Below are 57,671 nucleotides of genomic sequence, written 5' to 3' on the forward strand. Positions count from 1 at the left end.
TCGGGCCGGTCTCCATGTCGCGGACGTTCTTCAGCACCGGCAGCAGATGGTCCAGATTGTGACCGTCGATCGGGCCGACATAGTAGAAGCCGAGTTCCTCGAACAGCGTGCCGCCGTCCATCATGAAGCCGCGGGAATATTCCTCGACGCGGTTGGCGCGGTTGGCGAGGATCTTCGGCAGCCGCTTGTTGATCTGCTTGGCGGCCTCGCGCAGCGAGCGGTAGGTCTTGCCGGAGTAGAGACGCGACAGATAGGCGCTCATCGCGCCGACCGGCGGCGCGATCGACATGTCGTTGTCGTTGAGGATCACGATCAGGCGCGAGTTCATCGCGCCGGCGTTGTTCATCGCCTCATAGGCCATGCCCGCCGACATCGCGCCGTCACCGATCACGGCGATAACGTTGTTCTTGCCGCCGGAGAGATCGCGCGCCACGGCCATGCCGAGGCCGGCCGAGATCGAGGTCGAGGAGTGCGCGGCGCCGAACGGATCGTAGTCGCTTTCGGTGCGCTTGGTGAAGCCGGAGAGGCCGCCGCCGGTGCGTAGCGTGCGGATGCGGTCGCGGCGTCCGGTCAGGATCTTGTGCGGGTAGGCCTGGTGGCCGACGTCCCAGATCAGGCGGTCGCGCGGGGTGTCGAAGATGTAGTGGATGGCGGTGGTCAGTTCGACCACGCCGAGGCCGGCGCCGAAATGGCCGCCGGTCACCGACACCGCGTCGATGGTTTCCTGGCGCAGCTCGTCGGCAACCTGCTGCACCTGCTCGACCTTCAGCTTGCGCAGGTCATCCGGCGTGTGAATAGTGTCAAGAAGCGGCGTCTTACTAAATGTGGTCACAGCGAATTTCCAATTTTTGCCTGTCGGAACGAACCGCCCGACGCGAGATGGGATGGCGCGCACACCGCGCAGCGAATGCCAGACACTGGGTGCCGCCCCGGCAGGCCGGTGCCTGGTTGTAAGCCTAGATTCACTCCGGATTGGACCACGTGATATGCATCACCTTGGTCGCTCTTCACCCGTCCCGGTTCAGTTTTGTCGAACCATTTGAGATGCATGCCGCCCGAAAAGTCGGGCTGCCCGCCACTCTCAAATGCCCATAGAACTGGAAGCATTACACCAAAGCCGCAGCCAAAGCCAACCCGATAGGGGGCGCAGGGTTCCTATGCGGCGCGCTGAAAAACCTAATCTTTTCAATGCCTGGGTGGGAGCCGGGTTCCAATTCGCCTAATTTGGCGGCAGCCGGCCGGGGCGGCTCGGCCTGATTCGCAGCCGTACCCGACCCCCGCGGGTAGCCCCGGGGGTTTACGGGTGGCTGGAAATGCACAGCAACAATTGCCCGCCGTGGCGGACATCGCGCCGCACGATCGAGGTGGTCGGTGGCGCTACTGCACGTCGAGTGGTTCGGTGCCGGTCGGCTGGCCCGAGGCGTCGGTGGTGATCTTGTCGACGCGGGCTTCGGCCTGGCGCAGCAATTCCTCGCAGCGCCGCTTCAGCGCCTCGCCGCGCTCGTAGATCGCGACCGATTCCTCAAGCGGGACCTTGCCGTCCTCGAGCCGCTTGACGATCGATTCGAGTTCCTCGATCGCGCGTTCAAAGGAGAGCTTCTTCACGTCGGCTTGGGTATTCTCGGCCATTCTTGCGTTCCCGATTGCGTGGATCAGATCGCAACCTGATCTTGTCGTCCAAACATGACCTGTCGCAGGCCATGCTCGCCCCGGCGCAGAATCAATCGAATTTTTGCGGACGTATTGTGGCGGGGATTTACCCGTCCATCAATGCGGTGACGTGAGATGCTACCGACTCTTTCAGGCCCTGCAGGTCGTAGCCGCCTTCCAGGACGGAGACGACGCGGCCGCCGGCGCTCTTGTCGGCGAGATCCATCAGCTTGCGCGTGACCCAGCCGAAATCCTCGCCCGTCAGGTTGATCGAGGCCAAGGGATCGCGGTGATGCGCGTCGAAGCCCGCCGAGATGACGACGAGTTCGGGGGAGAACTTCTCCAGCTGCGGCAGGATCAGATTCTCGAAAGCGGAGCGGAACTTGGCGCCGCCGTCGCCGGGCGCCAGCGGCGCGTTGACGACAGTGTCGTGCTCGCCACGCTCGCCGGCGGCGCCAGTGCCGGGGAACAGCGGCATCTGGTGCGTCGAGCAATACATCACGGTCGGGTCGGCCCAGAAGATATCCTGCGTACCGTTGCCGTGATGGACGTCGAAATCGATGATCGCGGCGCGCTTGATGCCGTATTTGCGCTGCGCGTGGCGGGCGGCGATCGCGGCATTGTCGAAGAAGCAGAAGCCCATCGGCGTCGATTTCTCGGCGTGGTGCCCGGGCGGGCGCACCGCGACGAACGCGTTTTGATGCTTGCCCTCCATCACCGCATCGGTGGCGGCCACCGCGCCGCCGACGCCGCGCATCACCGCTTCCCAGGTGCCTGGCGACATCGAGGTGTCGCCGTCGATATAGATCATGCCCGAGGTCGGCGCGATGTGGCGGAGTTCGCTGACATAGTGCTCGCCGTGACAGAGCAGCACGGTGTCGAGGTCGCCTTCCGGCGCGGAATCGCGCACCAGCGCCTTGAAACGATCCTCGCCGAGCACCTCGGCGACCGCCCGCAGCCGGTCGGGGCGTTCGGGATGTCCGGGAGGGGTCAGGTGGTCGAGACAGGCGGAATGCGTCAGAAGCAGTGTCATGCAAATTCCCGGCGCAATCGATGCGCGTGCGAGGACGCATGATCCGGAAAAGTGCGCAGCGGTTTTCCGACCAAGATCATGCAAGAGCAGGCCCTAATCTAGGCCGTTAGCGGCGTTCCGGAAAGGGCCGACATCATCCCTGTTCCCGTCCTTCCAAAGCCTGGGCGTTTTCCGCGTCACCGCGAGCGGAGCGAAGCAATCCATGCCGCATGCTCGGAGACAATGGATTGGTTCGCTCCGTTCGCAATGAGGTGAGGGGCTGCGTACGTCACCCCTGGACCTCGCTCAATTGATCCGCTCGATCCGCTTGCCTGCCGTCGGGCCTACCGGGCTGTTGGCCTTGAAGTAGGCATAGAGCGCATCGACGTCGTAGATGCCGAACTGCTGCGCGGTTCCTTGCTTGAACACGGTGAAGCCGTCGCCGCCCTCGGCGAGATAATTGTTCACGGTGACGCGGTAGCTCGCGGCCGGTTCGATCGGCTTGCCGTCCAGCGACATCCGTGCGGCGATGATGCGCGCGCCATCGGGCTTGCTCGCATCCCACGCATAGGAGAACCCCTTCGAGACCTGGAGGGCGCGCGGCCGCTTCGGATCGGCCCATTGCTGCTCCAGCGCGTCCTTGAGCTGCTTGCCGGTCAGCGTCATCGTCACGAGCTGGTTGCGGAACGGCTGGCTTGCGAAGATATCGGCATAGGTCACCGCGCCGTCCTCGCGCTTGACGATGTCGGTGCGCACGCCGCCGGGATTGGTGAAGGCGATCACCGCGCCGCCATTCGGCTCGGCGCTGGTTGCAAGCAGCTGTGCGTCGGCGACGATGTCGCCGAGCGGGCTCTCGCCAGTTTCGGCAGGTGTACGCGACAGCGTTTCGGTGACTGAGCCTGCCGCGCGGCTCGCGATCGGCGCGGCCAGCCGGTCGTAGGATTCCAGCAGCGCGCTCTGCTCGGGATCCTTGGCCGTGCCGGCGATCCGCACGATGGTGTTGGCGGCGCTGGCGCTGATCACGTCATGGCTGTTCGGATCGAGCTGAAGATCGATCGCCGTGACCAGGGTGCCGTATTTGTCGCCGGAGGTGACGAGCCGTCCGTCGATCTCGCAGACATAGGCCTGGTGGGTGTGGCCGGAGACCACGACGTCGACCGCGCGATCGAACTTCTTGACGATGTCGACGATCGGCCCGGAGATCCCTGGACATTCATTATAGTCGCCGGCCGGAAAGCCGCCTTCGTGGATCAGCACCACGATCGCCTCGACGCCCTTCGCCTTCAGCTCGGGGACCAGCGCATTGACGGTCTCGGCCTCGTCGCGAAAGTCGAGGCTCGCGACGCCGGCAGGCGACACCAGGTTCGGGGTGTTCTTCAGCGTCAGCCCGATGAAGGCCACTGCAATGCCGTCGAATTGCTTGATCTCGTAGGGCGGAAACACCGTCTTGCCGGTCGCCTTGTCGATCGTGGAGGCGGCGAGATAGCGGAATTTGGCTCCTGTGAACGGGTGTGGCCCCTGGCATTTGTCGATCGGATGGCAGCCGCCATTCTGCATCCGCAGCAGCTCGTCCTTGCCCTCGTCGAATTCGTGATTGCCGACCGAGGAGATCGCAAGCCCCATCAGCGAGAGCGACTCGATGGTCGGCTCGTCGTGAAACATCGCCGACAAGAACGGGCTTGCGCCGATCAGGTCGCCGGCCGCAACGAAGATGTTGTTCTTGTGGCCCTCGCGCAGCTGCTTGACGATAGTGGCCATCCGCTCGGCGCCGCCGGCGGGCTCCATGATCTTCCTGGTCGCGTGAGCGGGGTCGGTGATGCGGATGCCGCCCGGCGGCGGCCGCAGATAGCCGTGGAAATCGTTGATCGCGAGAATGCGCAGGCTCACCGGCTCCGCGGCCTGCGCCGGGCAGGGGCTTGCTGCGGCCAGTCCGAACGCGCAGAGCGCGGCGAGAGGGGAAAGGCGGGGCTGTCTCATGATCTGTCCATGGAGCACGGGATCATGGCGCCGCGCCACTACAATTTTGCGACGCTTCGTTTCAATCCTTCGGGCGAGCCATGAATGCCTTGAACGCCTCGACTGCTTCCTCGGAGCGCATCCGTTCGCTGAACAGATGGTTCTCCTGCTCGATGCGGCGGGTGACGTCCTCCGGCGGCAGCCGGATCAGGCGCCGCGAGATCGCCACCGCCTCGGCCGGCAGCGCGCAGATCTCGCGCGCCACCTTGTGCGCCTCCACCTCGGCATGTCCCGGCGCCACCACGGTATTGACGAAGCCGGCGACGCGGGCGTCGTCGGCCGACATGGTGCGGCCCATCACCAGCATCGCGAAGGCACGCTGGTGGCCCATCATGCGCGGCATCAGGAGGCTCGAGGCGCCTTCCGGCACCAGGCCGAAATTGGAGAACGGCGTCGAGAACAGTGCGGTCTTGCTGGCGAGCACATAGTCACAGTGAAACAGCATGGTGGTGCCGATGCCCATCGCGACGCCGTCGACGGCGGCGATGATCGGCTTCACATTGTGGGCCAGCGAATACAGGAACTTGACGAGGTCGGAGGCCGGCGGGGTCTCGCCGGTCGAGGTGCCCTGCGCGAGCAGGTCCTCGATGTCGTTGCCCGCGGTGAACACGCCGGAGCCGCCGGTGATGATCAGGCAGCGGATATTCGGATTGTTCTGCGCCTTGTCGATCGCGTCGCTGATCGCGCGAAACATCTCCTGGGTAATCGCGTTCTTCTTCTCGGGCCTGCGCAGCCGGATCACGCGCGTGGCGGCTTCGTCGGTCACTATGACATGCGCGGTCATCGAGCGGTCCCAGGGTCGGCCGGCAGCGTCGCCGGCGGAGGTCGTGCCGCCATCCTACATGATCCGGTGCAAGCCCCAAGAGCTCCAGCGTGTTCCGGGCCGCTTTTCCCCGTGGGCGAGCATGAGAACGGCGCAATGCAGATAACCGGAATCTCGCGATTTCGGGCAGGGGACGTTGGTCGGAGGCCGGACGCGCACGGCGATGCTGCCTGCCTGCCGCGCCACGATGGCGCCGGTGCCGCCCGCCTGCAGCGCCCGTGACGCTCGCGACGAGTTTAACTTCCCCGCGAGAAACATTCCGCTGTTCGCGGCATTCCCCCTTTGCTGACAGGCCGAGCAGACCCCGACACGTCGTTGTCGTGGTTCCGTGTTCGGCTGACTTGAGGAGAGCGGCGGCATGCAGATCTCCGGACGTTTGGAACTATCGCGGCGCCATCTGTTGATTGTTGGAGCCGCCTCGCTTGCGGCGTCGTCGATTGCGACGCCCCCGCCTGCGGCCGCCCAATCTGCCCCGACCGGAGCGCCCGTGATGACGAGAGTATCCTTTGACGTGAACGGCGAAACCCACCAACTCGAGCTCGACACCAGGACCACGCTGCTCGATGCCCTGCGCGAGCACCTGCATCTGACCGGCACCAAGAAGGGCTGCGACCACGGTCAATGCGGCGCCTGCACGGTGATCGTCGACGGCCGGCGGATCAATTCCTGCCTGACGCTCGCCGTGATGCATCAGGGCGACGAGATCACGACGATCGAGGGGCTCGGCACGCCGGACGGGCTGCATCCGCTGCAGGCGGCATTCATCGAGCATGACGGCTATCAATGCGGCTATTGCACGCCGGGCCAGATCTGCTCGGCTGTCGCCGTGCTTGCCGAGGTTAAGGCCGGCATCCCGAGCCATGTCACGGCGGATCTGAATGCGCCGCTGCGACTGACCAATGCCGAGCTCCGTGAGCGCATGAGCGGCAACATCTGCCGCTGCGGCGCCTATTCCAACATCGCCGAGGCGATCAGCGAGGTCGCCGGGAGGAGCGCATGAGATCATTCAGCTATGAGCGCGCCGCCTCGCCGGGCGCGGCGGCCGCAGCCGCCGCCGGCACCGCGAACGCCAAATTCATCGCCGGCGGCACCAATCTGCTCGACCTGATGAAGCTCGAGATCGAGACGCCGGCGCACCTGATCGACGTCAACGACCTGGCGCTCGACCGCATCGAGGAGACTGCGGACGGCGGCTTGCGGATCGGCGCGCTGGTGCGCAACACCGATCTCGCCGCCGATATCCGCGTGCGGCGCGACTATGGCGTGCTGTCGCGCGCGCTGCTCGCCGGCGCTTCCGGCCAGTTGCGCAACAAGGCGACGACCGCGGGCAATCTGCTGCAGCGGACGCGCTGTCCCTATTTTTACGACACCAATCTGCCCTGCAACAAGCGCAAGCCCGGCAGCGGCTGCGCCGCGATCGGCGGCTTCAGCCGCCAGCATGCGGTGGTCGGTGTGAGCGACGCCTGCATCGCGACCCATCCGAGCGACATGGCGGTGGCGATGCGCGCGCTCGACGCCGTCGTCGAGACCGTGCGGCCCGACGGCACCACGCGCAGCATTCCGATCGCCGAGCTGCATCGTCTGCCCGGCGACAGCCCGGAGATCGAAACCAGCCTGGAGCCGGGCGAACTGATCACCGCGGTGGTGCTTCCGAAACCGGTCGGCGGCGCGCAGGCCTATCGCAAGGTGCGCGACCGCGCCTCTTATGCCTTCGCACTGGTCTCGGTTGCCGCGATCGTGCAGCGCGACGGCACCGGCCGCGTTGCGCTCGGCGGCGTGGCGCACAAGCCGTGGCGCGTCGAGGCGGCGGAGGCGAAATTGCCCGACGGCGCCAAGGCCGTCACCGCGCGCCTGTTCGCCGATGCGAAGCCGACCAAGGACAATGCGTACAAGCTGCCGCTCGCCGAGCGAACGCTGGCGGCGGTGCTGCGCGAGGCCAGGGCTTGAGATCCAAGGCTTAAGATGAGGGCCTGACATCATGCGTTTTGAACATCCCGCCACCTTCAATCCGATCGACCAACTCAAGGTGATCGGCCACCCGACCAGCCGGATCGAGGGGCCGCTCAAGACCACCGGCACCGCGCCTTACGCCTATGAGCGGCACGACGTCGCGGCCAACCAGGCCTATGGCTACGTGGTCGGTTCGGCGATCGGCAAGGGGCGGATCGGTTCGATCGATCTCGAGGCGGCGAAGGCTGCACCGGGTGTGCTCGCCATCGTCACATCGGGCAATGCCGGCAAGCTCGGCAAGGGCGAGCGCAATGCGGCACCGCTGCTCGGCGGGCCCGAGATCGCGCATTATCACCAGGCCGTCGCCATCGTCGTCGCCGGGACCTTCGAGCAGGCGCGGGCCGCGGCGCAGTTGGTCCGGATCGACTACGTCAAGGGCGACGGCAAGTTCGATCTCGCCGCGGAGCGGGACAAGGGCATCACGCCGCACCCGTCATTCGGCGGCCCGGCCGATACCGCCGTCGGCGATTTCGCCTCCGCCCTCGCTGGTGCGCCCGTGCAGCTCGATGCCACCTACACGACGCCTGATCAAGGCCACGCGATGATGGAGCCGCATGCTTCGATCGCGGCCTGGGACGGCGACAAGCTCACGGTCTGGACCTCCAACCAGATGATCGCCTGGGGCGCTGAGGACATGGCGAAGACGCTTGGTATCCCCAAGGAGAATGTCCGTCTGGTGTCGCCCTATATCGGCGGCGGCTTCGGCGGCAAGCTGTTCCTGCGCGCCGAGGTGCTGCTCGCCGCGCTCGGCGCCCGCGCGGCCGGCCGGCCGGTCAAGGTCGCGCTGCAACGTCCGCTGATGTTCAACAACACGACGCACCGTCCGGCGACGATCCAGCGCATCCGCATCGGCGCCGAGCGCGACGGCAAGATCACCGCGATCGGCCACGAAAGCTGGTCCGGCAACGTCAAGGACGGCGAGCCCGAGATGGCGGTGAGTCAGACGCGGCTGCTTTATGCCGGCGCCAGCCGGATGACGGCGACGCGGCTTGCGGCGCTCGATCTGCCGGAGGGCAATGCGATGCGCGCGCCCGGAGAAGCCTCCGGCATGATGGCGCTCGAGATCGCGATCGACGAGCTCGCCGACAAGCTCGGCATCGACCCGGTCGTGCTGCGCATCAGCAACGACACCCAGGTCGACCCCGAACATCCGGAGCGGCACTTCTCGCAACGGCAATTGGTGCAGTGCTTGAGCGATGGCGCGGCGCGGTTCGGCTGGGACAGGCGCAACCCGAAACCCGGCGCGGTCCGCGACGGACGCTGGCTGGTCGGAATGGGCGTCGCCGCGGCCTTCCGCAACAATCTCGTGACCAAATCGGCGGCACGCGTTCGTCTCGACCAGCAGGGCATCGTGACCGTCGAGACCGACATGACCGACATCGGCACCGGCTCCTACACCATCATCGCGCAGACCGCGGCCGAGATGATGGGTGTGCCTCTGGACAAGGTCGCGGTGCGGCTCGGCGATTCCGACTTTCCGGTGTCCTGCGGCTCGGGCGGGCAGTGGGGCGGCAACAATTCCACCGCCGGCGTCTATGCCGCCTGCACCAAGCTGCGCGAGACCATTGCGCAGAAGCTCGGCTTCAACTCCGCGGAGGCGGTGTTTGCCGACGGCGTGGTCCGCTCCGGTAATCGCAGCGTGCCGCTGGCGCAGGCCGCCGGCGGCGGCGAGCTCGTGGCGGAGGATGCCATCGAATACGGCGATCTCGCGAAAACCTACCAGCAGTCGACCTTCGGCGCGCATTTCGTCGAGGTCGGCGTCGACGCCGACACCGCTGAAATCCGGGTGCGGCGGATGCTTGCGGTCTGCGCGGCGGGCCGCATCCTCAACCCCAAGGCGGCGCGCAGCCAGGTGATCGGCGCGATGACCATGGGCGTCGGCGCGGCGCTGATGGAGGATCTGGTCGTCGACAAGCGGCACGGCCTGTTCATCAATCACGACCTTGCTGCCTATGAGGTGCCGGTCCATGCCGACATCCCGCATCAGGAGATGATCTTCCTCGACGAGACCGACCCGATCTCGTCGCCGATGAAGGCCAAGGGCGTCGCCGAACTCGGCATTTGCGGCGTCGCCGCCGCTGTCGCCAATGCGGTCCACAACGCGACCGGCGTTCGCGTGCGCGACTATCCGATCACGCTCGACAAGCTGCTCGCGGGAATGCCGGTCTAACCTCGCCCGACGAACGAACCGATGCCCCGGCCGATCGCGGCGCCGTGCTGAAACAGCGCGCCGAGGTGATCGCCGGGCACCGACATCGCATCGAGGCCGTTCTCCGCGGCAAAGCGCTGCATCGGCGCATGCGGTCCGTCGTCCTGTCCGTTCCACAGCAGCACCGGCACGCGCGAGGACAGCACCGCGTCCTTTGCGCCATCGACCTGGCCGAGCGCATTGAAGCAGGCCCGCACGCCGCCTTCGAGATCCGGCGTCACCCATTCGGCGAGCTCCGGCACGGTGCGGCGGGCAAAGGTGATGAAGGCGCCATAGGTCAGCGGGCCGGCATTGCCGCGCGGCAGTCCGGTGAGAAAGTCCCAGCCACCGATCGCCAGCGACGCCAGCCGTGCCGGGAAAAATCGGGCGACGCCGACCGCGACCCAGCCGCCCATCGAGTGTCCCACCACATGGGCGCGCTCGTCGCCGAGATCGTCGATCACGGCAACGATGTCGCCGGCGCGCTGCGCCTGATTATAGAGCGCCGGATCGGCCGGCTTGTCGCTGAGGCCATGTCCGAGCGAATCGACGCAGACGACACGAAAGCGATCGGCAAGCGCGTCGACCACGCCGCATTGTTTCCAGCTCGCGGCGTCGAGCAAGAGACCGTGCTGCAGCACGATCAGCGGCCCGGATCCCTCGACGGTGTAGTGGATACGCTGGCCCCGGTGATTGGCGAAAGGCATTGATAGAGTTCCCCACGTTTCACCAGAGGTGAGCGTGAAGGCGCCGGGTTTCAAGACCTCGTTCCGGATCAGGAACCACATCGCCGATGGCGGGCGGAACCTCGCCTTCAGCCGCCCCACACGGTGGCTTCGCTCCAGCCGAGATCCCTGAACTCGGCCGCGCGGAGCGGCGCTTCACCGGCGGCGAAGAATTCGTCGAGCTGCGGCGGCTTGACTGTGGTCTCCGAGAGCATCGCATGGGCCTGGCCGCGATGATGGATCTGGTGCTGAAACAGATGCATCAAGAGGCGGTCGCGCCGCTCAGTCTGCACGCTCGTGTCGCGATTGATCTTCACCACATCATCGAGCCGCTCAGCCGTCAGCACATCGCAGTGCACGATCAGCCGCTGATCGATCGCGCGCTGGGCGTCTTTCAGCTGCGCCACCGACGGATAGGGCACTTCATTGGCCCACGCCTTCGGCCCGAGCCAGCCGCCCTCGAGCGCGTCGATATAAAACAGGTCGATGACATGAATGTGGTTCAGTGTCGCCTGCAGGCTCGGGAAGAACCCGGTCCGCGCCGCGGCGAACTCCGCCTGGCTGAGACCGGCGCAGGCCGTGAGCAGGCGATGATTGGCCCAGGCGTTATTGTACGCAAAAGCGCGAAAGGTCTGAACGAGGCCTGCTTGCATATCGGTCCTCACTGGATTGACTGTTTCAGGCGGGCGCGGCGGTGAGCCGGCCGACCTGCGACAGTGATCGCGGTGCTTGCGTTGGTGACTTGATCCTCGCATAGCTAATCCATCGTGGTGCACTTCATCCGAAGGCGGGAGCAGATGCAACTGGCAAAGAACGTGATCGACGTCGGCCTTTCCTCCAACGACCTCGAGCCGATGCTGCGGTTCTGGCAGCACGATGCCAGGCTGCGCTTCGATCATGTGCAGCCGATCCGCCGCGGGCAGAAGCAGTACCGGCACGACGCGCAGGGTTCGGTCATCAAGCTCAACCATCATGTCGAGCCGCTGCCGGACGCGGCGCCGAGCGGCTATCGCGAGCTGATCATTGCGCGCGCTGGCGTCGACGCACCGCAACGCATGGCCGACCCCGATGGCAACAGCGTTTGCCTGGTCGCGCCCGGACATGACGGCATCACCCAGATCGCCGTCATGCTGACGGTGCGCGACCTCGCCGCGCATCGCAGGTTCTACGGCGACATCCTCGGCTTCGCCGAGCAATCATGGTCGGGCGGTCCGGCGTTTCGCCTCGGCGACAGCCTGATGCTGCTCAAGGAAGACGCTGCCGCCACGGTCGATCCGATCCGGCCGGCGCGCGGCTGGCGCTACATCACACTGCAGGTCGCCGACATCGATGCCGTGCATGACGAGCTGCGCGCCAAGGGCGTGCGGGAAGGCCTTGCGCCGGTGACGCTCGGCGAGGTCGCACGGATCTCCATGATCCTCGATCCCGATGGCAACTGGATCGAACTGTCCCGCCGCGCATCGATCGTTGGAAGCCTGTCCGACCGCTAGCCAGCAAATTTTCTGCCCGCCCGGGCGGCGCCGATGATATGATTCCGACGAATGCATCCAATTTGATGATCGCTTTATGCAGTCGATTTTCGGGCCGCGGCGGGTTCATCGATCGATTCCACGAGCGGTTATCGGCTCGGCTTGCCTGCTGCTGTTTGTCCCCGTCGCGAGCGCCCAGCCTCTCGGCAATCCAGCGGTAACGCCCGCCGCGCAGCGCGCAGAGCCGGCGCAGGCAGAAACATCGCAAACGGAAACGTCTCGTCCGGATGCCAACGCCGGGGCCGATCGGTCGGCGTCCGATCAGCAATCGTCATCCGTTCCGTCGCCGGCGCCGATACCTTTGCGTCCAAGGCCCGATGGGCCGCAGCAATACTGCAAGGCGTTGGAAGAGGCTGCATTGGAGAACGGCTTGCCGCCGGATTTCTTCGTCCGGCTGATCTGGCAGGAAAGCAATTTCGATCCCAATTCGGTCAGTTCGGCCGGTGCCCAGGGGATCGCCCAGTTCATGCCCGGTACCGCGCGGTGGCGCGGTCTGGCCGACCCGTTCGAGCCATTGCCTGCCTTGCAGGAATCCGCGCGTTGGCTCCGCGAGCTGCGCGCGCAGTTCGGCAATCTCGGCCTTGCGGCGGCCGCCTATAATGGTGGTCCACGGCGCGTTCAGGATTGGCTGGCGGGACGTGGAAGCCTGCCGGGCGAAACACGTGCCTATGTCAGGATCATCACCGGCAAGTCCGCCGAGGAATGGGCGCAGGGTTCGCTTGAGGATCGGGTCCACATCGACGCGGCCATGGCCTGCAGTGACATCGTGCGCGGCATGCTCGTTCGGGCGCTTCCCGCGGGCCCAAGAGAGTCCGTGACAATCGCGCAGCAAGCTGCGTGGGGGCCCTGGGGACTTCAATTGGCCGGTGGCCCGTCGCAATCGCGCGTGCTCGCCGACTACCAGCAACTTCAGAAACGATTTGCATCCGTGCTCGGCGATCGCGCACCGCTCGTTCTGAGATCGCGCATGGCCGGGCCAGGCTCGGCCACCTGGTATCTGCTCCGGGTCGCCGAGACGACCCGCGAGCGAGCTAACCAGCTGTGCGCCCGATTGGAGGCAGTCGGCGGGCGCTGCCTCGTGTTTCGAAACTAGTGGCACACGTTGCACGTCGCCGCGACCGACGGCGGGATGAGGGCTAATTGGCGGCAGAGCCTTCGACCGCAAATGTGTGGTACCTGGCGTATTTCTCGCCGACCGCCCGAACCTGCACGTAGGCTGGATCGTGTCGCCAGGCCCAAAGCGCCTCCATGGTCGGATACATATAGATGACGACGCGCTTGGGTGGATTTCCATCAACGGCAACGACCTGCGAACCGGTTGCCGCCGCGCCGGCAGCCGCGATCAGCTTGCCGCCATGCGCCTTGATGATCTCCTTCGCCTTCGGGAGATATTCCCTGGCATAACCATCGGGATCGGTGACCTCGATTTGCCCGATCAGATAGGCGGGCGGCCTGGCTTCGCCATGCAGTGCTTCGGCGCCAAGAGCGCCGATAGCGGTACAACTCAACATGACCAGAGCCATCTTGCCTCCAGAACTCATGTGAGCTTCCTCCGATGCCGTGGCGGTGCCACAAGCCGCAGCCTGGCAGGACTCTCCACGAGGCTTCGAAATACGTCCAATACATATATTTTCTCGAACCTTATGCTTGAATGGTATAAGCGGGTATGACTCTTCAACAGGCCCTCACGTTCTTGACGGTGGCCGAGCTCGGCACGGTCTCAAAGGCCGCTTTGCGGTTGCGTGTCGCCCAACCCGCTCTCTCCAGGCAAATCATCGGTCTCGAACGGGAGCTCGGCTTGCAGCTCTTCGATCGCGTCGGGCGCCGGCTTCTATTGACCGGCGAAGGCGAGCAGTTGATTGCGGGCTGTCGTCTGCTGCTCAACAGCGTCAATTCCTTGAAGGAGCAGGCTCAGCTGCTTCGTCAAGGAGATACCGGGGTCCTAAGGATCGCCGGCTCGCCGCAACACATCGAAAGCGTGCTGTCGGAATTTCTGCACCGGTACGCGGAGCGATATCCCAGGGTCGAGATCAGGATCAGGGAGGGGACGGGCAGCGAGATATTGGCGATGCTCGAACGCGGGGAAGTTCATCTCGGCCAGAATTTGTTGCACGCCGTCAAGCTGGACGAACAGCACTTCGGCAGCCTTCCGCTTGGATCCGTGCGGTTACTGGCTGCTTGCCATCCGTCGATGCCGCTTGGTCCCCGTCGCACAATCGAGATCGCTGACCTTGCCGAACTTCCGTTGCTGCTGCTGGACAGCGGGTTCGGATTTCGCCGTGCTTTCGATGCGGCAAGCCGTATGGCGGGACTGAAACCGAAGATCATGTTCGAGAGTCGCAGTCCGCACACCTTGCTGGCACTCGCCGAGGCGGGGCACGGCGTCGCGATCGTTCCCTCCCAGCTTCAGTGCTGGCGCTACGGATTAAGGATTGTCGGTCTCACGCACAGACGCCGCGTGTTGCAGGAGCCTTTGACCATCTCATGGGACAAGCGGCGTCCGTTGCCTCGTTTCGCGACTGACTACTGTGCAATGCTGGCAGCACATATGCGGGAGACGTTTCCGATCACGCGCCCGACGGAGCCGGCAGCGGCAAAAGCAAGTGTTCGGACGCGCGCCAGGCGAGTTCCACGCAAGGCGAAAAGTCGGGGCGGTTGAATGCTGCTTGCGCGCGGCAGCTTGCCGGTGGCGCGCGAAAGGCAAAGACGACGCTCATCGGCGCGAGGGCCTTCTCCTGGACCGGTGTGAGATGGGCCGTCCACGACGCAGGCCAGCAGCGCCGGATGTTCAATAACCTCCGGAGGCGAGCTTCCGTCGGAAGCTAACGTCTGGACCTGTATCGGCACCCGTCCGGCATTCTCACTTTTTCATCTTGATGCCGTTCTTGGCACGATACTCGTTGAAGACAACGTCAATGGCCTGAATGACCTTCTTGTCCTGGTTCGCCTTGCAATAAACGATGATCTGGTGCTCCAGATCCTTCGCGCGATCGACCTTCATCAAGTGCTTCTTAGCGAGGCCATTATACCAACCGCTGTACCAAACCGTCAGATAATCGGCATCCTCCTGGAAGGTGTTGGCAAGCTGGGCGCATGTAAGCGCCTGAACATCAACATAGCCGTCAGCGTTCGCGTAGGTCTTCAACTCGACCTGGGCCTGACAGGGTGTCACGGCTGAAATCGCGACCGCCGCGGAAGCCAGAAACAATTTTATGGACATGCTATCTTCCCACAGGTTCTCGTGAATGACTTCTTTCGGATCGCAGCGCAAACCGGTCTCGCGGGACTTGCTACCAGTACCGCGCGGGATCGGCCCACTTTGCTCGGAGTGGGGTGATGTTTTGGGCTCGCGCGCGCGGCTGCATCAGCATTTGGTCACGACCTGACCATAGGCGTTGGTCACCTGCACGCACCCCGGCGTGGCAACATAGGCGCCGGCTGCTACTGCTCCAGCGGCTGCGGTGCCGTAGACGGCGCGCCGCGTGGTCCGGCGCGCGACCCCGGCATAGCTCATCGGCGTCAACGGTCGTCCGACCCGTGCTTCCGCGGTGGAAACCAGCCCTTGCTCGATATGGCCCTTGCCATTCCAGAGCAGCGTGCCCGAGAATGTGACGGCGGTTAAGAGAAGCAGAAGCGTCTTGCGAAGTGGGTTGGTCATTTCTTGGCTCCAGCAATTGTGCCCGCAGGTACTTCGTCAAATTCGATCATGACGTCGGAATCGAGTCCGACCTTCGTCGCGCCTTCCGGCGGCTTGAACGAGAAGGTGTCCGCGGCAGCGATTGCATCGGTCTTCCAGTCCTTGATCCGCAACGTATATTGCGGCGCGCCAGCCACGGTCTTGCTGGTGATGACATATTTGCGGGGGATCGGTTGCGGACCGGTCTGGATCCAGATCTGCCAGTCCGTGTCATGTCCGCGGAACGCCAGATGCTCGCACTCGACGCCGTCGATCACGCCCTGTCCGATATGATGCCCTTCAATGACGTCGGACGTAAGTACGTCGAAGGAATTCGAGAGCAGCAGATCCGTGCCGGGCATCGCTGCTCCCGTTTTCGCCTGAATCGCCTCCACAAGTTGCTCGACCGTGCCGGGTGCGTCGGCCTGCACATAGGCCTTGGCGTTATTGCCGTACAGCGAGACGGTCTTGCCGTCATAGACCAGGTCGACATCGGTATAGCCACCGGTTCGTCTGACCCTCAATTTGTCGGGCCGGGTCATTTTCAACTGACCGGAGCTGGAAAACTGGATCTTCTGTAGTTCCGGCGTGATGATCTCGATGTCGCTATCGTACGTCGCGGTGATCGATTTCTGGGCGGCCGTATAGTCCGCCATCGCCTTCAGCAACGTCGTGGAGTCATCGGCACGCGCGTGACCGATCGGCGTTGCAGCTATGGCGATCGATGCAGCCACCCCCGAAGCGCGAAGCAATGCGCGCAGTCTTTTCCTGTTCATGCCGGTCCTCCCTAAGGTCGCGACCAGTCTGGAGCACCTGCGCCGTCGCTCGCTTGATTTAAATCAAGGAGCCGGTCCAACGATAATGGATTTCGGGAGCACGGCAGCCGAGCAGACGTCGGGCCGGATGCGGAGCCGAACAAATATTGGGGGTGATATGAGAAAGCTGCTGATCACAATCACGGTTTTGTTGTTGTCGAATGCGTCCGGCAAGGCGGAAGAAAAGCTGGTCGTCGACATGAGCAGGATGACCTGCCGCGAGCTGGCCAGGCTCGACTTCCAGGATTTTGCCGGTGTCACCATGTGGCTCAGCGGGTATTACAACGCGAGCGTGCACAACACCGTGGTCGACCTGTATCAGTTCGCGCAAGCTGCAAAGACCGTGAAGGATTTCTGCCAAACGAGCCCGTAGTCCACGGTCATGTCTGCGGCCGAGCGGGCTCTCGGTATTAAAATGCCCCGTTCGCGCTAGGCTACGCGATCGGCAGCCTGACCTCAAATTCCGTGCCTTGGCTGCCTGTCGCAACAAGCGCCAGCATTCCCCCATGCCGATCGATGATCGTGCGACAAATTGCGAGACCCAATCCCATCCCATCGGCTTTGGTCGTGAAGAACGCATCAAAGACGTTGGTGTGCTGAGGTATGCCAACTCCGGCATCCCGGACGTTCAGAACGATCCAGCGTTGGTCGATACGGGTCGAAACGGTTAGCTTTCGTTGATCAACTGGTATCGACGCCATGGCCTCAACGCCATTCTTCACGATATTCAACACCACTTGCTGCAATTGAGCCCGATTGCCCGTGACTGCGTGAGGGTGATCGGAAAAGCTGGTCGAGACGGATATCTGGTTAGTCTGCAGATCATGTTGCATCAAACGCAAGACCTGGCACACCACATCCTCGATCTGCATCCTGGAGCGATTGGAGGCGCTCTTGAACAGACTGCGGATGCTCGTGATCGTCGAGTCAACGCTCAGGCTGGCGCGCTCGATGTCCTTCAGGACAACGTCGATCTCCTCAAGGTCGGGCGGCTCGGCGGCGAGCTGATTAAGCGCAATGCTCGTGTTCAAGGTGATCGAGCCGAGGGGAGATCTGATTTCGTGCGCGATTGCGGCCGTCGCAGCGTCGATGCTCATAAGCTGATTGGCCCGTTCTCGCCGCTGGAGAATTAGCGCGCTGGCCAGACGGGAGTACAGCACCATCAGCTCCGTTAGCAGGACGCATAGCAGCATGCAGCTCGCTACCAGCGCGAAGCCGCGCGCGGCGTACCAGCCGACAGAGAAGCGAACGGAGCTGGCGACCGCCGCTACGAGAAAGTTCGGCATCCAGGCGACAAGCGTCACCATCAGCCACATGTCCAGAATTGTGCGTCGGCGGCTGAACAAGACCGCCAACGTTGCCGCGCCCACGAGCCAGAGCGCAATGTTGATCTGGCTCCCGAACCGCGTTTGCAGGGTAACGCTCCCGCTGTAGAAGCTCGGCAAGTGGTTCACCCACGCTGTCACGGTCCACGTCAGTGCAGCAACGGTGGTGAGGACGGCGCATATTGTCGCTATGATGCTCGCTCTCGTCGACCGGGCGGCGGCGCCTCGCTCCGTCTTATCCTTGAGAAGCGTGTATGCCAGGATGCTCAGTGGAAACGTGGTGTGCCAGAAAACAAAAAACCACGCCGGTGTATCGAAGCCATCGCCGAGTATTCCGTTTGGGCCATAACCACCGGGAAAGCTCAGTGTCTGCAAGAAGGCAAACGCGCCGCTGAAGAGATATGCACCGGCGACGGCCAATAGTCCGCGCCGAGGTTGCACAGAATACTGCCCGAACAGCAGCGTAGCGGTCAGCAGATCGGCGGCGCTTAGCACTGTCTGCAGGACTGGAACAAATGCGTCGACCCTGCCGATCTGTACGCTCGCAAACGGCGCGATACAGGCGGCGAGGACAAACAGCGCGGCCACCACCCACATGGCCGCGCGGCGATGTTCGCGCGTTGCGGGCATGAGAGGAATCACCAGAGGAAATTCGTCTTCGTGAGGCGACGTGATTTGCCTTGTAATCATCTTCGTCCCTCAAGAGGATGGCCGTCTGCCGGAATGAGATCGAAATCAGCTCGGCTTGAGTTGCTCGGCCATCAAGACGAGTTCGGCTAGCGATCGGGCCTGCATTTTCTCCATCACTCGTTGACGGTGCGCCTTGATGGTGCGCACGGTTGAACCAAATTCATTTGCGATCTGCTTGTTTAATTTGCCCTCAACGACCCGTTCGAACACATCGCGCTCTCGCGGAGTGAGCTTGGCCGCGTTGGTGCGGTGAATCGCTTTTTCTTCTCGACGCTGCTGGGAGGTCTTGTGCTTATCAATTGCACGTTCGATCGTGGAAAGCAGAATTTCGGCCGTGACCGGCTTCCTCAGAAAATCCTCGGCGCCAGATTTGATGGTACGAACCGTGATCGGTATGTCTTCGTACCCGGAAAGAAAGATGATCGGGAGCTCGACGTTCTGCGCAATCAGCTGCTGCTGCAAGTCGGGGCCAGTGATTGCCGGCAGGCGAACATCAAGCAGTATGCAGTCAACCCTATTCTGGTGGAGCTGCTGCGCCAGCAGCCGCTCTGCTGACGGAAAGGATTGGACATGATAGCCTGCCAGCTCCAGCAGACGCTGGGCAGCGCCGCTGAACTCAGGGTCATCATCCACAAGGTAAATCGTCCCACGCAAACCAAGCCGCTCAACCTGCAATTCATGGAACCTGTAGCTGTGTTTTCCAGTGTCAACAACACGGGTTTTTACGGGCTTCGTGATCGGGTCTTTCAGCGGAGCCATGGATGTCCGCTCCCGGTCGGGAATCGTCGATGACGGCGGTGTCGGGCACCTCCGCTTTCCCTGCGCCCTCTGCTTGAGGAGAGGGCGGAACGAAGCGCAAAGCTCGGACAGATCGTGTCGCGAGAACGCGGATGTATGACGAGCTGACCGTGCAACACATTCGGTGTCGTCGCGGCCTTCGCCAGGACGACGGCTGTGAATGCGGCGCGGCCTATGGCCAGGGAGGGCGTCTTACCCCGCCAGTACCGCGTCCGCGCCGGTCACCGCCTCGGCGCTTTCGGTCACGGTCTTTTCCAGCGACGGCGCCTGTACGGCGATGTTCTCGGCGAAGAAGCGCGCCAGCGCGACATAGCGCTGCGGCTCGGCTTCGCCGTTCGCCTTGGCGGCCAGCGCCTCGCCGGCGAGCATGCAGCCGCCGAGCGCTCCGGCGAACAGCCGCAGATAGGGCGTTGCGCCGGCCAGTGCCTCGTTCGGCGCCGAGGCGCTCGAGCAGCCATTTGCTGATGCGCTCCAGCGCGGCGTGCGCGTTGCGCAGCTTGGGCGCTTCCGAACTTGCCCTAGCGGATTAAGTGTGTATGCTTGCGGCGTTCGATTTGCCGTTGTGCCTTGTTGAATGGTCAAAGCGGCCCTTTTCCAAAGAACATCGTCGGTTGAAGGATGATGCGGAACCAAGCGCGAATTCACGTGCGTCCGCTTTGGAGAAGACAAATGCCTACAGGTACTGTGAAGTGGTTCAACGGCCAGAAGGGCTTCGGTTTCATTCAGCCCGATGACGGCACGAATGACGTGTTCGTTCACATCAGCGCTGTCGAGCGGGCCGGACTTGGCGGTCTCGCCGAGGGCCAGAAGCTGTCGTTCGAACTCAAGATCGACAAAATGCGTGGCAAGACCAGCGCCGAAGATCTTCGGCTGGCTTGAATCGATCTGTCATTCCACGGATGTACTGGGATGACAGCCGCGGCCCGCTCGATCCTCTGATGGGTTGAGCGGGTCACGCTGCTTTTCAAAGGGCTCATTCGCTCATGGCCAAGAAGCCGGAAGAACTTTCTGCCGAGCGCCTGGCCAAGGCCCAGCGCCAGCGGCTTGCCGCCGAGGCCGGTGCGCAGGCAATCGCTGAGGTCGAGCGCGACGCGATCGCCGTGCGCAAGAACATGGTGCGTCTGCGGGCTCTTCGTGAAGCGCGTGACGCCGAGGCGGCCGCGCAGGCTGGCGCTGCACCCGCAGGCGCGGCATCTGTGGCTGCCAAGAGAACCAAGCGGGTCAAGCGCATCGTGCGCTAAGCCGCGCAATCACGCACGTCTTCGAGTCCGTCGCTGATAGTTGCTGAAGCGGACCTGTTGCTTCGCGGCCTCGGCCGCTACGTTCAGGTCGCGAAGCTTGGCCGTTGCCCGAACTATTTGGGACGATCGGCCTCCTTCCTGTTCGCCGCCTTCAGTCTGATCCTGATGTAGTCAGTGATATCGCCGGCCGCCTCACGCAGATCCTGTTCCGTCAGGCCTTGCTGTCCCGCCATCTCGACGCACCGGTGCGCCAACTCGGCAACGTCCTGCGAGGCACCCGGCGTTCCATATCGCTCGGCAGCGTGGACGCTGTTTTCAATCCAGAAATCAAGGAACTCTCTCGCTTTTGCGGTCATGACTCACCTGGACGGCTCGCGCGCCTCTGTCCTCACCGGCCACATTCCCCGGCCTTCGCAGGAACAATCGAGAGCCGGGGTAAATTACCATGCCGATGACGCGCTATTATTTCGATCTTCGTGATGGCGGCGGCCTGGCGATCGACGAAGAGGGCATGGAGATGTCCAGCTTCGGTGCGGTTCAGGAGGAGGCTGCGCGCGCCTTGGCCGACGTCATTCGGGATTCCTTTCGCGGTCACAATTTCCATCAGATTGCCATCGAGGTCCGGGACAACGATGGGCCCGTGCTTGAGGTGGCCATCGCTTGGCGCAGTTGCCGGCTGGATTCTTGAGTCTGGCCGCGCAGCGCAGCGGCTAGCACCTTGTGATGCCGAGACTGAGACTGACCTGAAACAGCGGCCCTTCGTCCGTCCGGACCTCAAACGCCAACACCCTGTGTTTGTCCAAAGGCGGGTTCTCCTTGGCTATGCTGAGCAATGACTGCATCGCTTCGTGCGCGGCAGTTTCCTCGTCGCGTAGCTCGATGCCCTGTTTGTCGGCATAGAGTTGCTCGCCGTTGCGGATATCGAAATAGTAGCGGGTTGCCATCTTCGGCTCCCTTTGGTGGCGGGAGCTGCCCAGGCTCTCAGGTGCCGGCGCTCAATAGTCATCCGGCAGCGACGTACTCTGCGCCTGTTGGAGCGAATTTGCTACTCGGCAACGGTGGAGATTTTAGGGGAACCGCTTTTCGCGTTCGCGGTCAAGCCGCCATCGCCGTTCAGCCATGATCTCGGCGTGGCTGAACTGTCGGATATAATTCTCATGATCAGCGACTGCGTCTTGCATAGCCGAGATAAGTGCATAGGTTTCGTAGATCGACTGGCCTTGAGCCTTGTAGATCGGTTCCACGGGACCTTTTTCCAAAGACATCGTCGGATGAAAGCGAGGACGCGTGCTTGCAGCACCGCGGCTGAAGCTTCCGCGATGTTGTTGGTCGGCTGCCGTTCCACGGATGTACTGGGATGGCAGTGCGGTCCGCTCTGTCACTGATGGAGCGGGCCATTGTAGTGTTCATTCAATGTGCGTTGTAGCGCGAGAGAGGTGATCCGTTGCAAGTTCTTGTCAGGGACAACAACATCGACCAGGCGCTTCGAGTTCTAAAGAAGAGGTTGCAGCGCGAAGGCGTCTTTAGAGAGATGAAGCGCCGCAGATCGTTCGAAAAGCCATCGGAAAAGAGGGCTCGAGAGAAATCCGAGGCCGTGCGGCGAGCCCGCAAGCTTGCCCGCAAGCAAGCGATACGGGATGGATTGATCGCGGCCCCTCCGCGGAAACCCAAATTCCCGGCGTCCAGACCTTCGGCGCCAGGGCAATCGCCACAGCAAGCAGGCGGCACACGGGGGACTTAGCCCGTACCGATCCTGCTGGAAGGATCGTGCAGGATGACGCGGCGATCTTATCGAGGCAACGGATGCCTCCAGGAACGTATCTCCGATGAGATCTGTCGTCGGCGAGCCGTGGATCGGGATGTTCGATCGAGGCACGACGATCAACGGCGACGTGCGCAGAACCTGGCCGGCACCGCCATCAACGCAATGGCAGATCATTCCGCCAGCCAGTTCGATCAGGCCGCCCGCAAGCGTGACTTGCTCGACGGCCCGGAGGAATTTCGCGCGGATCGCTGACAAGACGTGCGATTCGGCGGTAGGCGCAAAACTCGATGCCGTCCCGGGCAAGCGAAGCGCGACCCGGAACCCAGTGCCGAATGGTTTGCAAAGCTGGAGCCACAGCTCGTTTCAACAACGGAAGGCTGTGGTTGTGGGTCCCTTTCGCAGGGACGACAGCTGTGATGCCGCACGTCGTGTGCATCAAACGAGCGAGGAGGGCCTTTGGCGACCACAGCGCTTTGGGCCCTCTCACCTCGCAATGACGGTGGAAAGTATCTTACCCCGCCAGCACCGCATCCGCGCCGGTCACCGCCTCGGCGCTTTCGGTCACGGTCTTTTCCAGCGACGGCGCCTGCACGGCGATGTTCTCGGCGAAGAAGCGCGCCAGCGCGACGTAGCGCTGCGGCTCGGCTTCGCCGTTCGCCTTGGCGGCCAGCGCCTCGCCGGCGAGCATGCAGCCGCCGAGCGTTGCGGCGAACAGCCGCAGATAGGGCGTTGCGCCGGCCAGTGCCTCGTTCGGCGCCGAGGCGAGGCGCTCGAGCAGCCATTTGCTGGTGCGCTCCAGCGCGGCATGCGCGTCGCGCAGCTTGGCGCCCGTGGTGCCGAACGCCGGATCGTTGGAGGTCTCGACCTGCTTGATGACGGCAGCGAGCTCGTCCAGCAGCGCCCAGACCGAGGCGCCGCCATTGGCGCCGAGCTTGCGGGTGACGAGGTCGACCGACTGGATGCCGTTGGTCCCCTCGTAGATCGAGGTGATGCGGGCGTCGCGATAATGCTGCGCGGCGCCGGTCTCCTCGATGAAGCCCATGCCGCCGTGGATCTGTACGCCGAGATAGGCGACCTCGTTGCCGATGTCGGTGGAGAACGCCTTGGCGATCGGGGTCAGCAGCGCGCCGCGGGCAGCGGCCTCGGCGCGCACCTTGGCGTCCTTGGCGCGCACCGAAACGTCGAGCGCGACCGCGGTGGCGTAGCAGATCGTGCGCGCCGCCGCCGTCATGCTGCGCATCTGCATCAGCATGCGCTTGACGTCGGGATGCACGATGATCGGATCCATCCCGTCGCTCTTGTGGCCGATAGCTTTCCCTTGCCGGCGCTCCTGCGCATAGGCCAGCGCCTGCTGATAGGCGCGGTCGGCAATGCCGACGCCTTCGAGGCCGACGCCGAGGCGGGCCTGGTTCATCATCGTGAACATGCAGCGCATGCCCTGGTTTTCCTCGCCGATCAGATAACCGACCGCGCCACCCTTATCGCCCATCGTCATGGTGCAGGTCGGCGATGCGTGCATGCCGAGCTTGTGCTCGACGCCGCTGGCATGGATGTCGTTGCGCTCGCCGAGCGAGCCGTCGGCATTGACCAGGAATTTCGGAACCAGGAATAGTGAGATTCCCTTGGTGCCCGCGGGGGCATCGGGCAATCGTGCAAGCACGAAATGCACGATGTTGTCGGTCATGTCGTGCTCGCCGTAGGTGATGAAGATCTTGGTGCCCTTGATGCGATAGGTGCCGTCGGGGGCGCGTTCGGCGCGGGTGCGCAGCGCGCCGACGTCGGAGCCGGCATTGGGCTCGGTGAGTTGCATCGTGCCGGTCCACTCGCCGGTGACCAGCTTCTCGAGATAGGTCTTCTTCAGCTCGGCGCTGCCATGGGCATCGAGCGCCTCGATCGCCGACAGCGTCAGCAGCGGGCAGAGGCCGAAGGCGACGTTCGACGCGCTCCAGATCTCGGTGCAGGCGGCGTTGACCGCGAGCGGCAGGCCCTGGCCGCCGAACGCCTCCGGCCCCGACACCGCGTTCCAGCCCGCGGCGGTCCAGCGCTGGTAGGCGTCGGGCCAGCCCGGCGCGGTCGTCACCTTGCCGTTGTCGAGCTTGATGCCGTGCTCGTCGCCGACACGATTCAGCGGCGCCAGCACATCGGAGGCGAACTTGCCGGCTTCTTCCAGCACCGCAGCGGTGATGTCGCCGTCGAAATCGCCGTAGTGGCCGGCCTCCACGGCGGCAGCGAGGCCCGCACCGTGATTGAGGGACAGCAGGATATCGTTGATCGGCGCACGGTAGGTCATGGCGTTACTCCCGACGAGGCGTTTGCAAATTGTCATCCCATGAAACCGGCGGCCTCTCAACAGTCCGAACGGACATCGTACGGTCTGTTTCGGCCTCCGCGGCGTCGGCTTATAAATAAGAGTACCGTCATCATCCTGCGGCTTTCGTGCCTTTTCGATCGCCGCCCTGTTGAAATGGCGGGACTCACCCTATAGACCGACGTGGCCTTCGATCGGCGCGTTGGGGCGTAGCCAAGCGGTAAGGCAGCGGATTTTGATTCCGCCATTCGGAGGTTCGATCCCTCCCGCCCCAGCCACATACAAGACGCTGATTTTGTTATGAAAACGGTCTTGCTCAAGACGGAATTTACCGCGCATTTGGAAATTCCCTTTGCGTCCCATTTGGAAATTCTGTGCTGGTTTCGTTTTTGGTCGAAGGCAGCAGATGAAAGTCGTCGCGCATTGAACGTCGCTCAATTTATCAAAACATTGAGCGGATCTGTCTGCGGGTTGTAAAGTTCCGACCGCAGCCGTTGACATCGCGTCCGGATCGACGGTTGCACCCACCGCCGCCTTTTGCAGCTTTCAACGAAGCGCGAAGTCTATCCTTGAGATCTATCCTTGAGATCTATCCTTGAGATCGGACGCTGGTCTTAGAAATTGGGGAGGTCTGCGTTTCGTCTCGAGGTGATGCTGCTCCATCAGCATTCTGCTGATCGAGTTCCTTCTGCGCCAAGAGATGTGCATGCCGCTTACGGGTCGCAGCCAACGCTCGCATCATCGTTTCCTTGGCATAACCGCGATAGGCCTGTGCGGTCTTGTGGCCCGAGAGTGCACGACCCTGGCCGTCCGTCAGTTCGGCTTCCTCGAGTTCGGTCATGCCGCCGTGTCGACAGGCATCAAGCGTGAAAAGCTTTGATACGCCGTCGATCTTCTTGCGCATCTGCTGCACCACTTTTTCCATGCCAGGGTAGGACCACACTTTCGCATCGCCCTTGTGTTCACCCTTTTGTATCCGACGCATGATCATCGGGACGCCGAGCTTGGGCAGATGGCTCAAAATGTCCTCCGCTTCGGCGTAAAACTTGACGGTCTCTCCATCGAGAGTCTCTTCGAGCGGATGCCAGACCAACGCCTTGTTCTTGTGGTGCTCGATGCGCACAGCGTGTGGCCAGTTTTTGCTGCGATAGTCGGGCCAAGTCAAAAACCCGGCCACCACGTTCTCTGGCCGTTGCAGCCATTCAAAGCAGATCACCGCGACGGCCGCTGGTTCAGGCCGCCCTTCTTTGATGCAGCCCCATGCAAATTTATAGACCTCTTCTCGAGTGACCGCGTGCTTCTTGGTCTTGGTACGACTCTTGAGGGTGAAATCGTCCCAGGGGTTCGGGTGCTTCTTATCGAACAACTCCGGGTGCAGCCGACGCATGATCCGCCATACCTTTCGGCAGAGGCCGACGACCTTTTCTCCCTGCCGCAGCCTGATCCCGTTTGGGCCGTTGATGATTTTGTCGTAAATCTTGTCAGCAGCTCGTGGTGTAACTTCCATGATCTGCCGTTCGCCAATCCGCCGTCCATTCTTATCGACGGTGTCGCAGATCATTTGCATGATCCGTTCGTAATCGGGGCGGGACCGAGGTGAGACCTTCTCGGTATACGCCTTCTCTGTCTTGTATTGACGGAACAGCCAATCGATCGTGCCATAGCGCGCGATCTTTCCTTGATCGCCCGGCTGCCCTCTGCGGTGGTTGTTCCATTCATCGAACAAGGCATTGAGGGTGGCAGCGCGTCCGCCTTTGCCATCGCCGCCGCATGCGGTTTCGTAGCTCGTCCCAAGTGGCTCATTCGCCATCTCGCAGCCGAGTTTCCTGTAGTGAGTGGGGATGCGGAAGTAGAAAGCGGCAGCTCCACGGGCAAGCCGGCGTACCTCGACGAAGCGTGGAAGTGGGCGCTCCAGCGTCACAAATCCTCGGCGAGGTCGCCCGGCACCATGTCCGGAGCTATGGCTCGGTCCAGATCGTCTCGCAACCACAGCTGACGCCTCCCTTCTTTCACACGTGGTCGAGGATACTCCTTACCGACCCGTTTGAGAAAGGATTCGACAGTCAATTCTCCGCAGTACCCTGCTGCGATTCCAGCAGACATACGGCGCGGCCAAGAACCCGCTGGAATTATGGCAGGACGTGTCATCGGATAATGGCGTGAGCTGCTGAAATTGGTTCTTGCCCGTACTGCCCATCATGATGATCACCAGCAGGATTTGAAACTGCGACGGCAACCGGATCGAACAGGAGCGTAGTGCAGCGCCTGAAAAGGACACCTCGGACCTACTTACCTCCGATGCTAGAGCGCGCCGTGGGTAGGCCCCCGGGGCAGGAAGTGACCCGTCGAAGCGACGAGGCAGAGCAGCAGCTCCAAGCCCCGAAGATCGCGATGGTCCTGAACTCTTAATCTGCCCGTCCCAGGTTCGCCCTGGTGCGCTCACCATACAAATCAAGACCTTAGCGAGAGAAACCGTTTGAGAAGGCCAAACTAAAACACACGGTGTTCTTGGCGATCGGTCGGCGAGTCGACTCTCGGCATTGCGATCTTGTTTACTCGCCCCAGCGGACGCGAAGCCGAGTCGAAGGCGGCCAGACAGAACCGCTTCCTCAATGTGTATCCGAGTTAGAACCGCCCAACATAGCGGGCATTTTCCCACTTCTGTTCCATGTCATCGGCGACACATTGGGGCAGCTGCGCCGCGCGCATCGAAATAGTGCTTGAAGTCGACGTGCACCCTCATGTTGCCCGGCCGATAGGCCGCCATGCGGTCGTAGAGGAGAGCCGATCCTGTTTCGAAGCGCCGATAGACCGATTTGTGCATCGGTGATCTCGACTCCCTCGATCAGATTATTTCAAGTTGTAATGTTGGCCCAAGAATTGCCGAAACAATTGATAGCTCGGGCAAATCGCCTGCAATGCGGATGTCACCAGAGAGTTCACGGATCGTACCAGCATATAGAGTCAACTGATGGAGAGTTGCGCCTCAATGCGGCTGTGCTAGTACGGCCACTCTCGAATCGAGGAGTTAAAAGTGGCGAAGAAGGCAAGGAACGGGGCCACCAACAGCCTCGGTCATCCTTGCAAGAGGCGCGGCAGCCTAGAACTTCACGGGCTGGAGGAACGTTGGTAGCGAAACGAGATATTGGCGCAATAGGCGAGAACCTATTTCTCAGTTGGTGCGAGCCGGAAGGTTTCCACGCCCAGAAATCTCAGGTCGATCGCTTGGGATGGGATTTTTTGCTTGAGAGTGAGCCAGACCGCTCGACTGAGCGACCGCTCGATGCTCAGAATGAGCTTCCGAAATTCCTCGTACAGGTGAAATCGACGGAGAAGGCCGGAGAACCGCCTCGTATCAAACTGTCTGCGCTCAAGCATCTCGTTGATGCAGATTTGCCTACCGCCATCATCGCGTTGATCTACAACAAGAGTGGTAGGGTGCCTGACCGCAGCCTCTTCATTCCAGTTGATGATGTAGTCATCACGGAGACGCTGCGCCGAGTTCGTCGCGAAGAAGCACGAGGAAACCGCACCATCCACAGAACGACTGTGCCTGTGCCACTAGAGCGGGCAATTGAAATTGGTCCCTTGGGAGAAGGCTTGGGAGCCGCGCTCACGGGCATGCTGGGCGATAGCCCATCCGAATACGTCGCAAGCAAAGCCAGGCACCGTCAAACCTGTGGCTTTGATGATAGAGCTGTCATCGGGCATTTTTTCGTTCCCGGCAGCGATGCGGCCAAAAAGATATCCGACCTGTTTTTGGGCGGCCGCCGGGAGCTGGAAGTGTCGAATCTGACGATCGAGTACCACCGCTTCGGGATAGCGTTGGAAAACGATCGCGAACACTTCCAGCAGGCTGTTCTGGAGATGAGTGTTCCTCCGCTGTTGGCGACAACAATCGAGCTCGCATCGGACGCCGGAGAATGGACTTCGATAGAGGCTGAAGTCTTCATACCTCCGCCCTTTGAAGGCAAAGGGGTAAGTCGCGTTCGGTTCGCAAATCTCTATTTTGAGGTTGTACTCGACTTCGAGAAGAAGTGGGCCGAGCTAACATTTAACTATGCTGGAGACCGAATGGTCGAGCTCGATGAGGCAGTCTCCATCATCGAAATTGGCGCGATACTCTCAAGGCCGGCCAAGACGGTGACGGCTCACTTCAAGGGTACTCAGCTTGAGCTGCCCGTTGGTCCGCTCGAAGGACCATTCCACCATTGGGTACATGCCGCTCCGGCACTGCGCCAAATCTTGTCGGCTATTGCCCGCTCTGGCCGCCGCCTTACACGTCAGATCATGCTCAAGGACTTCTATGACTGGGTCGAGAAGCACACAGAGTTCCTGGCGCTGACATCTACGCCAGGCGTGAACATGATTTTCCCGAAGTTCGACAATGGTATTGTTGACGAGCAGAATGCGATCTTAACGCCGTTCTCCCTGGAGTTCGGCGGCGCGCAATATACCGCCTTGATTGAAATTCCTATCGAAGCTGTGACCACCTCCGAAACGGAAACTACTCTGATCGGAGGTCGGCCGCATATCGTCGCCGACGTGGCGCGATTACCGGGTTCGGATACAGCGGATTTTATCGACACCGCGATCGAGAAATCGAAACGGGATAGGAAGGCCACAGCCCCTGCTCTAGTGGCTGGCGGATTCGAAAACTGGCAGAACGTTATACTGTCCACTTCATAAAGCGAGGTTACACGATTTTATTCGCGAGTTGATGGACATTAAGCCGCTTTACGATCAAGTGCCGACAATGACTCAAATGGGGGACGGTACCTTGGAGTCCAGTGACGAAAAACGCGAAATTGTACTCAAGGTGGGAGAAGAAATTCTCACCGCTCTCAAAAGCATTGCCGATGGAGCGCGTTCCAATCTCGAAAGTCGACCATTTGGACTTTCTATTGATGGTGTTTTGAACCGCTCGAACATGATGGTTGGCGTAGGGAATGCGGAGCGGTTCGCCCACGCTCAGAATGCAGGCTTGCGCGAGGCGCTGCGCAGACTTTTGCTTGAGCCGTGTATCGCGCGCGTCGAAGTCGAATGGAAGAACGAGGCCCGGCCTCCGCAGACACTCTATTTCGCGCGTCTATCCGCAGCGGGCCTGAATGATGCGGTGAAAGGCGCGCATTTCGTGACCTCGCTAGACGATCTTGGTCACCTCGCGGAGCATGAGGCTGGCGAAACCGTGACCTTGGATGTCCGTAATCGCGAACGAACGGCCCGCATTCTGAAGAGGACGGTGTGGTCGCCGCGGGAACAATCCGCGGGTTGGGACGCGCTGATTGACGATTTTGAGTCCGCTCCATGGGGTGCATTGCACGAGCTTCTGAAGCAAGACTCCCTGCGTCAGGCGCTGAAACTCCTTCGCGAAGGTGATGTTTCGGCGGAAGACATCCTGGGCCAGATTTTGCAGCAGGCGGCCGACGTCCAATCTGACCGCCAGCGCAACCGACGAAGAACCATCGACAGGATCGCTCTCCGGGATCGGCCGATCCTGAACAAGTTTCAGGGAGCAATCTTTCGATTGCCGCTAAACAAGCAGTTCATGCTGTTTGGCCCGCCGGGATCGGGAAAGACGACCACGCTGATCCGGCGGTTGTCACAGAAGCGGACATTGGAAGCGCTGTCGGACTCGGACAAAGCTCTGGTGACCCGTGCGGGCGTTGATCTAGCGAGCGCAAACAGTTGGGCGATGTTTTCGCCTGGCGAACTGCTGAAGCAATATCTTGGCGACGCATTCAATAAGCAGGGAGTGCCGGACGCCGGCAATGTCCGCACTTGGGCTAAGGAGAGGCTCGATCTCGCGCGCAACGTGCTGAACATTCTGCGGTCGGCCAACTCCGGTCGCTTCCAACTCGCCGATATCCATCTACTTGCCGATCAATCGAGCGCCGCGCGGTCGAGTCTCCATGACGAGTTCGCGACCTTTGCGGGGGCGGATCTGATCCGAAGGTTCGACGGTGCGCTGACAAGTCTGCAAGGGTCCGATGATGAACGCGCCAAGGGTATTGCGACCAGGATTCGAGCCGAGCTTAGACAAGGTAACGAGTCCTGCATCGACGATATGCTGACGGTCGTCATGCAGGCGAGGGAACTCCAAGAGGAGGTCAAGCGTCTCGGCGACCTGATCACCGCAGAGTTGAGAAAGATCAACAATCTTCTGCTAAATCAAAACAAGGGCTTGCTCCAGGAACTCGCTTCCCTCCCTTCGCCCCGGTCATCGGAGCAGGACGACGATGATGAGGATGACGATGACGAAACAAGCCAGGTCCTAGCGTCCACAGGGAGCTCTGAGGCGCGCGCACTGAATGTTCTCTGGAACGCCCTTCGGAATTGGGCGCGTTCCGTCGCGGAAGGCCGACGGTCACTCGGCGGACAATCGGCCAGGGTCATTGAACTGATCGGCAAGCGGCTGCCCTCCGACAACGTTTTCGTGCCGATCGGCAAGAACATCGCGACACGGTCGTGGTTGAGGACGCTACTCCAGGCGCCGCGCTTATCGGTACTCGGCTTGCCCGGTGCCTATTCGCGGTTTCGTCGCCAAATGATCCGGGAAGGCAGGCACTATACTTCGGACGAAGCAGTTGCCGAAGCCGCAAGCCGCAGCTTGATCTCTCCCGACGAGGTCGACATCGTCCTGCTGGCAATGCTTCGAAACGCTCGCCGCGTGGTACGCAACGTGGATGCGAGACGCGACGGCGCAGTCAGGTATGACTGGCTCGAAACGATACGCAGCCGGTATCTCACTCAGGTTTTTGTTGACGAAGCTACGGATCTCTCCGCCGTGCAGCTTGCATGCACGATCGAGCTTGCACATCCAGAACTGCGCTCGTGGTTTGCATGTGGCGATTTGCGCCAGCGGGTGACGTCGTCTGGCATTCAGAGTGAAGCCGAGATTGACTGGCTGAATCATGTGTCGGGAGCCCAGATGGACGTCCGCGAGATTGATATCGGCTACAGACAGAGCCGGAAGCTTCGCCAATTTTCGGATGCTCTAGCAGCGCTGCTCGACCCGGGTGCACAGAAGACGCGATCTCCGTCGGAAACCGAAGAAGCGGATGTGTGGCCGCTACTCGCGGAAGGCGTTTCTGACACGGCGCTTGGAACCTGGCTTGCCGATCGCATTGATGAGGTCGAGCAGTCAGTCGGATCGCTACCTTCTATCGCCGTGTTCGTTGACGGTGATGACCTCATTGATCCCCTGGTAAATGCAACGCGATCCGCGTTGGCGGAGTGCAACATTACCATCGTCGGGTGCAAGGAAGGGCGGGTGGTTGGCGATGCGAGGTGCGTGTCTTCGATATCCAGCATATCAAAGGTCTGGAATTTGAAGCAGTCTTCTTCATTGGAGTCGACGGACTTGCCCGCCGCCTTAAAGAGCTCTTCCCGCGCTATCTTTACGTTGGCGTCACGCGTGCCGCGACCTATCTGGGAGTGACCTGCGAGGGGCGCCTGCCCGCGATCCTCGAACCATTGCGACCTCAATTCAGCGATCGTGTCGATTGGCGCTCGTGATAGGGCTGCTCATGCAGTCCCTACCGGCGGTTAAGAACGTACGGTTTCTTACCCAAAGAGGCGGGCGAAAACTTGTTCTGGAATTACCAAGCGCAAACCCAAACGAAGCCGGTTCTTGAGAGCGTTTTTGCTTCACGGCAGTGCCCCTGCTGTAGGTCACATCCGCAATTGTGCCCCACAGACCAATGCCAGGACAGTGATGGTCGGCGATTTTCCGAGCATGTTGAGGTGCTCACCTGCTCATTTTGCGGCTGGTGGTTCGCATTCAAGGATATGTGGGATAGCTCCTGCGGGTCCGTTCCGGACAGGGCGCTGCGGAACGTACAGGCTGGCGGGGCGGCCTTGGCGACGTTTTCACCAGCTCTTGATCAAGCTCAGATCGGGCTTTTGACCAGGGAGATCGAACAACATCTCTTGGGACGAGGAAGTGCTGATGAATGGGCAACTCTTGAAGACGCCAGCACGGCAATTCTTAGAGAGTTTGGCTACGAGGCCCGCGGCACCGCGCGTTCAAAGGACGGCGGCGTCGATATAGTGGTTCAGCATCCGGACGGCGGCCCCGCCGCGATCTACGCCCAGATAAAGCACACGAGAAACAAGGTCGGAGTTCGGGTGTTGCGCGAACTTATTGGCACGATGGGCATTCACGCGACCCACAGCGGCCTGCTGGTAACATCGTCGGTATTCACGGCCGGCGTCTTTAGGGAAACCGAGATGGCCGCTCAGAGCGGCTTTTTCGTCGAATTAGTTGACGGCGCGACGCTTCTGGCGTCGTTGCGGCTCACGTATCGAACAGCCGCTCCTACTGTAGCCGAGATACTCGATGTCGCGCGACCGAACGTGATCATCTTGTCCGGTGAATTCGATGTTTGACGTCCCGCGCCTCGACCACCCTAAAGGACCACGCCGGCAGTAGGGCGCCGCATGGCCGTGATCCACCGTGTGACCTCGTCACGATTCGCAACCGTGATCGGATACGCCCGAGCTTCGACAAGTTTCGACGCTCCCGGACTGATATCATTCGTCGTAACTACGAGGCCTCCATCGGCTCCTTCTGCATGAACGTCGGCCCGGAGGGCCTTTACGACGACCTTGCCGATCTTCCGCTTCTCCCGTTTGCACTGAACGATCACAACTGGCGGAACACCAAGTTTCCTGCCGGCATTCCAAGCTCGCACGTCGATACCGCCGTCATTTCGGCCAGCTCCAAGTTCTACCTCGTAGCCATTCCGGACGAGCCATTCTGCGGAGAGCCCCTCGAACTGCCGCCAATTTATCTCCTGCAGAAGTTCGGGCTTTCGCGACAGGTAGTTCACAAACCGCTGATCAACGAAACCCGATCCTTCGATTGGAAGACGCTCACTCTCGAATAAGTCCGTCAGAGCCAAGTGATCCTTCGCTTTCTTCTCACGTGTAAAAAACGGGGACAGAGCTAGGTGGACCGACATAGCCTCCAGCAGATGCTCCATAATTGCTATACGGCACCCGCTGATGACGCTTTTGATGTCTGAATCGAGTGCGTCCCGATCAAGCGATCCGACCTCATTGCGTATTTGCAGATGATAATTGCCAACCGCCTCGACTTTAAGGATCGCCTCAAGGTCCACGTGCGCCCTCCAGTCCGGCCCCAGTCTTGCGATCAGCCGCTGACCCAAGCTCGGCATACCTGGTTGGTCAGTCGCGCCGAGGGCGAACAGTAGATCCCCCACTGTGTCAGCATACTCCTCACTTCCAACGCGCATTAACTCGTCATCTTGGGCAAACGCTATACGGAATGGGTGATCCTCACGGAGGTGCTCGATAAGTTGTTGCTTACTGAGTGCGAGGCCGGAACGTTCGCCGGTATCTTCGCTCAGCGAGGCCGCGAACCCCGACGTAGCCATCACGATGTGTCCCATGAACCACCGATCTCGATTTCAGAGTTAGCGATTGACCTTTTGCCCTTCACCGCGACTGGATTTCGGCGATCTCCTCAAGCGTTGATCGCGCCTGCGGAATGAACCGCGTCCCCGCTGCGGGCGCGAATGTGAGAAGCAATTCGGCGGCAGACGCGATTGTTCGATCGGGCCGTGCAAGGATCGCCTCGACTGGCGGCACCGTGGTCGCCGGAAGCGATAGGCGGAAGCGAGCGTTGCTGACAAGGTGGGTGCACCCGGCAAAGATCCACTCCACAAGCGGCTCGGCCGCACCACTGCGGAGCCGCGACGCGTTCACATGGAACAGCAGCCATGCAGCTGCCCAGCAAAACTCGGCGGGGCGCGCCGTTAGATCCTCGCGCAGCAGCCAGATCGCGTTGGCTGCGCCATCTCGATCGGTCGCGATTGCCGTAAGGTCGCCACTCATCCGTCGAAGCAAAGGATGGATGGATTCGATCTCGGGCGATGCCAATCCTTCCTCGACGATCGCATCGATCGCGTGGAACTCGCGGGCGAGCGCTGCGGCCGTGGCGAAGCTCAACAGATAGTCTTCGGCGGCGCGATGCAGATCCGCCTCGGCGGGCTCGCCGATCGCCGCCAAAGGGATCGTGCCGCGTCTGGGATTCATAAGTGCGTCGCCACTTTCGAGCCATTCGCCGGAGGCAACCATGCGTGCCACTGAAGCATGCCGTCGGACACGCTCGACGAAATGAGCTGGATCGTGCGTTGCGATGGTCCTACGATCTTCGGCGATCGCTGCCGACAGTTCTGAAGAGACAATCGGGCCCTCGGCTAGATAGTCGCGAAAATTGCGATAAAAGCCAGTAGGCTCGGTGAGTGCTTGGTCCGCATCGGCCAGCAGGTAGAACCCGAGATCGAGCGCAATGACAGGATGCTCGCGGATTGCCTCAAGCGGTTCGGTGTTGCTGCCGCAGCCTGGCGGATAGACTACTTCTTCCTGACCGCCCGCTTTGGTCCCAGTGATTTCTCGATAGAGCCAGAGCAAGCCATGGGGCACGACACGGCGGCAATATGCTTCAGCCAGCGTTCCCTCCGCATCGACGCCTGTCAAGGCGGAGAGGGCGTCGCGCATCTTGACGATTGAGATGTCGGGCCGGCTTGCGCAATAGGCGGCATGCGCAGCATCGGCGAGCAGACCGATTGCCATAGCTCGTACCGATGGTATCTTTTCAAGCTTTGACGCCTCGACTTGGGCACGTTCAAACCACTGTTGCGCTGCCGCCCAGTCGCCGAGCGTCGCAGCGCTTATGCCTGCTTCGCGAGCGATATGAGCCTTCTCGATTGTGTCTTGGCCGCCAGCTTCCGCTGCGGCAGTCAGCAGCGGGAGCGCCGCTGCATGATCGCGTCTGCGCCAGTGGATCTTAGCACGCGCGCGCGAAAGCGCGATGTCGAAACCAAATTTGTCTTCAGCTTGTATCAGACAGGCAAGTGCTTGCTCGACGTCGTCGCCGTTCTCGTCGAGGCAAATAGCCTGCGCAATTGCGCAGCGTGTCGCGAGCATCGCATTGCCCCATCGCATAGCGAGGTCTGCGCAAGCAGCATAGTCGCAGGCAGCAGCCGCCCAATCGAATGTCTCGGCTCGCGATTCCTTGAGCCAGGCATGGTTGACCAATATCGAAATATCGCCCCGCCCAGGTTGGAAGGACGAGAAGATTTGATCGCGTGTTGTGGGCTCTTCGCTATCGAGCCGTTCTATGATTTCCTTGAAACGGGCAATGCTGTCGATATTGCCAAGCTGCCCTGCGAACAAAACGCCGCTTACATGCGGATCGCTGCCGGCCGGGGAATTGAAGTTGCGGTTGGCCTCCGCGAGCTGGGGCGAGCTTCTCAGCAGTCGGTCGAACCGAAGTAGGATCTCCAACCAATCGGGAAAAAGCTCGCCCGTGCGTGGATGGAGCAGGAGCTTGGATAGCGCGAAACCCTCGATGAGTTCCGGTCCTTTCAGATGGACGCGCTCGCGCTCGAACGCATTCCAGGCGGCGCGGGCATTTTCGGACGACCCATAGGGGAGGAGCAGGAGCAATTGAGCCAATCGCAGCATCGCCGACGCTGCGAGGTCTCGAGGGAAGATCGGCGTGTCGGTCCCGAAGCTCATGAGTTCGCCCACGAACGGAGCGAGCAGGTCCAGCATGCCCACCGGGCAGGTAATCACGCTGTGCGCGAATGCGAATACAAGACTACCCTCCTCGCTCTTGAGCGCGTGATGCAGCGCTGCCGACGCATCCAATACGGAGATGTCCCTGTTTCGCATCACCGAGTCCGCTACGCGGCGATGGACGGCCCGACATTCCGCGGCGGTGAGCACTTCCTCCGCGGCACCTTCCAGCAATGGCGACACTCGCAGTCGCTTTTTACGATATGTTTCAATCCACGGCCCGATGAGCTGATCGAGCAGAAGACCAGGAAGCGCTATGGTGGGATCGAGGCCAGCGATCTCTAGCGCCAGAGCTCGGTCGAACCCGCCACGGATCAGGCTGGCGCGCAAGAGCAGCGTCTGTGCATCGGTCGAGAGCGCTGTTATCAATCGTTGCCGCGCTGCGCGCCGTTCGGGGCCCAGTTCACCGGGGAGCTGCCCGCCCAATACCCCAGCAACGGATGCGCGTGACCAACTCGCCGCCTTCAGATGAAGCAGCGTCGCCATGGTGAGTTGTGGATGGCCCCGTGCCGCGGCGCGATAGACGGCGCCGGCATATTTGGTGTCGCCACCAGCCAGCGCCACGAGTTCAACAACTTCCCCCTCCGAGAGGTATTCGACCTCGATTGCGGCAGGCGCCTCTGGTGCCAACTGGTGATGTGTCGTCCTGGTAGGCGCGCGATAGCTTGTGACTATCGCGGTGCAATCGCGACGCTGAAGACTGGCGACGACGCGTAACAGTGCATCCCGCACCGCAGGATCGTCGATCTCATTCACGTCATCCAGGATGAGATGCGTTGCGGGGGAGGCCGCCAGTTCGCCTTGCAGAAGCGACAGTCGTGCAGCGGTGTCGGAGGACGACAGGTTGCGGAAGTCGACGATCGACCACACCCCGCCACCGTGTTCGCCCACGAGGCGCGCAGCGAGAGACTTGCCCAGTCCGGTCGCGCCACTCGCGATAGCTACCCCCGCGCTCCGTCTTGCCTTGTCGATTGCGGCGACCAAGACCGCTCGCGGAGCCCGGATCGGGGGAAGAGGCAAATCGCTCGCCGGGACAAGCAAGGTTGGACGAGTGAAGGTCGTGCCTGCGCTGCTGCTCTGGAACGCCGCGGTCAGTTGCTCCAACGGAACGGGAACGATGGCCGTCTTGTCGATTAACTCGAGGAGATCGGCTCGTCGTAATTGCCGTGCATTGTCGGAGGCCACCGTCATCAGCAAGCGCTCGATCGTCGCCGGCACTACGGCCCTACCGGTATGGCTAGAGAGCCGTCTTGCTGATGCGACATACTCGATAAGTCCAGCCTCGAGCTCGGCGCGCACGTCTGCGATACCGGGTGCACCGCAATCCCAGTGAATGCGCTGGAGGAAATCGCTGCGGAACCCTTCGTCCGGCAGTGCTTCGAGATAGAGTTTTGTGGACGCCTTCAAATCGAGCGCGGCTACCAGCGAGCGTAAGGGCCCGATATCGGCTCCCGCCGCGGCCCGGCGCCAATAGTGAAGTGCGGCACCTCCGGCAATTCGATGCGCCGCGCTCCGCTCCACGCCGATTTCGGACGTAGTCAGATAATGAAGCGACACGACGCGCTTGGGATTGCGGTGCACGAGATCCACAAAGGAGTCGATTGCGGCGCGGACGTCCGCAGACTGGAGAGTGATGTTCGCGCTGCCTCTAGTGTCCTTGACCTGGGTTCCTGCGAGCGCGTCGCGCGCCGCGACTGCATAGTCTTCGGCCACCTCGAGATAGAGGACCTCACCATCCCCCAAACCTAGCCAGGCCAAGCCGGATGCATAGAGCTGATAGCCATAGCCGCGTAGCGCAGCGGTCGCCTGCCGCGCGACATCGCCTTTCGGTGCATCGAGGCCTGGGCCTGACCCGAAAATGCTCGTCAATAGAACTCCTCCAGCACGGGCGCGGCCGGCAATCCTCCGGCTCGCGCTTGGTCTTCAGAACAGTTCGCTCCCATTTCGATCAGTCTTGGATCGCTAGTCTGCTTGATCATGATTGGAGGCCGGGTCCGAACCGCACTAGCTCGATATTGCGAATCTGCGCCATGACACTCGATCCTTGGCGTTAAGCAATAGCCAGCTAACGATTTCCTGGCCAGCGGTGACCGGGGTGGGGTCATCGTGCGACGCGATGCAATCGGAATAGCTTCTTGAAGAAATCCGCGATCCTCGATTCGGCGTCGTCGCCAACCAGCTCATTCGCTCCAAACCGGTAAATTTCATAGCCGGCGAGGCGTAACTCTCGGTCGGCCGACACCATGTCTGCATAGACCTTCAATGACGGGCGGTCCTTTTCCGAGAAATGATGCTTTCCGTCCACCTCCAGCACGATGCGCTGGCGTCCCGGGAGGAGGACTAAAAAGTCCATCCGCTGTCGCGGAAGCGGCAGGCGATGGCGCAGGGTTTTTACGATGGCGGGGTCATAGTGAAGATAGACCTGCGGCAACAGCGCAGGCAACGTCTCACCCAGAGCGGGGTGAAAAAGCTTGAAATAGGAGGCGAAAAGCTTGTGCTCTGCATTTGACGACAGAGACTTCTGCAGGCGCGCGCCAAGATTTGCTGCATTGGCGCCTGGCATGACGTCGCTCCACCAGGCGACAAGTTCGGACCAGAGCAGACCGTTTGAACTGATCGGCCGATCATAGACCAAGCAGCTCTCCTCGCCAGAGAGGATGACGATGTCGTTGTTTATAGCGTCGGCGAACCCGATCTCAGGCTTGGGACCCTGAGAAGCGAAGATCAGGTTCTTGGGCCGGCCGCCAACACCCCGCACAAGAGGTCGGAAAACGAAAATCGGGTGACCGGAAAGTTCGCCCTCCTGCACCAATTCGTATCCATCGCTCGCGAGTATTTTGTTGAGGGCGACGACCGTCTTCGTCTGTTCCTCTCCCGACCGAGCAAGGGGGTGGACAGCTTCCTCGAGCAATGCGCCGAACCGAGCTCTGGAGCAGTCAAATGCGCCGATTTCCCCGAATAGATGCTCGACCGACCAGTCACCTGGATTTTCATCCATATGCCGAGTGATCTTATCGCGCAGGCTTTGACGGGCACCCTTGCCTCGAGCCATGCTTCCGAAGAAGTCTTCAAAGGGCACGGAAAGTGGGAAATAACGTTCGACCAACTCCACCGTGCCACGCTCGCCGGCGAGATCGTCTCCGAAGACCCGTGCGACATCGCGCCTGGTGATCTGGGTTATAGGCGGGTCGTTGGCTTCCAGCACCTTGCGGCCGGCCTCGTCGAGAGAAACGTCGCCACGATGAACTGCAAACTTCAAAGCCAACTGCGCCAAGTCTATCTCGGTGAGGTTGGCAAGCGCCGAGTCGATACGTTGGCGCTTTGAAAGACCTTCACCGGCGGGAACAACAAAGCCCGCGATTTCAAGCGGAGCCTGGCTAAGCTCCGCGTGAGTCATTGGCTGCAATACATTGGCGATTAAGATGCGAAGGTTGGTGGCCATTGAAAATGTTCGACAAGCCGGCTTCAAGCCTTTGGAATCGCCCGCACTGTATAACGGTCAGATCGCAAATTCAGCCGGAATGCGGTTTTATTCAAGTTAGAGGTGGGGAGGTTTTGGAAGTGAAAGCGAGAGAGGCGGCCGAGCAGGCGTCGGAAAGGAACGACGCGTGAAACAGGTGCTGATTGTCGGGTTGCGGATCTCCTGATGGGTGAGATTGGTCCGAGCACGGCGATGCTTGCGGCGATGACGGACCTCTGGCGGCTACGTCCGCCGGGGCCTGACAATATTCTCGCGCATCCTGCCTTCGTGCGGCTGCGCGAGACTTGCCGCGACGATTATACGAATGCCGGCAAGAAGGGGCCGAACTTCGCGCTCTCGACCGCATTGCGAGGCTTGGGCCTTCCGTGTCACCTGCACAAGGAAACATCCCATCTTGCGTTGCCGGTGGAGGAGGCGGCGAAGGGACTGGATGCGGGGCTGGTGGCCACCCACGCCAGGCGCATTCACCTGGCGCCGCTCGATCTTGCTGCCGACCTGCCGCCGCTCGCATTCGGCCCGGCCAGGGTGTGCCGGTTGAGCGCGGACGAGCTGCGCGGCTTGATCGATGTGCACCGACTGAAGCGGGTTTATCCGCGTCAGGACTTCGATGCTGAGCGCTTTTCCGAATTCCACTGGCTAATCGCCGAGGAGGCCGTGGCGCTCGAGCAGGAGCCAGAGAAGCGCGCGGTCCCGGTCCTCTTCATGGACCTGAGCCAGGACCTGGGGCGAATTGAACCGCACAAAGGGCGCTTTCCGAGCGCCTTGGAAAAAGCGTTGTTCTTCCTCCTGCTAGCTCCCTGGGAGAGTTGGTCGACCATGCAGGAAGTCGATTGGCGCGGCTTCCGTGTGCCATGGGTCTACACGATCGACAGCGACATCTTTGTTCGGCCCATTTGGCCGCCGTCCCCCGACACCTTGAGCTGGGAGGACCGGGTCTACGACGATGGGTTTGGCAAGACATGCGAGAAAGAGCGCCCGGTCCAGCTGCATTTGGAGGAGGATGCGAAAACCGAGCTGCCTGTCTGGGACCAGAGCCGGTGGGCGACCGTCGAGCAGGCGAAGGGATCGGTCTTGTTCGAGACGCCGATCGCCCACTTCCTCGTCCGCGCGTTCCTGGCCGACGGCGTGGACGAATTCCTTGCGCACATCACGACGATCGAGGCGGCGCTCGGCTTGCGGGCGGATTATCAGAAGAGCTTTCGTGTCGCGCCTGATCGTCACAAGGGGATGCGCGCCACCAATAGAATGCGAAGGCGGGTCGCGGGTCTACTCGGTGATCGTCTCTATGCTGACCATTATGAGCAGCTTTTCGATATAAGAAGCGCTTTCCTGCATGGCCGTGCCGTAGCTACCATCTCGACTCAGGAGCGGGTGATGGCGAGGTCGCTGGCCCGCAAGGTGGTCGAGGCACTCGTTCTCGTAATCCGCAGAGGACCAATTTCATCGCGAGAGGACGTGCTCGACGATCTTCTCGATAAGGGCGCTGCGCTGTTGTAACTGGGGGAGGAACGTCGATGGCGGCCGTCAGCCTAAGGCCACAAGCGCAATCGGACCTGTTCCGGACCGTTGTTGTCGACGGTCCGCTCGCCCTGCGCATGGCGCGATTGAAAGCGGCGCGCGAGAGGGCGGTTGGACATCAGATCGTGAGCCTTCCCCAGCTGGCCGCCCGCTTGGCAGGAGGTTTTGTGCGCCCCGCGCAACGAGAGGAGCTGGAGCCTGCGCTCGCCGAAACGCTAGCCGAAGGCGGATTCGCGGAACTGACGCCGCTGCAACGTCTCCCCGGGACGGTGCGCGCCTTGGCGAGGACCTTCGAGCGGCTGTGGTCAGCAGGGTTCGATCTGTCCTCGGTGGCGCCTACACCGCGGGTCTCGGACTTGGCCCTGATCGAGAGCAGGGTCAAGACGCGCCTCGGACGCGGCGTCCTGACGCCGCCTGACTTAGCCGCGGCCGCCATCGCGCGGATCCGCCTTGCCACCGATCTGCTGGGACCCGTGACTCTCCAGCACATCGTCTGGATTCCGCCGGTCTGGCGGGGCCTGCTTGCGGCTCTCGGCGAGGTGACGAGTGTGAAGGGGCTACCTTGTGAAGAACCAGGCGGCGGGCCGACCGCTGTGACCGCTTGGGTATGTGCCGATCCCCATGCTGAAGTGGTCGAGGCCTTGCGATGGGCACGCGACCTGATCGCGAGCGGAACGGCCAAACCCGAGGAGATCGCCATCGCTACGGCCGCACCCGGGCTGTGGGACGAGCCCATGCAAACTCTCGTGGCGAGCGCGGAGTTGCCTGTCCATTTCTCGCACGGCACGCCGATCCTATCGATGGTCGACGGGCAGGCATGCGCGGCTTTAGCCGAGCTCTTAGGGCTAGGGCTATCGCAGGAGCGGGTGCGGCGCTGGCTGGCCCATAGCGTACGGCGCTGCACCGCCTTGGAGGCGCTGCCCGACAATCCGTTGGCGGGAGTCCCAGGCCACGTCCATCTCAACGACTTCGCCCATTGGCGACGGGCGCTCGATTTGGCTCAGGCGCAGCGGACCGATGGAGCCCGGCCTGCGCTGTCGCTTCTGCCGGCCCTGGAGCTGATATGCCGGGGATGGGCCGCAGCGGAGGAGGCCGGTCGGCGGCTTCTGCCGGCCCCGGCGGCCCGGGTCTGGAGCGCCGCCATGCGGGCTGGGCCGGCGGAGGCGCTCGCCTTCTCGCTAGCGGCGTTGCGGACGCCTGATGGCGCGGATCCGGGTAACAGCATCGTCTGGTGCCCGGCTGCGCATCTGGCGGCCGCCCCGCGACGCTTCGTGCGGCTGATTGGCCTCACCGCCGGAGGTTGGCCTCGAGGCATTTCCGCCGATCCGCTCCTGCCTGACCATATCCTCTCCCTGGACGACGATCAGGCGCCGACACGTTCACAGACTGATCGGCGGGTGTTCGCTTCGATCGCGCGTTACGCCGAGAACCTTTCCTTCTCCTACAGTCGGCGCAACGCCCGCGGAGGCCTGCAGACGCCCAGTCCGCTTTTGCCCGCGAACCTGACACCGGTTCGACTGGCGCGTCAGCGTATCCCTGAGCACGCCTTTAGCGCTGCGGACCGGCTGGCCGCTCGCGCTGAGGAGGCTCGGCAGAACCCGCGCATCGCCCGCGCCACCGGATGCTGGCGTGCCCGCCGATTGGCCGAAGTCGGAGCGCACGACGGGATCATCCAAACCGACCATCCGGTGGTGATCCGCGCATTGGAGCAGCCGCAATCTGCAACCTCCTTGCGGCGGCTGCTGCGCGACCCGCAGGGATTCGTCTGGCGCTATGCCCTCGGCTGGCGTGAGACCGTAGTTACTGACCAGGCGTTCGACTTGGAGCCGCGAGCCTTTGGCGACCTGGTTCACCGGTTGCTCCAGCGAACTGTGAATCTTTTGGAGCAAGGACCCGGGTTCGGCCGGGCGTCTTCGGACGAGGTCGAAGCTGCATTGTGCACGGCCGGCGACGCGGTCCATGTCGAGTGGCCGCTCGAACGGGTGGCGCCGCCGCCGCTGCTGTGGCGCTACACCCTTGACCAAGCAAGGACGGTGGCGCTGCGCGCGCTGCAGCTGGATCCGAGCTTTGAAGCAGGCACCCGCAGCTGGACCGAAGTGCGGTTCGGCGACCCGGACGGACCCAGCGCGGACCCGAAGGCTCCGTGGGATCCGCGCGAGATCGTTCCCGTGCCCGGAACGCCGCTCTCGATCCGCGGCGCTATAGATCGGCTCGAGCTCGACACCGGCGATCGGCGAGCGCGCGTAACCGACTACAAGACAGGAGCGGTTCCCAAGGCGCCGAACGACCTTCGGCTGGGAGGCGGTGCCGAACTGCAACGTGTGTTGTACGCTGTCGCCGTCGCCCACCATCGGCCAGACACGCAAGTCCAGACCCGACTGGTCTTCTTGGCGCAGGAGATCCCGCAGCCTTATCCGCTTCGGGGCGAAGATCTGGATCAGGCGCTTGCTGCCGCTGTTCAGCATCTCAAGGCTGGTGTGACTCTCATCCGAGCTGGGACCAGTTTGCCGGGTCCGCACGATCCTTGGGAGGATTGGAACGAGCTGCGTATCGCGTTGCCGGCGATCGGGGAGCCCTTCACCAGGATCAAGGACGCGGCGTTTCGTCGGGCTTTCGGCGATTTTGCCGCAGTGTGGCGGGCGCGATGACCGAGCCTCGGGATACCGCTGCCCGTGTGCGGGCGCTGTCTGACTTCGGCTCGACGCTATTGGTCGAGGCGGCCGCCGGCACGGGCAAGACGTCGCTGCTCGCCGGACGTATCGCACTGCTCTTGGCGAGCGGCGTGCCGCCCGTGTCGATCGCCGCAATCACTTTCACGCGGCTCGCGGCCAATGAGCTCGCCAGCCGGGTGCGCGAGACCATAGACGATCTCTTGGCGAAGAGAGTCCCGCGCCCGCTGCAGGCGGTTCTCCCTGCGGGGCTCGATGACGACCAGCATCGCGCCCTAGAGGCGGCCGCAGCGGGATTTGACGGTCTGACGACCGCAACCATTCACGGTTTCTGCCAGGAAATCCTGTGCCGTTATGCCGTCGAGGCCGACGTCGACCCCGGCGCGGAGGTCTTGGACCGGGATGGGGCAGAACTGGCTTTCGGGCAGGTGTTCGAGGTTTGGCTCGGCCGGCGGCTTGGCGAAGCCGGGCGGCCGGAGGATCCGATCGCGATCCTGGCGCAGCGCGATCCGCGAAAGTCGACGAAAACCTTGCGCGAGATGGCTGATTTCCGCCGCAAACATCGCGACGCGACGGCGCCCGTGGTGGACCTGACCGGTCGGCCCGACCTTGCGTTCAGCGACGCGGTGGACACGTTCAGACGGGCTGTGGCGGCTGCACCGGCCGACAATCGCAACACCATCGTCCTGGAGAACCTGGAGGCGCTGGACCATCACTTTCGAGACGGCTTCGCTGTCGTCCCGGACTTCGCCTGCCTGTGGCGAATGGCCCATCCGCCTCAACTGAACTGTATGGCGAAGGACTCTTTCGACCTCCAGCGCCCTCGACATCTCGGGACGCCGGCGCCAACGGCCGCAGCTGTGCATCTCCAGCTGGTGGCGGCCTACGAGAACACCAACACAGCCTATCGGCGCTTAATGGGCACTATCAGCAGCGGCGTTTTCGCCACTCTGTTCCCAGAGCTGGACGAGGTGTTGGTCGACTATGACGCCTACAAGCGTCGGGCGGCGCTCCTCGATTTCGATGATCTTCTGATCCGTACCCGGCGACTGTTGCACGCCCATGAATCGGTCCGGCTGGCTCTCGCGGCGCGCTATCGCCACCTCCTCGTAGATGAGTTCCAGGACACCGATCCCGCCCAGTGCGACATTATCTTCCGGATCACGGCGGCAGAGCCGGCCGGGGATTGGACGGAGCTCGCGCCCCGCGCCGGTGCTCTCTTCCTGGTTGGCGACCCTAAGCAGGCGATCTTCCAGTTCCGCGGCGCTCACATCTCCAACTACGAGGTCGCCAAAGAAGTGGTCTTGCGGGCTTGGCCCGACAATGTCCTCCAGATAAGCGCCAATTTCCGCTCGAGAGAGGGAGTGCTGACCTATGTCAATGGCGCTTTCCGTGCTGCCCTCAACGCGGTGTCGCAGCCAGGTTATGTCGAACTTGAAGCCACGAGAAGAGACGATCCGGCGCGCCCGAGCGCTACCCGTCTGTCCATCGCGGCGCCTCCTGGCTCCAAACGCGAGGCCCTGCAGATCGAGGAAGCCGACGCGGTCGCAGCAATCTGCGCGAAGCTTGTGGGTGCGCGGCTCCTGCGGGACGCTGACGGACGCATACGGCCGGTGCTCGCGCGCGATATCGCTTTACTTGCGCCGACCAGCAATAGCCTCTGGCTGTTCGAGCGAGCGCTGCGCCGGGTCGGACTTCCCATCGCCTCCCAAGCGGGGAAGGGACTCTATCGCCGCCAGGAGACCCAGGATGTCATTGCCCTGGTGCGGGTGCTGGCAGACGCCAAGGACACTGCAGCCTTCGGCGCTTTAATGAGGGGCCCGCTGGTCGGCTTCACCGACCAGGCCTTGCTCGACATCACTGCGGCGCTGCCTGAGCGAGACGGGCGGCCAGGTGTCTTCACGGCGGCCACTCCGCTCGACGATATCGCCGATCCGGAAGCGCGTGCGGTGGTGTCCGATCTGGTGGCCCTGCGCCGTCGCGCGCGGTTCACTAGCCCCGTCCAGCTGCTCGGCGAGGCGATCGAGCGACTGAGCGTGCGCGTCACGATCTCCCTGCGCCAGGATCCACGTCACGCGGCGGCGGCCACGGCTAATATCGACGTCATCCTGGAGCGTGCGGCTCGCTACGGGGTCCGCGGGCTTCGCCGGCTTGCCGCGGACCTTCACGCGGACTGGCGTGACCAGCGCGAGGCGCCCGAGGGCTGGGGCGAAATCGATGGCGATGCTGTCTCGATCGTCACCATGCACAGCGCCAAGGGACTCGAATGGCCCATCGTGATCCCCATCAATGGCGTGGTGCAACTGCGCTCGCCTGAGCGATTTGTCCGCCATCCCGACCGCGGCACGCTCCATTGGCTGGTAGGCGATATCGCCACGCCAGAGCTCGCCGAGACGGTCCGCCGAGATGCAGAGAGTCAGCAGCGCGAAAAGGTGCGGCTCTGGTATGTGGCGTGTACGCGCGCTCGGGACTTTTTGATCTTACCGTATCATCCGGACACGAATGCGCGGTCCTGGGCGCGCGTGCTTGACCTTGGCGCCGCCGGCCTGCCGGAGATCAATCTGGACGCCTTTGAGGGGAGCCCGACAGCGCCGAGCGATCCGCCTGCTAATGGCCAAGACGCTGCGACCTTCGCAGAGGAGGCGAACCGCATCGCCGCGGCGAGCCCGCCCATCACTTGGTTGCGACCCAGCGACCATGATGCCGACCGAGCCCAGAGGGCAGAAGTCGTTTCGGATTCCATCGACGAGGAGGAGGCATGGATCGCCACTGGCGGGCGCTTGCGGGGCCTTGTGCTACACAAGCTGATGGAGGAAATCCTGGAGGAGGGGTTGGCCGAAGAGGCTAGCGCGCTCGCCGGGCGGGCTCGAGAGCTGGCGGCCCAGCTCCTCGCTCCGGGCGAGACCGATGAGAGCCTCGAGGATGCCGCGGAGCTCGCCCAGACCGTGCTTCGCACGCTCGCCTTACCCGATGTTGCGGATTTGCGGTCGCGGCTGCGTGCGGAGTTGCCGATCTACGCCCTGATCGGGCCAGCGGGCGAAGCCCAGCCGATGGCGGGCCGGGCGGACGCCGCGGTTCGCGCGGAGGACGGCGCGTTCGAGGTGGTCGTGGACTGGAAGAGCGACATCGCGCCGGGCCCGCAGCAGCTGGCCGACCATGTCGACCAGCTTCGGCTCTATCTGGAGGCGACCGGCGCGCCGCGCGGCGCCCTCGTCTATATGAGCCTCGGAAGGGTTCGGTGGGTCGAACCTGCGAGCTGAGCGCGCCTAGTTTAGAGCATGATCCGGAAAAGTGTGAAGCGGTTTTCCGAAAAGATCATGCTCAAACAATAACCTAAAGCGCCATGATGATTCATCCTCATCTCATCGCGCTTTAGAGGGTTACGCCGCCGCCGAGCTTGCGAAGCTCATGCAGGGGGAAAGGACGCGCGGTGTCGGCGTCGTATTGCGCATGCGCACCACGCAGTCGGTGGACCAAGGTCGCCAAGGTCAGGGGATCGTCTCCCTCCTGGCGAAAGGCGACGCAGATCTCGTCCATCTGCGAGCTGACCCGGCCCAGGTTTTCCTTCGGTCGGCGCACGCCTTCTTCCAATTCAGCGTGGCGCGAGACCCGGGCAGCGTAATGCTGGGCATTTGAGACCGTAACCGGCTTCTGTTTCAGGCCGTAGAAGGTGCGTGTCGCCGCGCCCCAGCCGAAGAGGCCGCTCGGCCAACTGGTTTCCGTGTCGTGGTGATAATAGGGTTGCCGCTTGGGATCGGGGCTGGTGCGAACGATCCTCAGATTGGGCAGGTCATTCGGCGTCAGCGTTCTGTTGGCAATCGTCAGGTGGTCGAAGATCAACCTTCCATTCGCCAATGCCGACATCTTGTGGGTAAGGGTTTCCCCCTCGCAAATCACTAGCGACGGGCCGATCCGGTTAATGTCCTCCATCGCCATGGTGAAGAAGGTCTCGAACTTTGCGAGGTTCTCCTCCTGGCGGCCTCGACCGAACTTGCCGTAGTCGCCCTTCAGGATCCGCAAGACGGCCACCGCATAGGGTGCCCATTGCGGCGCGCCGGTCTCGTCCGGAAGCGCGCACTCCAGTTGCCCTTCTTTGGTGCGGGCGGCGAGCGGAAAGGCGTGGCCTTTGCGCTGCTGGCCCGCCACGATGTCGGTGTTCCTCTGGATGACCGTGAGGGCGGCCGGCTGGAGGTCCTTCGGCAGGTCTTCCACCGGCAGGACGCCGAGCATGCGAAGGCAGTCGCTGAAAGCCGATCCATATTTGGCCTTCATCACGCTCTCGGACAGCGCTTCGACCGAAGTAAGCACGACCTGGGGAAGGAGATCGGCCTGCGCGAGCGATCGTCGCGCAAGCTGGAACGGATCACCCGCGCGTCCTTGCAACGCCTCGGGCATTTCTAGGATCGCCCAGCCGACGCCTGTGGTTCCGGCGCGGGCCGCGGCCACATGGGCGGCCATGGCCTTTTGCGCGTCGTCGAAAGCCTGTGAGCGGTTCATCTCGCGGATGCTGCGCAACTGGGCAGGGTTGAGGGTTTTCGTTTCCTCTGTCGTCGCCTCGGCCCACGAAACCTCGTCGGCCAAGACACCGGCGTTGACGGGATGCAACCGGATTGTGAGGCCACAGGACCACGATAGCGTCCCGGCCTCATGGGCCTGCGGCGCGCCGAGTTCGTCGAGAAGCGCGCTGGTGATCCGCTCAGGCGCGTCGTCCCGGCGCTGAAAGATGAACAGGTCGACCTGGGCGGTGGGCGCGCCCACCGCTGTCAAGGCCATGCGGACGGCGCGCCGGCGAGAGGCGAAGGTCTCGTCGTCCGCCTTGCTGTTGAACGGCTTGTCCAGCGGCATGACCTGGCGGGCGCGGGTCATCGGCTCGACCGCGTTGAAGCCAGCCTTGGACAGGGCCTGATTCAGAGAGTCACCAATGTCATGGCGGTCCGGCCAGGAAATGCCGGTGCCGCCGGGCAGCCAGTCATCGCCGTGCACGGTGCCGAGGCGCGGCAGCACCCAAAGGCCGTCCTCGTCGACCACCGGCTGGGCCAGCTCAGCCGGAGCGAGGGCGGCGCGGCCGGTCAGGCGACGGACTAGGTCGAAGACCTTCTGATCGTCCTTGTGCGGCCAATAGCCGATCGTCGGCCCGTGTCCGCCTTCAGCCGGTGCCGGGCCGCCCCTCGCGCGGAAGTCGAACGAGGTGTGGCGATAGACGTTGGCAGAAGCGGACTCCATCGCCGGCATGAAGACGTCAAGCGCGCGATCAGGGTCATTGCGGCCCGTCCACCGTTTCACGGGCCCCCAATTGCGGATGGAAGGCCGGGCCAGGAGGTGCAGCCGCGGGCGCTCCGGATAAGTGGGCGTATAGAGGGTGATGACCTCGCTCCAAAGGCCCCGCTGAGTCTGACGCGGCGGGAAGGCGACCAGCTCTACCCCCGTGAAGGCATCTGTTTGTGCGGCCTTGGCCACGAGCACGCGTTGCGCGCCGCTCCGGAAGCGCAGGTCTTGACCGGCCAACGCGCCCAAGGCGTGCGCGGCGATCGCATCGAACAGAAGATTGTCCGCCGGATTCGGGCAGGCGCCCTCCTGAATCTGCAGCGCGCCATTTACTGGCAGCTTGGTCCAACTGGCCGCGTCCATCGCGGTCGCGGCGATCGCCGCGCGCGTCGGCGCGGGCTTACTGGGATAGATCAGGGTCAGCCATAGGCCGATCGCCGCCTGGACGCGTCGGCGCAGTCCCTCGTCGGCGGCGACATCGCCTATGAGGAAGAAGGAGAGAGGCCGGCTCTGGGTTTCGGCGTCCCAATGGTGGCGCCGCATGAAGGCGATCTCGGGCACGAACCAGGCCAGGATCTCGGAAAGCCCATCGAGGCGCAGGGTCGACGGAGCATCATTCGGGCGCTTGGACTTCTCCCGCGACCAGGCCTGCAAGGTTTCTTGCGCGTCTGGGGACAGACGGTAGCGCGTCAGGGCCAGAGTATCCTGTGCGGTGAAGCCAGCTTCCCAGACATTTAGGTCGAGCGAATTGACGTTAGCCATAGGCGAGGCCCTTGGTCTTGGAGAGCGCATCGCGGAACGGCTGGTAGAGCAATTTCGCGAGCGTTCTGGCGGTGGGATCGGACGACGCCATGGCGATGTCGAGCTGGCGCAACGCTTGGACTAGGACGCTGCTGTCGGGAGTGTCGGCGGCGCCGTCGAAGGAGAGAGGTGCGAACTGCCGGTCGACGAACCCGATGTGCACGGGACAGCCGTTGCGAATGCCACGGCCGATGGTCTGCCAAAGCGGGGTTAGCATGTCCCACGCGAACTGGGCCTTGTACTCGGTCGAGAGGCCGCTGTAGCCGCCGCGCGCATAGAGGCTGTAGCGCACGATATTGGTGGCCGCGTAGCGCATGCGGCGGGCGCGCTGGGACAGGCGCTCGTCAGGCTGGTCGGGATCTGTGCCCATTCCGCGGTCGAAGCGCTCGACGCCATAGCGGTTCAGTCGGCCGATCACCGCAGCTAGATCATCGGGCCGTGGATGGGGTCGGTGCAGGAAATAGACCGAGGCGATCGCTGCACGACTTTCGCCGTTGAGGATATTGTGGCCGCGGGCGACCACTTGCATCGGCGCCACCAGGATCGATTTCTCCGGCTCCTCGCCGAAGCGTTCGATGAGGGGGCGGGGAAGCGGCCTTGCGCGTCGCAGGCGATGATCGTCTGGCGCGCCGGCGTCATCGGCTTGATCCCGTGTCAGGCTGAACACCCGCCAGTCGGCGAAGCCGTGGGCCTCGAGGCTCTCGAGCAGCATGTCGGCGACGATGGCCGCATCCATGTAGGAATTGGTGACCAGAAGGGCGCGGCGTCGCCCGCGCAGATGGTCGTCGCCCCATTCACGGGCCATGCGCAGCCAGTTTTCCTCAATCAGGTTGAGGCTATCGCGACGGGCAGACAGGCGCGCGGCTACGCCGCCCAAAGTCCTGCGACGATCTGCTTCCCGCAAGCCTGAAATCCGAACCTGTTTTCCCTCCTCATTGCGCACGCTCACCAGCTCGAAGACAGAGCGCCCGATCGCGTCGAGCTCGGCCTGGGGCTGTAGCAGCACGCCTTGGGCGGGGACTTGCACGTCGAAGCTCGGCGACGCGCAGTCCATGGGCTTCCCTGTCTTGGGATTGAACTGACGTTGGGCGCCACCGGCCCAGCTCGTGCCGCTGAGCATCAGCACATGGGGTCCGGCCTGTCCTTCGCTGGCGAGCAGGTCGTGCAGATGGGTGAGCAGGTGGCGGCCCACCCCGAGGTGGTTGATGAGGGTCAACTTGCCGCCCATCGTGTCGCGCCGATCCTCGCTGGGCTCGTCATACAGCAACCCGAACACCGCGCCGGCCGGGTTCGACGGGAGCAGCGTGCGGTAGTGGCGGATTAGATTGCCAGCCTGGCTCAGCAGCTGGGCGTCGTCGATCCCCAGGTCGGTGGCCACGGCCGGTTGAGTCTTCACCAGCCAGTAATAGTGGGACAGGACCAAGTCGGTGACGATCGCCAGCAACAGAGCGAGCGCATTGCCGTGGGGGCTCATAGCCGCCTTGTTGCCGGGGTCGCCGGTGGCGTTGAACGCCGCGAGCGGACCGTCCAGGAGATCGCGGACCCTTTCAGTCAGATCGTCATAATAATCGCTGACCACCATATCGCGGGCGATGGCCTGAAGGGCATCGCTGGCGGACTGGAAGGCGGGATTGCGGAAGGCTTGTCGCGCGTCGTCGGCTTGTTCCTCGGCCTCATCACGGCTGACGGCCGACCCCTGCGAAAAGCGCGAGATGCCTCCGGCGACCTTGATGACCTCGAGGAAGTCCTCCTCGAAATCCGGATCGTCGAAGCTGCGACCGGGACGGGTGAGGCCCTGCACATCCTGCCGCCGTCGCCAGATTTCATAGAGGATGCCGCCGGCGGTGAAGGGCGTGTTGCGGTAGAAGTCAGCGAGATAGGCCTGCTCGTTCTGAAGAAGAGCGTAGAGGGTTCCGATCAGGCGATAGAATGTGTGGAAGTTGGCCTGCCAGCGAGCGTTTACCTGCCGACGGAACTGAACGCCGCTGCGCTCGCGCAGCGCCTCGGATGACTTGGTGCCGATTGCCGGAGCATAGACGTCACGCTCGTCACCCATGATGGGCGAGCGAGGCGCGAAGATGTCGTCGAGGGTCTTTTGGACGGAATCGACCTCATCGACGATCATCAAGTCCAGCGTGTGCTGGAACAGTTCCGGCAGAGTGAGATGCCGCGCCGATGTCCATTTGTCCGGCGTCATGTGGACGAAGGCCTGGGGCGTGAGGGCGATGACTTGGGCGGTGACGGCGCTACGCTGCTGCTCCTGAGCCGGGCACTGAGTCCATAAGGGACAGGATCGCTCGGCGCCGACGCCATCGTCGTCGTCAACCGCCTCTTCCTCGACGAGCTCCGCGTCGCGGCGGCGCTGATAGATCCTGTGGCAGGGCTTCTCCTTGAAGGTTGGGAAAGCGGGCCGTCGGCCTGCTCCGCGCACGACGATCGGATCGCGCTGAAAGCCGTCGAGCGGACAGGCGACGCTGAAGTTTTCGGCGACGTCTCCGACGGCCGATACCGACCATCCCGAGGAAGACAAGCCCTGCTGCCAGTGGATGGAGTTCAGGTGGCGGTCGCGATTGTAGAAGCTTGATAGCACCGTGGCGTTGACGCCGTGCATCCGCAGGCGGGCGACCAGCGTCGCTCCTTGGATGGTGTCGGTGACGAGTATGCCGATGCGCTTGCCCTCACCGCCGAGGGTCAGAGCCAGCACGACAAGCCACACCAGGGTAGATTTGCCGGAGGACAGCATGCCGAGGACATGCACGGCGCCGTCCAAGATCAGGGTTTCGCCGTCGAAGAAGCCTTCCTTAAGGCCTTCGAGTTGGAGTTTGTTGAGACGCTCGCGCAGCCGAAGCGGCGGGAGAGTCGAGGGCCAGTCCGGTTGAGCTTCCCGCGCGTCGATCGTTTCGGCGATGGCCCGCAGCTGCGCCAGGGTCAATGTGATTGGCGCATGGCGGTGCCGGCGCGGGAGGGGATGCTCGGCCGCGGCTGCCGCCTCCGGATCGGCCGCGGGGATTTGGTACGCGAGCAGCGTCTCACCGCGGTTGGTGCGGACCAGCGCGTCGCCTGCGCTGGCCAGCTGCAGGATACGGGTGATCCAGGGCGCCGGGGTTTCCAGATGATCGGTCAGGACGGCGAGCACACCCTCGGGTGCGCTGCGCCGTAGGGTGGGGATGCGGCCGTTGATGGCGTAGCAGCGCATCGTTTCGGGCGTGATGCCATGTCGACGGCAGGCGTCGAGCCAGGCCGAGGCCGACATGTAGCGGCCCGCCAGATGTCGCAGGCTGGTCAGATCACGCAGGAAGGCGGGATCGGCGCCGTCCGCCATAACTTTCGCATAACCAAGCAACAGATACGGAAGAGCTGATACGTCCTCGTCGGGGAAGTGTCGCGCCAGGAAATGAAGGCAGAGCTCGGTGAGCCCGAGTGTGCGGTCGTCCGGCGCGGTGAGGTTGCGGGCCGCGGGATCGGCGCTGCGTAGTGCCTTGCGGTAAGCCTCCAAGAAGGCGCGGTCCGTCCTCATGGCGTCAGCTCTTCGAGGAGATCGGATACGGTGGCGATCGCGACGGCCGGACGGCCGTTGGCCGCGCGCAGAGCCTCAAATCGAGCCTCAAAGCGAGGATCCGTCTCGATGATGTAGTCGGGGATGACCAGGTAGCAGTGGTGGTCGGCCTCGAAGGTCTTGAAGCCGTTGAAGCGGCTGGCGAGACGAGCCGGCGAGATATAGTCCTTCACATCGATGGCCAGCCGTCGGGTGCGGCCCGGGGCGATTGCCACAAGGTCGACCCGATCCAGGGCCGGCCACAGTTTCGTCGTCCACCCTAGGGAGTCGAGCCCGCGTTTGAGTTCGAGCTCCGCCAAGCCCGGAAGAGCCCAGAAGGTCCGGAAGGCGCGCTTCAAATAAAGCATGCCGGGGCGGTACTTGAGCGTTGCGTGCACGCCTTCGCGGGCTTTGCGGATTGCTTCAGGCTGGCGGCACTCGGTGTGGAAGGCGCGACCGTCACGTCGCAGGATCGTCTTGCTGACCGTGCAAATCGGCAGTTCGCCGTTGATCGCGAAGCTTTCGGGGATCCTGTCATAGAAGGCCTCGACGATTTCGTCCGATCGTTCGAGGGTGGCAAGAAGCGGATCCATGAGGATAGCTGCGGACCAACTCGTCATGACCACGTTCTCGATGACGGTCTTCCGCCAGGTCCGATAGAGCTCCTCTCCATCGATCCGGTCGCGGCAAAGGCCCACGAGCATCTCGTAGCCCAGGTTCTCCTCGATCTCAGATTCGGGATCTCCTCCGGGCAGGGCCAAGGCTCGGCACGCAGTGCTAGCTTCGCCGGACTCGACCAGCCGCACGGCGAGGTAGTCGCCGCCCACATCCCAGCTGACGTCCGGAAGCCACCGGAAGAGGGGCTCTTGGGCACGGCGCATGAGCCCGTGAAGATCCGTAGGCCAGACGTCGTCGCCATCGGAGAGGTTGCGGGCAGCGCCTAAGTCGAACACGCGCCGGACAGATGGCGGATAGGGCGCCTTCAACCATCCTTCGGCGTCGAGACTGGCCTGAATTTGGATAATGGCGCTGGCGATGAGTGTGACCATCTCGCGAACGCCGTGGACGGGCGCCTGGGGGCCCTCGAGCTCCGTGAGTTTGGCAAGAACATCCGGCGCTACGCCCGCGGGGTCCTCGAGGTAGCGGTAAAGAGTGGCGCGGCCGATGCCGAGTTGCTCGGCGGCGGCCGTCTTCCAGCGGCGGCCATAGCCGAGCTTCTCGGAAAAGAGCGCTTGGGCACGCTGAGGGAACGAGGGTGTATCGATCAACGAATCAAGCTCATTGAAACAAACGAGACCCTAGTGTATCAAATGTCTCATCAGGATTATAGCCGTCGTAGCGGGATATCCACAAATCTACCCGCCTTGAAAACTGTCAGAAAATCGTTCATATTTCTGACAAGAGAATGGTCATGCAACGGTTAAGTGAACAGATTCTCGCGCATGCCGAGGGGTTGCCGGAAGGCACGCCCGTGGCGGCTAAGAGCTTGCTCCACCTCGGTAATCGTGCCGCGGTGGATCAGGCCTTGTCGCGTCTGACCGAGCGGGGGCAACTGATCCGGGCGGGTCGCGGCGTCTATCTCCGTCCCATTACGAGCCGGTTCGGCACGAGGGCTCCCTCTGTCGAACAGGCGGTCGAGGCGCTCGCCAACCAGCGCGGCGAAGTCATCGTTCCGAGCGGGGCGGCGGCGGCCAACACCCTTGGCCTGACGACGCAGGTGCCGGTTCGGTCGGTCTATCTGACCTCCGGCCGTAGCCGAACGATGAATCTCGGCAAGCAGGTCGTCGAACTTCGTCACGCGCCGCGCTGGCAACTCGCTCTGGCTCATAAGCCGGCTGGCGAGGCAGTGCGGGCGCTGGCCTGGCTTGGGCCGGAGAAGGCCGAAGCCGCACTGAAGACGTTGAAGCGGAAGCTCTCGCCGGCCACCTTCAGCGAACTGGTCGCGGCAGCGCCGCAGCTTCCGACCTGGCTCGCGCGCAGCGTGGGAAAGGCCGCGCATGGCTGACGCCTTTCTCCACCTACCGGTCGCCGATCGCCGCGAGGCGCTGAGCGTAGCAGCCGACCAATCCGGCCGACCAGCGCATCTCCTCGAAAAAGATGTGTGGGTGGTCTGGGCTCTCGCCACGCTCTATGGATCGGCGCTCGGCGAGCATCTGGTGTTCAAGGGCGGCACATCACTGTCGAAAGCCTATAGAGTCATCCGGCGGTTTTCTGAGGACGTCGACCTGACCTACGACATCCGAGTAATCGCACCGGATCTGGTAGGCGATAACGGCGAAGCATTGCCAAAGACACGCAGCGAGGAAAAACTCTGGTCGAGCGAGGTGCGCAAGCGCTTGCCGGAGTGGGTGGCGGGGACAGCGCAGCCGGTGATCGCGGGCGCGTTGGCCGCGGAGGCCTTGATCGCCACGATCCGCGTCGAGGGTGAGAAGCTGTTCATCGACTACGAGGCGACGGCCACAGGTTCCGGCTACGTCGCGCCGAGCGTGATGCTCGAATTCGGCGCGCGATCTACGGGCGAGCCGGCAAGTCTGCGGGACATCGCCTGCGACGCATCGGGCTTAGTCGAAGGTGTGGTGTTCCCAACGGCTCGGCCCCGCGTAATGCACGCCGAGCGAACCTTCTGGGAAAAGGCAACGGCCATCCACGTTTTTTGCCTGCAGGAGCGGCTCCGTGGCGATCGCTTCGCGCGTCACTGGCATGACATTGTGCGGCTGGATGAAGCCGGTCTGACGGAAGCGGCCTTCGCTGATCGTGAGCTGGCGAATGCGGTCGCGCGCCACAAGAGGATGTTCTTTGCGGAGAAGGCCGCCGACCGTAGCCCGATTGATTATGCGACCGCCGTTAACGGCGGTTTGCAGCTCGTGCCCGGCGGCGATGCCTTCAAGGCGCTGGAGGAAGACTATCGCCGTATGGTCGACGACGGGCTGCTCTTGGAAGATGCCGAACCCTTCGAGGCGCTGATGGCGCGCTGCACCGATATCGCAGTGCGTGCCAATCGCGGGGCGCAATAGAAAAGAAAAGCAGGGGGAGAAACGGGTGCGCATCTCGCGGGTAAAAATTAGCAATTTCGCGAACTTCTCGGACATCGACGTCGAGACGGGCGAAAGCATCGTCGTCGTCGGTGAGAACAAAGTCGGCAAGAGCAACTTCGTCCGCGCGCTGCAACTGATCCTCGACCCTGGTCTTTCCGAACGTGATCGGCAGCTCGGGCTTGAGCATTTCTGGGACGGCTTGGGAGAAGACAAGCTCGGCGAAGCGATCGAGGTTGCGGTCGAGCTGACCGATTTTACGGGCGATCCGCGGTTGATGGCGCACCTCAATGACTGCGTGGTCGATCCGGGACCGCCAATGATTGCGCGTCTAAGCTACCGTTTCCAGCCGAAGGCCAATCTCGGGCGGGACCCGGAGAGCCTCGCCGACTATGAGTACATCGTCTTCGGCGGCGACGATCCGGAGATGTCCATTGGGCCGTCGCTGCGGCGGATGCTTCCGCTCGACGTTCAGGTCGCGCTGCGCGATGCCGAGAAGGATCTGTCGAGTTGGCGCAATTCGCCGCTAAGGCCGTTGATCGAGGACTTGGCGACGTCCCTCGATGAAGACGCGCGGGCCGAAATTCAAGAGCAGGTCAACGAGGCGCAGGCCGAGCTGGTGAGCCATGATGAGGTGGTCGCAACCGCCGAACGGATCAGCGAGCGGCTGATCGCGATCGCCGGCGATCAGCATGCAGTGCCGTTGACACTCGGCCTGGCGCCGACGCGGGTCGATGCGCTGCTGCGCAGCCTGCGTCTGCTAATCGACAATGGTGCGCGCGGCATTTCCGATGCCAGCCTTGGGACCGCCAATTTGATCTTCCTGGCGCTCAAGAGCCTCGAACTCGATCGGCTTGTGACGGATGGCGAGCGCGACCACACCTTCTTTGTGGTCGAAGAGCCGGAAGCGCACCTTCACCCCCACGTCCAGCGTCTGGTTTACCGCTATTTCCTCGGCGGCGGCGGTGATGACGAGGAGGAAACGCCGCCACTCACAACCATCCTGACGACGCACTCGCCGCATATCGCAAGCGTGACTCCGATCCGTTCCATCGTGCTGCTCCGTCATGACGCAGCGACGAATGCGACGATCGCGGTTTCGACGGCCACGGCCCCCCTCAGCGAGCGCGACGAGGCGGACCTCCAACGTTACATCGACGTGACCCGCGGCGAGATCTTCTTTGCCAGG

General features: G+C 62.6%; 45 protein-coding genes, 1 tRNA gene and 1 pseudogene (2 of these 47 running past the window's edge). 22 read left to right on the top strand and 25 right to left on the bottom strand.

The genetic code is table 11. The annotated features are described in order from the left end of the window. The 5 genes from dxs to QA639_RS12340 all read right to left on the bottom strand — a co-directional run. Positions 1-832: the beginning of a 1-deoxy-D-xylulose-5-phosphate synthase gene (gene dxs / locus QA639_RS12320; protein WP_028334495.1), read on the bottom strand. It extends 1,097 nt beyond the left edge of the window; 832 of the gene's 1,929 nt are visible here — the first part of the coding sequence; the start codon lies at positions 830-832; its stop codon lies off the left edge, out of view. Between the two features lie 545 nt (positions 833-1,377). Then, positions 1,378-1,629, bottom strand: a complete 252-nt coding sequence (locus tag QA639_RS12325) for an exodeoxyribonuclease VII small subunit (protein ID WP_028334494.1) — start codon at positions 1,627-1,629, stop codon at positions 1,378-1,380. A gap of 127 nt (positions 1,630-1,756) precedes the next feature. Continuing rightward, the gene (locus QA639_RS12330; RefSeq protein ID WP_028334493.1) at positions 1,757-2,683 is read right to left on the bottom strand and encodes a histone deacetylase family protein; all 927 of its coding nucleotides are present in this window, start codon (positions 2,681-2,683) and stop codon (positions 1,757-1,759) included. A 285-nt stretch (positions 2,684-2,968) separates the two neighbouring features. Continuing rightward, on the bottom strand, positions 2,969-4,639 hold the full coding sequence (locus QA639_RS12335) for a bifunctional metallophosphatase/5'-nucleotidase (RefSeq protein WP_283089843.1): 1,671 nt from the start codon (positions 4,637-4,639) through the stop codon (positions 2,969-2,971). Between the two features lie 61 nt (positions 4,640-4,700). After that, positions 4,701-5,462 (bottom strand): crotonase/enoyl-CoA hydratase family protein, encoded by a 762-nt coding sequence (locus QA639_RS12340; RefSeq protein ID WP_028334491.1) that lies wholly within the window; start codon positions 5,460-5,462, stop codon positions 4,701-4,703. A gap of 397 nt (positions 5,463-5,859) precedes the next feature. Between QA639_RS12340 and paoA the strand changes: the two genes are divergently transcribed. The 3 genes from paoA to paoC are packed head-to-tail and all read left to right on the top strand — an operon-like array spanning position 5,860 to position 9,681. Next, positions 5,860-6,501: an aldehyde dehydrogenase iron-sulfur subunit PaoA gene (gene paoA / locus QA639_RS12345; protein ID WP_028334489.1), complete on the top strand. Its 642-nt coding sequence runs from the start codon at positions 5,860-5,862 to the stop codon at positions 6,499-6,501. Beyond that, complete coding sequence (locus tag QA639_RS12350; RefSeq protein WP_050387825.1) at positions 6,498-7,448, top strand: FAD binding domain-containing protein; 951 nt, start codon at positions 6,498-6,500, stop codon at positions 7,446-7,448. The genes paoA and QA639_RS12350 overlap by 4 nt, the downstream gene beginning before the upstream one ends. A gap of 31 nt (positions 7,449-7,479) precedes the next feature. After that, positions 7,480-9,681, top strand: a complete 2,202-nt coding sequence (paoC, locus tag QA639_RS12355) for an aldehyde oxidoreductase molybdenum-binding subunit PaoC (protein WP_157345607.1) — start codon at positions 7,480-7,482, stop codon at positions 9,679-9,681. On the opposite strand, the gene QA639_RS12360 is transcribed toward paoC, so the two are convergent. Both QA639_RS12360 and QA639_RS12365 read right to left on the bottom strand, forming a co-directional pair. Continuing rightward, positions 9,678-10,406, bottom strand: a complete 729-nt coding sequence (locus QA639_RS12360; protein WP_028334486.1) for an alpha/beta fold hydrolase — start codon at positions 10,404-10,406, stop codon at positions 9,678-9,680. The genes paoC and QA639_RS12360 overlap by 4 nt on opposite strands. Before the next feature lie 107 nt (positions 10,407-10,513). Continuing rightward, positions 10,514-11,077 carry a DinB family protein gene (locus QA639_RS12365; RefSeq protein ID WP_028334485.1) on the bottom strand — a complete coding sequence of 188 codons (564 nt, stop codon included), beginning with the start codon at positions 11,075-11,077 and terminating at the stop codon, positions 10,514-10,516. Positions 11,078-11,221: 144 nt separating this feature from the next. Between QA639_RS12365 and QA639_RS12370 the strand changes: the two genes are divergently transcribed. Continuing rightward, positions 11,222-11,914 (top strand): VOC family protein, encoded by a 693-nt coding sequence (locus QA639_RS12370; RefSeq protein ID WP_283089844.1) that lies wholly within the window; start codon positions 11,222-11,224, stop codon positions 11,912-11,914. A gap of 76 nt (positions 11,915-11,990) precedes the next feature. Further along, positions 11,991-13,046 carry a lytic transglycosylase domain-containing protein gene (locus QA639_RS12375; protein ID WP_283089845.1) on the top strand — a complete coding sequence of 352 codons (1,056 nt, stop codon included), beginning with the start codon at positions 11,991-11,993 and terminating at the stop codon, positions 13,044-13,046. 43 nt (positions 13,047-13,089) lie between these two features. On the opposite strand, the gene QA639_RS12380 is transcribed toward QA639_RS12375, so the two are convergent. Beyond that, complete coding sequence (locus QA639_RS12380) at positions 13,090-13,476, bottom strand: DUF1330 domain-containing protein (RefSeq protein WP_028334483.1); 387 nt, start codon at positions 13,474-13,476, stop codon at positions 13,090-13,092. 143 nt (positions 13,477-13,619) lie between these two features. On the opposite strand from QA639_RS12380, the gene QA639_RS12385 reads away from it, so the two are divergent. Beyond that, complete coding sequence (locus QA639_RS12385; RefSeq protein WP_157345614.1) at positions 13,620-14,612, top strand: LysR family transcriptional regulator; 993 nt, start codon at positions 13,620-13,622, stop codon at positions 14,610-14,612. Positions 14,613-14,813: 201 nt separating this feature from the next. On the opposite strand, the gene QA639_RS12390 is transcribed toward QA639_RS12385, so the two are convergent. The 3 genes from QA639_RS12390 to QA639_RS12400 form a co-directional block, all read right to left on the bottom strand. Continuing rightward, complete coding sequence (locus QA639_RS12390; RefSeq protein ID WP_038377519.1) at positions 14,814-15,173, bottom strand: HdeA/HdeB family chaperone; 360 nt, start codon at positions 15,171-15,173, stop codon at positions 14,814-14,816. Positions 15,174-15,317: 144 nt separating this feature from the next. Next, the gene (locus QA639_RS12395; RefSeq protein WP_028334480.1) at positions 15,318-15,611 is read right to left on the bottom strand and encodes a hypothetical protein; all 294 of its coding nucleotides are present in this window, start codon (positions 15,609-15,611) and stop codon (positions 15,318-15,320) included. Next, entirely contained in the window at positions 15,608-16,297 is a 690-nt protein-coding gene (locus QA639_RS12400; protein ID WP_283089846.1) for a DUF2092 domain-containing protein, read from the bottom strand. The genes QA639_RS12395 and QA639_RS12400 overlap by 4 nt, the downstream gene beginning before the upstream one ends. 46 nt (positions 16,298-16,343) lie before the next feature. Between QA639_RS12400 and QA639_RS12405 the strand changes: the two genes are divergently transcribed. Then, on the top strand, positions 16,344-16,817 hold the full coding sequence (locus tag QA639_RS12405) for an HdeA/HdeB family chaperone (RefSeq protein ID WP_157345616.1): 474 nt from the start codon (positions 16,344-16,346) through the stop codon (positions 16,815-16,817). 61 nt (positions 16,818-16,878) lie between these two features. Here the strand turns inward: QA639_RS12405 and QA639_RS12410 are convergent, their stop codons facing one another. The 3 genes and pseudogenes from QA639_RS12410 to QA639_RS12420 all read right to left on the bottom strand — a co-directional run. Continuing rightward, entirely contained in the window at positions 16,879-18,399 is a 1,521-nt protein-coding gene (locus QA639_RS12410; RefSeq protein ID WP_160321827.1) for an MASE4 domain-containing protein, read from the bottom strand. 105 nt (positions 18,400-18,504) lie between these two features. Next, on the bottom strand, positions 18,505-19,218 hold the full coding sequence (locus tag QA639_RS12415) for a response regulator transcription factor (protein ID WP_283089847.1): 714 nt from the start codon (positions 19,216-19,218) through the stop codon (positions 18,505-18,507). Positions 19,219-19,449: 231 nt separating this feature from the next. Continuing rightward, a pseudogene (locus QA639_RS12420) lies at positions 19,450-19,756 on the bottom strand (acyl-CoA dehydrogenase C-terminal domain-containing protein); the annotation flags it as partial. 170 nt (positions 19,757-19,926) lie between these two features. On the opposite strand from QA639_RS12420, the gene QA639_RS12425 reads away from it, so the two are divergent. Together QA639_RS12425 and QA639_RS12430 are read left to right on the top strand one after the other, a co-directional pair. After that, positions 19,927-20,136 (top strand): cold-shock protein, encoded by a 210-nt coding sequence (locus QA639_RS12425; protein WP_016844538.1) that lies wholly within the window; start codon positions 19,927-19,929, stop codon positions 20,134-20,136. Positions 20,137-20,240: 104 nt separating this feature from the next. Then, the gene (locus tag QA639_RS12430) at positions 20,241-20,498 is read left to right on the top strand and encodes a hypothetical protein (RefSeq protein WP_028334476.1); all 258 of its coding nucleotides are present in this window, start codon (positions 20,241-20,243) and stop codon (positions 20,496-20,498) included. Positions 20,499-20,611: 113 nt separating this feature from the next. On the opposite strand, the gene QA639_RS12435 is transcribed toward QA639_RS12430, so the two are convergent. Continuing rightward, on the bottom strand, positions 20,612-20,854 hold the full coding sequence (locus tag QA639_RS12435; RefSeq protein ID WP_283089848.1) for a hypothetical protein: 243 nt from the start codon (positions 20,852-20,854) through the stop codon (positions 20,612-20,614). Positions 20,855-20,943: 89 nt separating this feature from the next. Between QA639_RS12435 and QA639_RS12440 the strand changes: the two genes are divergently transcribed. After that, complete coding sequence (locus tag QA639_RS12440) at positions 20,944-21,186, top strand: DUF6894 family protein (RefSeq protein ID WP_283089849.1); 243 nt, start codon at positions 20,944-20,946, stop codon at positions 21,184-21,186. Positions 21,187-21,208: 22 nt separating this feature from the next. Here the strand turns inward: QA639_RS12440 and QA639_RS12445 are convergent, their stop codons facing one another. Beyond that, positions 21,209-21,442, bottom strand: coding sequence for a DUF6894 family protein (locus QA639_RS12445; protein WP_283089850.1), 234 nt, complete (start codon positions 21,440-21,442; stop codon positions 21,209-21,211). A gap of 123 nt (positions 21,443-21,565) precedes the next feature. Next, complete coding sequence (locus QA639_RS12450; protein ID WP_283089851.1) at positions 21,566-21,742, bottom strand: hypothetical protein; 177 nt, start codon at positions 21,740-21,742, stop codon at positions 21,566-21,568. A gap of 200 nt (positions 21,743-21,942) precedes the next feature. Here QA639_RS12450 and rpsU point away from each other — a divergent pair, with 200 nt between their 5' ends. Further along, on the top strand, positions 21,943-22,239 hold the full coding sequence (gene rpsU, locus QA639_RS12455; protein WP_082190822.1) for a 30S ribosomal protein S21: 297 nt from the start codon (positions 21,943-21,945) through the stop codon (positions 22,237-22,239). A gap of 33 nt (positions 22,240-22,272) precedes the next feature. Then, the gene (locus tag QA639_RS12460) at positions 22,273-22,515 is read left to right on the top strand and encodes a hypothetical protein (RefSeq protein ID WP_152977952.1); all 243 of its coding nucleotides are present in this window, start codon (positions 22,273-22,275) and stop codon (positions 22,513-22,515) included. A gap of 259 nt (positions 22,516-22,774) precedes the next feature. On the opposite strand, the gene QA639_RS12465 is transcribed toward QA639_RS12460, so the two are convergent. After that, complete coding sequence (locus QA639_RS12465) at positions 22,775-24,553, bottom strand: acyl-CoA dehydrogenase family protein (RefSeq protein ID WP_283089852.1); 1,779 nt, start codon at positions 24,551-24,553, stop codon at positions 22,775-22,777. A 221-nt stretch (positions 24,554-24,774) separates the two neighbouring features. On the opposite strand from QA639_RS12465, the gene QA639_RS12470 reads away from it, so the two are divergent. Continuing rightward, positions 24,775-24,849 (top strand) — tRNA-Gln (locus QA639_RS12470). Positions 24,850-25,160: 311 nt separating this feature from the next. Here QA639_RS12470 and QA639_RS12475 read toward each other — a convergent pair. Continuing rightward, on the bottom strand, positions 25,161-26,492 hold the full coding sequence (locus QA639_RS12475; RefSeq protein WP_283089853.1) for a hypothetical protein: 1,332 nt from the start codon (positions 26,490-26,492) through the stop codon (positions 25,161-25,163). Between the two features lie 1,205 nt (positions 26,493-27,697). On the opposite strand from QA639_RS12475, the gene QA639_RS12480 reads away from it, so the two are divergent. The 3 genes from QA639_RS12480 (at position 27,698) to QA639_RS12490 (ending at position 32,962) form a co-directional block, all read left to right on the top strand. Then, entirely contained in the window at positions 27,698-29,260 is a 1,563-nt protein-coding gene (locus QA639_RS12480) for a hypothetical protein (RefSeq protein ID WP_283089854.1), read from the top strand. A 2,601-nt stretch (positions 29,261-31,861) separates the two neighbouring features. Further along, positions 31,862-32,089, top strand: a complete 228-nt coding sequence (locus QA639_RS41880) for an ATP-binding domain-containing protein (RefSeq protein ID WP_428841153.1) — start codon at positions 31,862-31,864, stop codon at positions 32,087-32,089. Positions 32,090-32,431: 342 nt separating this feature from the next. Further along, complete coding sequence (locus QA639_RS12490) at positions 32,432-32,962, top strand: restriction endonuclease (RefSeq protein ID WP_283089856.1); 531 nt, start codon at positions 32,432-32,434, stop codon at positions 32,960-32,962. Between the two features lie 20 nt (positions 32,963-32,982). On the opposite strand, the gene QA639_RS12495 is transcribed toward QA639_RS12490, so the two are convergent. The 3 genes from QA639_RS12495 to QA639_RS12505 all read right to left on the bottom strand — a co-directional run bounded on the left by QA639_RS12495 (position 32,983) and on the right by QA639_RS12505 (position 39,623). Continuing rightward, on the bottom strand, positions 32,983-33,987 hold the full coding sequence (locus QA639_RS12495) for a restriction endonuclease (protein WP_283089857.1): 1,005 nt from the start codon (positions 33,985-33,987) through the stop codon (positions 32,983-32,985). Between the two features lie 46 nt (positions 33,988-34,033). Then, on the bottom strand, positions 34,034-38,050 hold the full coding sequence (locus tag QA639_RS12500; protein ID WP_283089858.1) for a hypothetical protein: 4,017 nt from the start codon (positions 38,048-38,050) through the stop codon (positions 34,034-34,036). Between the two features lie 232 nt (positions 38,051-38,282). Then, entirely contained in the window at positions 38,283-39,623 is a 1,341-nt protein-coding gene (locus QA639_RS12505; protein ID WP_283089859.1) for an AbiJ-related protein, read from the bottom strand. A 204-nt stretch (positions 39,624-39,827) separates the two neighbouring features. On the opposite strand from QA639_RS12505, the gene QA639_RS12510 reads away from it, so the two are divergent. Genes QA639_RS12510 through QA639_RS12520 form a run of 3 tightly spaced genes read left to right on the top strand, consistent with a single transcriptional unit; the run spans position 39,828 to position 47,109 of the window. After that, positions 39,828-41,159 (top strand): hypothetical protein, encoded by a 1,332-nt coding sequence (locus tag QA639_RS12510; RefSeq protein WP_283089860.1) that lies wholly within the window; start codon positions 39,828-39,830, stop codon positions 41,157-41,159. Between the two features lie 17 nt (positions 41,160-41,176). Then, positions 41,177-43,828 (top strand): PD-(D/E)XK nuclease family protein, encoded by a 2,652-nt coding sequence (locus tag QA639_RS12515; RefSeq protein WP_283089861.1) that lies wholly within the window; start codon positions 41,177-41,179, stop codon positions 43,826-43,828. Further along, positions 43,825-47,109 (top strand): UvrD-helicase domain-containing protein, encoded by a 3,285-nt coding sequence (locus tag QA639_RS12520; protein WP_283089862.1) that lies wholly within the window; start codon positions 43,825-43,827, stop codon positions 47,107-47,109. Before QA639_RS12515 ends, QA639_RS12520 begins: the two co-directional genes overlap by 4 nt. Before the next feature lie 112 nt (positions 47,110-47,221). Here the strand turns inward: QA639_RS12520 and QA639_RS12525 are convergent, their stop codons facing one another. From QA639_RS12525 to QA639_RS12535, 3 genes are read right to left on the bottom strand one after another with little or no spacing between them, the layout of a single operon-like run. Continuing rightward, a complete protein-coding gene (locus tag QA639_RS12525; RefSeq protein WP_283089863.1) occupies positions 47,222-49,876 on the bottom strand; it encodes an RNaseH domain-containing protein in 2,655 nt (884 codons plus the stop codon). After that, a complete protein-coding gene (locus QA639_RS12530; RefSeq protein ID WP_283089864.1) occupies positions 49,869-53,432 on the bottom strand; it encodes a pPIWI_RE_Z domain-containing protein in 3,564 nt (1,187 codons plus the stop codon). The genes QA639_RS12525 and QA639_RS12530 overlap by 8 nt, the downstream gene beginning before the upstream one ends. Then, positions 53,429-54,718, bottom strand: coding sequence for a pPIWI_RE_Y domain-containing protein (locus QA639_RS12535; RefSeq protein WP_283089865.1), 1,290 nt, complete (start codon positions 54,716-54,718; stop codon positions 53,429-53,431). Before QA639_RS12535 ends, QA639_RS12530 begins: the two co-directional genes overlap by 4 nt. A 143-nt stretch (positions 54,719-54,861) precedes the next feature. On the opposite strand from QA639_RS12535, the gene QA639_RS12540 reads away from it, so the two are divergent. The 3 genes in view from QA639_RS12540 to QA639_RS12550 are tightly spaced (at most 25 nt apart) and all read left to right on the top strand, a layout consistent with a single transcriptional unit that may run on beyond the window. After that, positions 54,862-55,455, top strand: a complete 594-nt coding sequence (locus QA639_RS12540) for a DUF6088 family protein (RefSeq protein ID WP_283090572.1) — start codon at positions 54,862-54,864, stop codon at positions 55,453-55,455. Continuing rightward, positions 55,448-56,464, top strand: a complete 1,017-nt coding sequence (locus QA639_RS12545) for a nucleotidyl transferase AbiEii/AbiGii toxin family protein (protein WP_283089866.1) — start codon at positions 55,448-55,450, stop codon at positions 56,462-56,464. The genes QA639_RS12540 and QA639_RS12545 overlap by 8 nt, the downstream gene beginning before the upstream one ends. Positions 56,465-56,489: 25 nt before the next feature. Next, positions 56,490-57,671 carry the 5' portion of an ATP-dependent nuclease gene (locus tag QA639_RS12550; RefSeq protein WP_283089867.1) on the top strand. 603 nt of this gene lie beyond the right edge of the window, so the window shows 1,182 of its 1,785 coding nt (coding positions 1-1,182); it begins with the start codon at positions 56,490-56,492; the stop codon falls past the right edge of the window.

The sequence above is a fragment of the Bradyrhizobium pachyrhizi genome (assembly GCF_029714545.1).
In the GTDB taxonomy this organism is placed as follows: Bacteria; Pseudomonadota; Alphaproteobacteria; order Rhizobiales; family Xanthobacteraceae; genus Bradyrhizobium; species Bradyrhizobium pachyrhizi.

Excerpts from the sequence above, each read along its gene's own strand:
- QA639_RS12325 (WP_028334494.1), bottom strand. The coding sequence starts at position 1,629 with ATGGCCGAGAATACCCAAGCCGACGTGAAGAAGCTCTCCTTTGAACGC.
- QA639_RS12330 (WP_028334493.1), bottom strand. The coding sequence starts at position 2,683 with ATGACACTGCTTCTGACGCATTCCGCCTGTCTCGACCACCTGACCCCT.
- QA639_RS12335 (WP_283089843.1), bottom strand. The coding sequence starts at position 4,639 with ATGAGACAGCCCCGCCTTTCCCCTCTCGCCGCGCTCTGCGCGTTCGGA.
- QA639_RS12340 (WP_028334491.1), bottom strand. The coding sequence starts at position 5,462 with ATGACCGCGCATGTCATAGTGACCGACGAAGCCGCCACGCGCGTGATC.
- paoA (WP_028334489.1), top strand. The coding sequence starts at position 5,860 with ATGCAGATCTCCGGACGTTTGGAACTATCGCGGCGCCATCTGTTGATT.
- QA639_RS12350 (WP_050387825.1), top strand. The coding sequence starts at position 6,498 with ATGAGATCATTCAGCTATGAGCGCGCCGCCTCGCCGGGCGCGGCGGCC.
- paoC (WP_157345607.1), top strand. The coding sequence starts at position 7,480 with ATGCGTTTTGAACATCCCGCCACCTTCAATCCGATCGACCAACTCAAG.
- QA639_RS12360 (WP_028334486.1), bottom strand. The coding sequence starts at position 10,406 with ATGCCTTTCGCCAATCACCGGGGCCAGCGTATCCACTACACCGTCGAG.
- QA639_RS12365 (WP_028334485.1), bottom strand. The coding sequence starts at position 11,077 with ATGCAAGCAGGCCTCGTTCAGACCTTTCGCGCTTTTGCGTACAATAAC.
- QA639_RS12370 (WP_283089844.1), top strand. The coding sequence starts at position 11,222 with ATGCAACTGGCAAAGAACGTGATCGACGTCGGCCTTTCCTCCAACGAC.
- QA639_RS12375 (WP_283089845.1), top strand. The coding sequence starts at position 11,991 with ATGCAGTCGATTTTCGGGCCGCGGCGGGTTCATCGATCGATTCCACGA.
- QA639_RS12380 (WP_028334483.1), bottom strand. The coding sequence starts at position 13,476 with ATGGCTCTGGTCATGTTGAGTTGTACCGCTATCGGCGCTCTTGGCGCC.
- QA639_RS12385 (WP_157345614.1), top strand. The coding sequence starts at position 13,620 with ATGACTCTTCAACAGGCCCTCACGTTCTTGACGGTGGCCGAGCTCGGC.
- QA639_RS12390 (WP_038377519.1), bottom strand. The coding sequence starts at position 15,173 with ATGTCCATAAAATTGTTTCTGGCTTCCGCGGCGGTCGCGATTTCAGCC.
- QA639_RS12395 (WP_028334480.1), bottom strand. The coding sequence starts at position 15,611 with ATGACCAACCCACTTCGCAAGACGCTTCTGCTTCTCTTAACCGCCGTC.
- QA639_RS12405 (WP_157345616.1), top strand. The coding sequence starts at position 16,344 with ATGGCGATCGATGCAGCCACCCCCGAAGCGCGAAGCAATGCGCGCAGT.
- QA639_RS12410 (WP_160321827.1), bottom strand. The coding sequence starts at position 18,399 with ATGCCCGCAACGCGCGAACATCGCCGCGCGGCCATGTGGGTGGTGGCC.
- QA639_RS12415 (WP_283089847.1), bottom strand. The coding sequence starts at position 19,218 with ATGGCTCCGCTGAAAGACCCGATCACGAAGCCCGTAAAAACCCGTGTT.
- QA639_RS12425 (WP_016844538.1), top strand. The coding sequence starts at position 19,927 with ATGCCTACAGGTACTGTGAAGTGGTTCAACGGCCAGAAGGGCTTCGGT.
- QA639_RS12430 (WP_028334476.1), top strand. The coding sequence starts at position 20,241 with ATGGCCAAGAAGCCGGAAGAACTTTCTGCCGAGCGCCTGGCCAAGGCC.
- QA639_RS12435 (WP_283089848.1), bottom strand. The coding sequence starts at position 20,854 with ATGACCGCAAAAGCGAGAGAGTTCCTTGATTTCTGGATTGAAAACAGC.
- QA639_RS12440 (WP_283089849.1), top strand. The coding sequence starts at position 20,944 with ATGCCGATGACGCGCTATTATTTCGATCTTCGTGATGGCGGCGGCCTG.
- QA639_RS12445 (WP_283089850.1), bottom strand. The coding sequence starts at position 21,442 with ATGGCAACCCGCTACTATTTCGATATCCGCAACGGCGAGCAACTCTAT.
- QA639_RS12460 (WP_152977952.1), top strand. The coding sequence starts at position 22,273 with ATGACGCGGCGATCTTATCGAGGCAACGGATGCCTCCAGGAACGTATC.
- QA639_RS12465 (WP_283089852.1), bottom strand. The coding sequence starts at position 24,553 with ATGACCTACCGTGCGCCGATCAACGATATCCTGCTGTCCCTCAATCAC.
- QA639_RS12495 (WP_283089857.1), bottom strand. The coding sequence starts at position 33,987 with ATGGGACACATCGTGATGGCTACGTCGGGGTTCGCGGCCTCGCTGAGC.
- QA639_RS12505 (WP_283089859.1), bottom strand. The coding sequence starts at position 39,623 with ATGGCCACCAACCTTCGCATCTTAATCGCCAATGTATTGCAGCCAATG.
- QA639_RS12510 (WP_283089860.1), top strand. The coding sequence starts at position 39,828 with ATGGGTGAGATTGGTCCGAGCACGGCGATGCTTGCGGCGATGACGGAC.
- QA639_RS12515 (WP_283089861.1), top strand. The coding sequence starts at position 41,177 with ATGGCGGCCGTCAGCCTAAGGCCACAAGCGCAATCGGACCTGTTCCGG.
- QA639_RS12520 (WP_283089862.1), top strand. The coding sequence starts at position 43,825 with ATGACCGAGCCTCGGGATACCGCTGCCCGTGTGCGGGCGCTGTCTGAC.
- QA639_RS12525 (WP_283089863.1), bottom strand. The coding sequence starts at position 49,876 with ATGGCTAACGTCAATTCGCTCGACCTAAATGTCTGGGAAGCTGGCTTC.
- QA639_RS12530 (WP_283089864.1), bottom strand. The coding sequence starts at position 53,432 with ATGAGGACGGACCGCGCCTTCTTGGAGGCTTACCGCAAGGCACTACGC.
- QA639_RS12540 (WP_283090572.1), top strand. The coding sequence starts at position 54,862 with ATGCAACGGTTAAGTGAACAGATTCTCGCGCATGCCGAGGGGTTGCCG.
- QA639_RS12545 (WP_283089866.1), top strand. The coding sequence starts at position 55,448 with ATGGCTGACGCCTTTCTCCACCTACCGGTCGCCGATCGCCGCGAGGCG.